At 74.0% G+C, this 57,671-nt stretch carries 44 protein-coding genes and 2 pseudogenes (2 of these 46 cut by a window edge); 18 read left to right on the top strand and 28 right to left on the bottom strand.

Annotated features, from left to right (window positions below):
- Positions 1–746: the 5' portion of an ACR3 family arsenite efflux transporter gene (gene arsB, locus OU787_RS32215; protein WP_268661484.1), read on the bottom strand. Its footprint begins 349 nt before the window's first position; 746 of the gene's 1,095 nt are visible here — the first part of the coding sequence; its start codon is at positions 744–746; its stop codon lies off the left edge, out of view.
- Positions 746–1,051 carry an ArsR/SmtB family transcription factor gene (locus tag OU787_RS32210; RefSeq protein WP_030461815.1) on the bottom strand — a complete coding sequence of 102 codons (306 nt, stop codon included), beginning with the start codon at positions 1,049–1,051 and terminating at the stop codon, positions 746–748. The genes arsB and OU787_RS32210 overlap by 1 nt, the downstream gene beginning before the upstream one ends.
- Before the next feature lie 179 nt (positions 1,052–1,230).
- Here OU787_RS32210 and OU787_RS32205 point away from each other — a divergent pair, with 179 nt between their 5' ends.
- Together OU787_RS32205 and OU787_RS32200 are read left to right on the top strand one after the other, a co-directional pair.
- Positions 1,231–1,665, top strand: a complete 435-nt coding sequence (locus OU787_RS32205) for an arsenate reductase ArsC (RefSeq protein WP_268661483.1) — start codon at positions 1,231–1,233, stop codon at positions 1,663–1,665.
- 392 nt (positions 1,666–2,057) lie between these two features.
- Positions 2,058–2,831 (top strand): hypothetical protein, encoded by a 774-nt coding sequence (locus OU787_RS32200; RefSeq protein WP_268661482.1) that lies wholly within the window; start codon positions 2,058–2,060, stop codon positions 2,829–2,831.
- A 7-nt stretch (positions 2,832–2,838) separates the two neighbouring features.
- Here the strand turns inward: OU787_RS32200 and OU787_RS32195 are convergent, their stop codons facing one another.
- Positions 2,839–3,567, bottom strand: a complete 729-nt coding sequence (locus OU787_RS32195; RefSeq protein WP_268661481.1) for a class I SAM-dependent methyltransferase — start codon at positions 3,565–3,567, stop codon at positions 2,839–2,841.
- Between the two features lie 503 nt (positions 3,568–4,070).
- On the opposite strand from OU787_RS32195, the gene OU787_RS32190 reads away from it, so the two are divergent.
- Complete coding sequence (locus OU787_RS32190) at positions 4,071–5,225, top strand: ROK family protein (RefSeq protein WP_030461811.1); 1,155 nt, start codon at positions 4,071–4,073, stop codon at positions 5,223–5,225.
- Between the two features lie 51 nt (positions 5,226–5,276).
- Here the strand turns inward: OU787_RS32190 and OU787_RS32185 are convergent, their stop codons facing one another.
- Positions 5,277–5,978, bottom strand: a complete 702-nt coding sequence (locus tag OU787_RS32185; RefSeq protein ID WP_268661480.1) for a hypothetical protein — start codon at positions 5,976–5,978, stop codon at positions 5,277–5,279.
- Between the two features lie 142 nt (positions 5,979–6,120).
- Positions 6,121–6,894, bottom strand: a complete 774-nt coding sequence (locus tag OU787_RS32180) for a GntR family transcriptional regulator (protein WP_030461809.1) — start codon at positions 6,892–6,894, stop codon at positions 6,121–6,123.
- A 253-nt stretch (positions 6,895–7,147) separates the two neighbouring features.
- On the opposite strand from OU787_RS32180, the gene OU787_RS32175 reads away from it, so the two are divergent.
- The 3 genes from OU787_RS32175 to OU787_RS32165 all read left to right on the top strand — a co-directional run bounded on the left by OU787_RS32175 (position 7,148) and on the right by OU787_RS32165 (position 13,490).
- Positions 7,148–7,954: an exodeoxyribonuclease III gene (locus tag OU787_RS32175; RefSeq protein ID WP_268661479.1), complete on the top strand. Its 807-nt coding sequence runs from the start codon at positions 7,148–7,150 to the stop codon at positions 7,952–7,954.
- 86 nt (positions 7,955–8,040) lie between these two features.
- Complete coding sequence (locus OU787_RS32170) at positions 8,041–12,636, top strand: NACHT and WD repeat domain-containing protein (RefSeq protein WP_268661478.1); 4,596 nt, start codon at positions 8,041–8,043, stop codon at positions 12,634–12,636.
- The gene (locus OU787_RS32165) at positions 12,633–13,490 is read left to right on the top strand and encodes a serine peptidase (protein WP_268661477.1); all 858 of its coding nucleotides are present in this window, start codon (positions 12,633–12,635) and stop codon (positions 13,488–13,490) included. Before OU787_RS32170 ends, OU787_RS32165 begins: the two co-directional genes overlap by 4 nt.
- Positions 13,491–13,577: 87 nt before the next feature.
- Here the strand turns inward: OU787_RS32165 and OU787_RS32160 are convergent, their stop codons facing one another.
- From OU787_RS32160 to OU787_RS32145, 4 genes are all read right to left on the bottom strand, one after another.
- Positions 13,578–14,456, bottom strand: coding sequence for a geranyl diphosphate 2-C-methyltransferase (locus OU787_RS32160; protein WP_030461807.1), 879 nt, complete (start codon positions 14,454–14,456; stop codon positions 13,578–13,580).
- 27 nt (positions 14,457–14,483) lie between these two features.
- Positions 14,484–15,800 (bottom strand): family 2 encapsulin nanocompartment cargo protein terpene cyclase, encoded by a 1,317-nt coding sequence (locus OU787_RS32155; protein ID WP_268661476.1) that lies wholly within the window; start codon positions 15,798–15,800, stop codon positions 14,484–14,486.
- Between the two features lie 557 nt (positions 15,801–16,357).
- Positions 16,358–18,865: a glycoside hydrolase family 9 protein gene (locus OU787_RS32150; RefSeq protein ID WP_268661475.1), complete on the bottom strand. Its 2,508-nt coding sequence runs from the start codon at positions 18,863–18,865 to the stop codon at positions 16,358–16,360.
- Between the two features lie 732 nt (positions 18,866–19,597).
- Complete coding sequence (locus tag OU787_RS32145) at positions 19,598–20,611, bottom strand: alcohol dehydrogenase catalytic domain-containing protein (RefSeq protein WP_268661474.1); 1,014 nt, start codon at positions 20,609–20,611, stop codon at positions 19,598–19,600.
- Positions 20,612–20,732: 121 nt separating this feature from the next.
- Between OU787_RS32145 and OU787_RS32140 the strand changes: the two genes are divergently transcribed.
- Positions 20,733–21,341 (top strand): TetR family transcriptional regulator, encoded by a 609-nt coding sequence (locus tag OU787_RS32140; RefSeq protein ID WP_268661473.1) that lies wholly within the window; start codon positions 20,733–20,735, stop codon positions 21,339–21,341.
- Positions 21,342–21,365: 24 nt separating this feature from the next.
- On the opposite strand, the gene OU787_RS32135 is transcribed toward OU787_RS32140, so the two are convergent.
- Complete coding sequence (locus OU787_RS32135) at positions 21,366–22,184, bottom strand: SDR family oxidoreductase (RefSeq protein WP_268661472.1); 819 nt, start codon at positions 22,182–22,184, stop codon at positions 21,366–21,368.
- Between the two features lie 124 nt (positions 22,185–22,308).
- Between OU787_RS32135 and OU787_RS32130 the strand changes: the two genes are divergently transcribed.
- The 4 genes from OU787_RS32130 to OU787_RS32115 all read left to right on the top strand — a co-directional run bounded on the left by OU787_RS32130 (position 22,309) and on the right by OU787_RS32115 (position 24,743).
- Positions 22,309–22,887, top strand: coding sequence for a TetR/AcrR family transcriptional regulator (locus OU787_RS32130; protein ID WP_268661471.1), 579 nt, complete (start codon positions 22,309–22,311; stop codon positions 22,885–22,887).
- Between the two features lie 28 nt (positions 22,888–22,915).
- Positions 22,916–23,596, top strand: coding sequence for an NAD-dependent epimerase/dehydratase family protein (locus OU787_RS32125; RefSeq protein WP_268661470.1), 681 nt, complete (start codon positions 22,916–22,918; stop codon positions 23,594–23,596).
- A gap of 263 nt (positions 23,597–23,859) precedes the next feature.
- The gene (locus tag OU787_RS32120; protein WP_030462469.1) at positions 23,860–24,351 is read left to right on the top strand and encodes a GNAT family N-acetyltransferase; all 492 of its coding nucleotides are present in this window, start codon (positions 23,860–23,862) and stop codon (positions 24,349–24,351) included.
- A 185-nt stretch (positions 24,352–24,536) separates the two neighbouring features.
- Positions 24,537–24,743: a hypothetical protein gene (locus OU787_RS32115; protein ID WP_268661469.1), complete on the top strand. Its 207-nt coding sequence runs from the start codon at positions 24,537–24,539 to the stop codon at positions 24,741–24,743.
- A 192-nt stretch (positions 24,744–24,935) separates the two neighbouring features.
- Here OU787_RS32115 and OU787_RS32110 read toward each other — a convergent pair whose 3' ends face one another.
- Complete coding sequence (locus OU787_RS32110; protein WP_268661468.1) at positions 24,936–26,021, bottom strand: LLM class flavin-dependent oxidoreductase; 1,086 nt, start codon at positions 26,019–26,021, stop codon at positions 24,936–24,938.
- Positions 26,022–26,321: 300 nt separating this feature from the next.
- Here OU787_RS32110 and OU787_RS32105 point away from each other — a divergent pair, with 300 nt between their 5' ends.
- The 4 genes from OU787_RS32105 to OU787_RS32090 all read left to right on the top strand — a co-directional run bounded on the left by OU787_RS32105 (position 26,322) and on the right by OU787_RS32090 (position 30,162).
- Positions 26,322–26,450: a hypothetical protein gene (locus OU787_RS32105; RefSeq protein ID WP_255358128.1), complete on the top strand. Its 129-nt coding sequence runs from the start codon at positions 26,322–26,324 to the stop codon at positions 26,448–26,450.
- 175 nt (positions 26,451–26,625) lie between these two features.
- Positions 26,626–27,924, top strand: coding sequence for an LLM class flavin-dependent oxidoreductase (locus OU787_RS32100; protein WP_268661467.1), 1,299 nt, complete (start codon positions 26,626–26,628; stop codon positions 27,922–27,924).
- A gap of 22 nt (positions 27,925–27,946) precedes the next feature.
- Positions 27,947–29,332, top strand: a complete 1,386-nt coding sequence (locus OU787_RS32095) for an NtaA/DmoA family FMN-dependent monooxygenase (RefSeq protein ID WP_268661466.1) — start codon at positions 27,947–27,949, stop codon at positions 29,330–29,332.
- The gene (locus OU787_RS32090) at positions 29,329–30,162 is read left to right on the top strand and encodes a DUF1684 domain-containing protein (RefSeq protein WP_268661465.1); all 834 of its coding nucleotides are present in this window, start codon (positions 29,329–29,331) and stop codon (positions 30,160–30,162) included. The genes OU787_RS32095 and OU787_RS32090 overlap by 4 nt, the downstream gene beginning before the upstream one ends.
- Before the next feature lie 27 nt (positions 30,163–30,189).
- Here the strand turns inward: OU787_RS32090 and OU787_RS32085 are convergent, their stop codons facing one another.
- From OU787_RS32085 to OU787_RS32075, 3 genes are all read right to left on the bottom strand, one after another.
- The gene (locus OU787_RS32085) at positions 30,190–31,641 is read right to left on the bottom strand and encodes an MFS transporter (protein ID WP_030462475.1); all 1,452 of its coding nucleotides are present in this window, start codon (positions 31,639–31,641) and stop codon (positions 30,190–30,192) included.
- A gap of 109 nt (positions 31,642–31,750) precedes the next feature.
- Positions 31,751–32,542, bottom strand: a complete 792-nt coding sequence (locus OU787_RS32080) for a helix-turn-helix domain-containing protein (RefSeq protein ID WP_268661464.1) — start codon at positions 32,540–32,542, stop codon at positions 31,751–31,753.
- Between the two features lie 97 nt (positions 32,543–32,639).
- Positions 32,640–34,169, bottom strand: coding sequence for a UDP-N-acetylglucosamine 1-carboxyvinyltransferase (locus tag OU787_RS32075; protein ID WP_030462477.1), 1,530 nt, complete (start codon positions 34,167–34,169; stop codon positions 32,640–32,642).
- Positions 34,170–34,194: 25 nt separating this feature from the next.
- On the opposite strand from OU787_RS32075, the pseudogene OU787_RS34935 reads away from it, so the two are divergent.
- A pseudogene (locus OU787_RS34935) lies at positions 34,195–34,629 on the top strand (RNA polymerase sigma factor); the annotation flags it as partial.
- A 165-nt stretch (positions 34,630–34,794) separates the two neighbouring features.
- Here the strand turns inward: OU787_RS34935 and OU787_RS32070 are convergent.
- From OU787_RS32070 to OU787_RS32060, 3 genes are all read right to left on the bottom strand, one after another.
- Positions 34,795–35,943 (bottom strand): squalene/phytoene synthase family protein, encoded by a 1,149-nt coding sequence (locus OU787_RS32070; protein WP_268661463.1) that lies wholly within the window; start codon positions 35,941–35,943, stop codon positions 34,795–34,797.
- Between the two features lie 88 nt (positions 35,944–36,031).
- Complete coding sequence (locus tag OU787_RS32065) at positions 36,032–36,700, bottom strand: response regulator transcription factor (protein WP_268661957.1); 669 nt, start codon at positions 36,698–36,700, stop codon at positions 36,032–36,034.
- 71 nt (positions 36,701–36,771) lie between these two features.
- Positions 36,772–37,992 carry a sensor histidine kinase gene (locus OU787_RS32060; RefSeq protein WP_030462481.1) on the bottom strand — a complete coding sequence of 407 codons (1,221 nt, stop codon included), beginning with the start codon at positions 37,990–37,992 and terminating at the stop codon, positions 36,772–36,774.
- A gap of 147 nt (positions 37,993–38,139) precedes the next feature.
- Here OU787_RS32060 and OU787_RS32055 point away from each other — a divergent pair, with 147 nt between their 5' ends.
- Positions 38,140–38,514, top strand: coding sequence for a DUF4190 domain-containing protein (locus OU787_RS32055; protein WP_268661462.1), 375 nt, complete (start codon positions 38,140–38,142; stop codon positions 38,512–38,514).
- Positions 38,515–38,536: 22 nt separating this feature from the next.
- On the opposite strand, the gene OU787_RS32050 is transcribed toward OU787_RS32055, so the two are convergent.
- The 6 genes and pseudogenes from OU787_RS32050 to OU787_RS32025 all read right to left on the bottom strand — a co-directional run bounded on the left by OU787_RS32050 (position 38,537) and on the right by OU787_RS32025 (position 49,075).
- Positions 38,537–39,232: an aspartate/glutamate racemase family protein gene (locus OU787_RS32050; RefSeq protein ID WP_268661461.1), complete on the bottom strand. Its 696-nt coding sequence runs from the start codon at positions 39,230–39,232 to the stop codon at positions 38,537–38,539.
- A 30-nt stretch (positions 39,233–39,262) separates the two neighbouring features.
- Positions 39,263–41,878, bottom strand: a complete 2,616-nt coding sequence (locus OU787_RS32045) for an ATP-binding protein (RefSeq protein WP_268661460.1) — start codon at positions 41,876–41,878, stop codon at positions 39,263–39,265.
- Positions 41,869–42,387 (bottom strand): annotated as a pseudogene (locus tag OU787_RS32040) (AfsR/SARP family transcriptional regulator); the annotation flags it as partial. The pseudogene OU787_RS32040 and the gene OU787_RS32045, both read right to left, overlap by 10 nt.
- Before the next feature lie 297 nt (positions 42,388–42,684).
- A complete protein-coding gene (locus tag OU787_RS32035) occupies positions 42,685–45,579 on the bottom strand; it encodes an FG-GAP repeat domain-containing protein (protein ID WP_268661459.1) in 2,895 nt (964 codons plus the stop codon).
- Positions 45,579–48,125 (bottom strand): S8 family serine peptidase, encoded by a 2,547-nt coding sequence (locus OU787_RS32030; RefSeq protein ID WP_030462486.1) that lies wholly within the window; start codon positions 48,123–48,125, stop codon positions 45,579–45,581. The genes OU787_RS32035 and OU787_RS32030 overlap by 1 nt, the downstream gene beginning before the upstream one ends.
- A gap of 53 nt (positions 48,126–48,178) precedes the next feature.
- Positions 48,179–49,075 (bottom strand): C40 family peptidase, encoded by an 897-nt coding sequence (locus OU787_RS32025; RefSeq protein WP_268661458.1) that lies wholly within the window; start codon positions 49,073–49,075, stop codon positions 48,179–48,181.
- A 461-nt stretch (positions 49,076–49,536) separates the two neighbouring features.
- Here OU787_RS32025 and OU787_RS32020 point away from each other — a divergent pair, with 461 nt between their 5' ends.
- A complete protein-coding gene (locus OU787_RS32020; RefSeq protein ID WP_268661457.1) occupies positions 49,537–50,637 on the top strand; it encodes a universal stress protein in 1,101 nt (366 codons plus the stop codon).
- A gap of 199 nt (positions 50,638–50,836) precedes the next feature.
- Here OU787_RS32020 and OU787_RS32015 read toward each other — a convergent pair whose 3' ends face one another.
- The 5 genes from OU787_RS32015 to OU787_RS31995 form a co-directional block, all read right to left on the bottom strand.
- Entirely contained in the window at positions 50,837–52,489 is a 1,653-nt protein-coding gene (locus tag OU787_RS32015) for a glycoside hydrolase family 13 protein (protein ID WP_268661456.1), read from the bottom strand.
- Positions 52,490–52,593: 104 nt separating this feature from the next.
- Entirely contained in the window at positions 52,594–55,158 is a 2,565-nt protein-coding gene (locus OU787_RS32010) for a carbohydrate-binding protein (protein WP_268661455.1), read from the bottom strand.
- Between the two features lie 215 nt (positions 55,159–55,373).
- Complete coding sequence (locus tag OU787_RS32005; RefSeq protein WP_030463987.1) at positions 55,374–56,264, bottom strand: carbohydrate ABC transporter permease; 891 nt, start codon at positions 56,262–56,264, stop codon at positions 55,374–55,376.
- Between the two features lie 12 nt (positions 56,265–56,276).
- Positions 56,277–57,239, bottom strand: a complete 963-nt coding sequence (locus OU787_RS32000) for a carbohydrate ABC transporter permease (RefSeq protein WP_268661454.1) — start codon at positions 57,237–57,239, stop codon at positions 56,277–56,279.
- 150 nt (positions 57,240–57,389) lie between these two features.
- Positions 57,390–57,671, bottom strand: partial view of an extracellular solute-binding protein gene (locus OU787_RS31995; protein WP_268661453.1) — the 3' end only. Its footprint extends 1,077 nt past the window's final position; 282 of the gene's 1,359 nt are visible here — the last part of the coding sequence; its start codon lies off the right edge, out of view; the stop codon is at positions 57,390–57,392.

The following is a 57,671-nucleotide window of genomic DNA, read 5'->3' as shown; positions in this document are numbered from 1 at the left end:
AGCAGTCCGTACAGCGCCCAGGGGCCGATGCGCGGCAGCACCTTCGCCTCGTAGCGCTCGCGGCCGAGCCTCTTCTCCCCGAGGCGGCGGGTCAGGAACCCGGCGATCAGCGGGATGCCGAGGAAGACGACGACGTTGAGGGCGATCCTCCCCGTCGACACGTCCAGGTGCTCGCCGGCGCCCAAGCCGAGCCGGCCGGGCAGCAGGTCGAGGTAGAACCAGCCCAGCACGCCGAACATGACCACCTGGAACACCGAGTTGAGGGCCACGAGGACGGCGGCGGCCTCGCGGTCGCCGCAGGCGAGGTCGTTCCAGATGACCACCATGGCGATGCAGCGGGCCAGCCCGACGATGATCAATCCGGTGCGGTACGCGGGCAGGTCGGACAGGAAGATCCAGGCGAGGGCGAACATCACCGCCGGGCCGACCAGCCAGTTGATCACCAGCGAGGAGGCCATCAGTCGGCGGTCGCCGGTGACGGTGTCGAGCCGGTCGTAGCGGACCTTCGCCAGCACCGGGTACATCATCACCAACAGGCCGAGCGCGATCGGCAGCGAGATCCCGCCGACCTCCACCTTCGCCAGCGCGTCGTTCAGCCCGGGAACCAGTCGGCCCAGCCCGAGGCCGACAGCCATCGCCACCAGGATCCACACCGCGAGGTAGCGGTCGACGAACGACAACTTCCCGGCCACCGAAGTGGGTTCGGGTCTGATCGCGGGGGCGGGGACGGGCGCGGTGCGGGACATCAGCAGGGCCTCTTGGGGGCGGCGTGGACGCGGGCGGTGGCGGCGAGGTCGGCGAACTGCGCGGACAGCGACTCCAGCACCTCCGGGCGGAGCCGGTAGTAGGTGAAGCGGCCGCACGGCTCGGTGTCCACCACCCCGGCGTCCCGCAGCACCTTGAGGTGGTTGGAGAGGTTGGTCTGGCGGGCGCCGGTCTCCTCCACCAGGTGCGTGGTGCACAGGGTTTCGCGGGCCAGCAGGGTCACGATCCGCAGCCTGAGCGGATCGGACAGCACCCGCAACAGTTCAGTGTCGACTGACATCACCATGGACTGATACTTTCACATCGGCCGGGACGGGCACCAGCGGCAGCTGACACGCCCTGCGGTCGCCGCCGGCCGCCCGCCCGCCTCCACCCGCCACGGACAGCGCCGTCCACGGGCAGAAGACCCCGGCCCGGACACCCGAGACCGAGACCGAGACCGAGACCGAACGAAGGACCCCGCCGATGACCGCCGCCGCGCCGCTCGCCTCCGTGCTGTTCGTCTGCGTCCACAACGCCGGCCGCTCCCAGATGGCCGCCGGCTTCCTCACCCAGCTCGCGGGCGACCGCGTCGAGGTCCGCTCCGCCGGCTCGGCCCCCGGCCACCGGGTCAACCCGGCCGCCGTCGCCGCGATGGCCGAGGCCGGCATCGACATCTCCGACCAGCAGCCGAAGATCCTCACCACCGAGGCCGTCCGGTCCTCCGACTACGTGATCACGATGGGCTGCGGCGACGCCTGCCCGTTCTTCCCCGGCAAGCACTACCGCGACTGGACGCTGGAGGACCCGGCCGGCCAGGGCGTCGAAGCCGTCCGCCCGATCCGCGACGCCGTCAAGGCCCTGGTCGAGGACCTGATCGCCGAGATCGACGCCAAGGCCGCCGCCGGTCGGGAGAGTTGACCCCGGGACCGGCCCCACCGCCGCCGGGGCGGGCGAGAACGGAGGTCGCCACCCGGCCCGACCGGGTGGAGCGGGGCAGCCCGAACTGACGGAGCGTCAACTCGCTGGGCCGAAACGCCCCGTGGCGGGCCGGAACCGGCCTTTGCCCGCCCTTGACGGACGGCCGCGGGATCCACCATGGTGTGGACCACTCTCTCGCACCGCTGCCCCCGTCCACCTCCCCCACCGGAGCCGGCATGCGTGCACCTTCCCTCCGCCGTCGCCGCGGCCGCCACGGCCCGCACCGCGGAGCCGCCGCCCCGTCCGGGAGCTGACGGCAGGCCACGTCCCGCCCGCGCGGTCCGCGCCGCGGGCGCACCGTCCGCCCACTCCTCCCCCACACCGGAGCCACCATGCATCCGCCTTCCCTTTCCCGCCGCCGGCACCCGCAGCGTCCCGGCCGCCTCCCGCTCGGGGGCGCCGCCGCGGCCGCGCTGCTGACCGCCACCGCGGGTTTCGCCCTGCTCGGCTCGGGCACCGCCGGGGCCGCCCAGGAGACCGTCCGGGACGGCCTGTTCGCGCAGCCGCTCGCGGACAACTGGACCTGCACCGGCGACGTCCGACAGCTCGACCGGGGCGTCGAGGGCCGTCCGGGCGGCTACGACTACGCCGGGTGCACCCAGCAGGTCACGGTCCAGCCGTACACCACCTACGACCTGACGGCGGACGTCTCCGGCGCGTACGCCTTCGTCGGCGTCTACGGCGGCGACACCGAGGCGGTGTACCAGTGGGCCGACGGGCCGGAGCAGACCAGGCTGCACGCCGTGGTCCGCACCGCCGGGAACACCCGGTCGCTGACCGTGTACTTCCACGGCTGGTACGGGCAGGGCCCCTACCAGGTCAGCCGGGTCTCGCTGTACGACGGCAACACCAGCCTGCCGGCCTGCTCGGACATGACCGGTGCCCCGCCCAGCTCGCCGCGGCCCAGCCCGCCGACCCCGACCCGCACCACCACCGCCATCGCCGTCGCCGACACCGCCGTCCCGCCCCCGGCCGCGCCGCGGGCCGCCACGACGACGGCGCCGAGCCCCGGTTCGAGCAGCCCGACCACCGGTCCGACCTGCCTGCCGCCGCCGGTGGTGGTGCCGTCCAGCAGCCCGGCCCAGCCCCGGCCCACCGAGACCTGAGCCGGTGTCAGCCGCGCAGCGCCCACACCGTGGTGGTCTTCTCGGCCGCGTCCTCCAGATCGGCGGCGACCGGGACGGTGTACTCGGCGAGCGCGGTGAAGCGCCCGCGCGGCAGGTAGGCCCGCCCGGGGTCGCCGACCACCACGGTCGCGCCCCGGGCGGCGGCCCGCTCCAGGAACGGCAGGAAGCGGGCGGCCATCGTCCGTTCGTAGAACACGTCGCCGGCCAGCACCACGTCGTCGGGCGCGCCGTCGCCGTCCAGCACGTCGGCCAGTTCGGCGGCCACCGCGACGCCGTTGAGCTCCGCGTTGACCCCGATCGAGGCCACCGCGTACGCGTCGATCTCGGCCGCCCGCACCCCGGCCGCACCGCGCAGCGCCGCCGCGACGCCGACCAGGCCGGAGCCCGCCGCCAGGTCCAACACCCGGCGGCCGCGCACCAGTTCGGGATGGTCCAGGACGTACCGGGCGACCGCCACCCCGCCCGCCCACGGGAACGCCCAGAACGGCGGCGGCAGGCCCTCCAGGCCGCGGGCCCGCTCGGTGGTCTCCCACAGCTCGATCGCGTCGCCCGCCATCCGCAGCCGCACCTCGGGCACGAACGGCACCGGCCCCGGCCGGGTGTGGGCCCGGACGAACGCGGCGTCCTCGGCGCCCTCGGCGTCTTCGGCAACCGCGGCGGCCGCGGCGGCCGTCCGGTGCCCGGGCGGATGCGCTGCGGCGGTGTCGTTCCCCATGGGCGGAAGCTTAGGGCGTGCCGACCGACGTCCCGACCGACGTCCCGGCAGGTGTCCCGCTCGGCGTCCCGGCAGGTGCCCCGCTCGGCATCCCGACCGGCGTCCCGGCAGGCACCCCGACCGGCGTCCCGACCGGCGTCCCGACCGACGGCTCGGCCCGGGTCGGTCCGGGTCCGCCGCGGTGGACGCCCGGTGGCCGCCCGGTTGACGCGCGTGGACCTCTCCCCGCCGTCTTCCGCCGCGCCGACGGCCGGTCACCACGCGATGACGGACGACGTACCGTTTCGATACCGAAGCCGTTATGAGCTGCGGAAACGCTCGCCCCCCGATGGGCCGCCCGAGTACGATCCGGGCAGACGCCCCGTTCGAGGCACCCCACAGTGCCAGTCCGCGGGCGGCGGCTCCGCGCGGGCCCGCGACGGCCTCACCACGGCCGGACGGGCGATGCCGCGCTCCACGTCACCGCGCGCCAGGGCAGTCGCGCGAAGCGGAAGGGCAGCGACTTGACGGACCGGCTCACCGGAGGGGACTCCTCACTGCTGCGGCGGATCAACGCGGCGGTCACCCTGCGGTCGTTGCGCGACGGACAGGCCGTCACGCTGACCCAGCTCGTCGGCGACACCGGGCTGTCCCGGCCCACCGTCGAGGGCGTGATCGAGGGGCTGTTGGAGTCCGGGCTGGTCGCCGAGGTCGAGCACGTCCAGGAGTCGGGGCGTCAGCGCGGCCGCCCGGCCCGCTGGTTCCGGTTCCGGGCCGAGGCCGGGCACGTGCTGGGCATCGAGATCGGCGTCCACGACCTGCGGGTCGTCCTCGCCGACCTGGCCGGCGAGGTGCTGGCCAGTCACTCCCGGCCGGTGGACGAGTCGGTGGAGGCCGAGGAGCGGCTCGCCCTGGTCCGCACCACGGTCGGCGAGGTGCTGCGCAAGGCCGGGGTCTCCCGGGACAGCCTGTGGGAGGTCGCCGTCGGCACCCCCGGCATCGTCGACCGGGACGGCACCGTCCGGCTCGGCACCGCGATGCCCGGCTGGACCGGCCTCGACCTCGGCGCCCGGCTGCGCCGCTCCTTCCGCTGCCCCGTGGTGATCGAGAACGACGCCAACCTGGCCGCCATCGCCGAGCACTGGATGGGCGCGGCCGTCGGCAAGGGCGACGTGGTGTTCGTGATGGCCGGGCTCAGCCCCGGCGCCGGCTCGCTGATCGGCGGCCGCCTGCACCGCGGCCACGGCGGCGCCGCCGGCGAGATCGGCGCGCTCCACCTGCTCGGCCAACAGGCCACCCCCGAACGGCTGCTGTCCACCACCGGCAAGCCGCTGGACCCGCTGGACGAGGCCGCGGTGGCCCGGGTGCTGCGGCTGGCCCGGGAGGGCGACCAGGTCGCCCGGATCGCCATGGACCGCTTCCTGGGCCGCCTGGTGCACGACGTCACCGCGCTGGTCCTCGCCCTCGACCCCGAACTCGTCGTGGTCGGCGGCTGGGCGGCCGGCCTGGACGGCGTCCTGGAGCCGCTGCGCGAACAGCTCGCCCGCTACACGCTGCGCGCCCCCGAGGTCGCGCTCGCCGCGCTCGGCTCCGAGGTGGTCGCCATGGGCGCGCTGCGGGTCGCCCTCGACCACGTCGAGGAGCAGCTGTTCGCCGTCGACCCGCCCACCGCGCGCTGACCGGGGCCGCCGCGCCGGCCTGGGCGGCCCCGCACTGACCGGGGCCGTCGCCTACTGGAGGCAGAGCAGCTCGTACCCGCCCTTGAGCCGCCCCCGGGCGTGCGCCCGCATCCGGGCCGCGTACCGGGGGTCGTGCTTGAGCGAGTCGTAGCCGGGGCGGCCGTCGGACGGCAGGACGCCCGCGGTCTCGGCGAGGTAGACGTCGAAGCCCGGGTGCATCAGCACCGCGTACGGCAGGTCGTCGACGTCGAGCGCGAACACCGGGTACTCGCCCAGCCCGTCGCGCTCGCCGTGCGGGCCCACCGACAGCACCCGGCGGGAGTCGGAGCCGCCGGGCAGCAGGAAGCACGCGCCGAACAGCCCGGAGAACGGCTCGAAGCAGGAGCCCCACGGCTCGCCGAACTCCTCGACCGCGATCTCGCCCAGGGTCCGCGGCGCGAGCCCGCCGTCCGCGCCGAACCAGCCGTGCCGCTCCAGCATGCCGCTGTCGTACGCCAGCCAGGCCCGCAGGCTGGGCGGCAGCGGGTGGCCGTCGGGGAACGCCGCCAGCTCGGGGCGGGGCCGCAGCGGGCCCTCGACCCACCGGCCGGCGAACCGGTCGTGCTCCAGCACCTGGCGGGACGGGTCGGCGGCCACCTCGGCGATCACCCGCTCGGTGAGCGCCCTGCCGTGGTCCGCCGGATCGACCGGATCCGTCGGATCGCCCGGATCCGCCGGGTCGGTCCGGTCCGTCCTCGTGCCGTTCTGGCCCATCCTCGTGCCGCTCCCCTGCTCACCGGTGGTCAGTGGGCAGGAGCGTAACGCGGGCCGCCGACAAGGACGTTGACGGTCCGTCAGGTGGAAACCGGGGAAACCGGGAACGGCGGGGAAGCCGGGGACGGCGAGGCGGGACGGGTCAGGAGACGGCGGCGGCGGAGACCGGGACGGCGGAGGTGACCTGGACGGCCGCGCCGGACTCGCCGAAGGTCAGCTTGCAGGTGTCGGCCCGGTAGGTGGAGACCGCGACCGCGGCCAGCCGGCCGGCCGCCGCGTACTGGGTGGTGACCACCAGGACGGGGGTGCCCGGGGGGCGCTCCAGCAGCGCGGCCTCGGCGGTCTCGGCGACGCCCAGCTCCACCGAGCGGGACTCGCCGTCGACGCCGAGCCGCTCCAGCTGGCGCAGCACGCCGCGGGCCCGGTCGCCGCCGTCCACCACCACGGCCAGGTGCGGCAGCGCGGCGGAGGGGACGTGCAGCGACTCGGCGGCGACCGCCACGCCCTGGACCGTCCGCAGCCGGCGCACGGTGTGCACCTGGTCGCCCTCGGCCAGGCCCAGGGTGCGGGCCAGCGCGGCGGTGGCGGGGCCGGTGGTGCAGTCCACCACCTTCCACTCCTGGGCGGCGCGGGCGGTGGCGGCCCGGCCGGACTGGCGTCCGCCGACCGGGATGCCCACCCGCGGGGCGGCGACCAGCGTGCCGATGCCGCGCCGGCGGACCAGGCGGCCCTCGAGTTCCAGCTGGTCCAGGGCCTGGCGGAGGGTGGCCCGGGCCACGCCGAAGCGCGCCGAGAGCTCCCGCTCGTTGGGCAGCACCTGGCCGGTCGAGAACTCGGTGTCCATGGTGCGCAGCAGCACCGTGCGCAGGTGCCAGTACTTCGGCTCCGCCACCGCCGCGAGCGTTCCTTGCCCCACCGTGTCCTCCACCCTGAGGGACGACAGGCCCACCGCGGCTCCCCGTTTCGGCAGGTGGGGGAGGCGGGCTTTATCCGTCCTTCTTTATTAAAGGTCTTTGCAGTAAGTGACAGTAGGGGGTGCCCGGGGAGATGGTCAAGACCAATGGGACGGGTTCCTTGCGGATCGCCCGCCGACCCGGTATGGCGCCCCGCTTCGCCCGGAATGCCGGATTCTCGCCTGGATTGTCGGAGCCGACCGGTACCCTCGCTCCGTGCACAGCATCATCACGACAGTCAACGTGAACGGGATCCGGGCGGCCGCCAAGAAGGGCTTCCTGGAGTGGATCGACGACACCAAGTCCGAGGTGGTCTGCCTCCAGGAGGTGCGCGCCGAGGCCGAGCAGTTCGCCGACGTGCTGGCCCGCCTCGACGGGTGGCACGCGGTCTGGGCCCCCGCCGCAGCCAAGGGCCGGGCCGGAGTGGCGGTGCTCTCCCGCCGCGCCCCCGACGCCACCCGGATCGGCTTCGGCTCCGCCGAGTTCGACGGCTCCGGCCGCTACGCCGAGCTGGACCTGCCCGGCCTGACGGTCGCCTCGCTGTACCTGCCCTCCGGCGAGGTCGGCACCGAGCGGCAGGACGAGAAGGAGCGCTTCATGGCCGAGTTCCTCGTCCACCTCGGCGAACTGCGCGCCCGGGCCGCCGCGGAGGGCCGCGAGGTGCTGGTCTGCGGGGACTGGAACATCGCCCACCGCGAGGCCGACCTGCGCAACTGGAAGGCCAACCAGAAGAAGGCCGGCTTCCTCCCCGAGGAGCGCGCCTGGTTCTCCCGCGTCCTCGACGACCACGGCTACGTCGACGTCCTGCGCCGCCGCCACCCCGACCAGGACGGCCCCTACTCCTGGTGGTCCTACCGCGGCCGCGCCTTCGACAACGACGCCGGCTGGCGCATCGACTACCAGATGGCCACCCCCGCCCTGGCCGCCCGCTGCACCGACGCCTACGTCGAGCGCGCCGCCACCCACGCGGAGCGCTGGTCCGACCACGCACCCGTCACCGCCGTGTACGACGCGGCGGTGTAGGGGGTTGTGGGGGGATGACAGTTCGGACGCTCCTGATCGGAGCAGGGGATTTTCGGAACACGGCCGACGAGGAGTGGAGCCCCTCTGTGGAGGAGTTCGAGCCGCTTCCGTCGGTCGCGCCTCAGGTGCGTCGGCTCGGGGCAGTGCTCTCGCTCTTCGACGGGATGGACGTCGGTGCGCCGGTCATCGACGGTGACCTGGCCCAGGTGGAGGCCAGCTGGCGCGAACTGCGGCGTAGTCCGGCGGGCCGACCCCGCATCGTCCACTTCGCCGGTCACGGGGTCACCCGTGGCCGGGTGCTGTACCTGCCCGTGCACGACAGTCGTCCAGACGACCTGCCGGATTCGGCGATCAGCGTCGACCGTTGGCTCAACGAGGTCGAGCACGGCTCGGACTCGTCACCGGTCCTGTTCCTGCTCGACGTCTGCGGCGCGGGTGCCGCCACGGACTTCCAGCTCTTCCAGGATGTTCCGGAAGCCGATCGCCGGAGCTGGGTGATCGCTGCCTGCTCGGGGAACGAGAGCGCGTTCGGTGCACGGTTCACCCAGGCCGCGGCCCGTGCCCTGGAGCGGCTCCGCCTGGGGCACTGGGACATCTCGCCCGCGCTGTCCCACGTGCCGGTGGAGACCGTTGCCGACGAGATCGCACGGGAGCTGGTCCTCATTGACGAGGGGTACCCGCAGACCGTGGTGCACTCACCGCGCCGGGCCGCATCGGTGCCGGTACCGGAATTCTTTCCGAACCCGGCGTTCAGTACGGACGGCTGGCAGCGGCTGCGCACCCGGCTGCGGTCAGCCCTTCGGGAACTGGCGTCGGAGTTCGACCCCGGTCTAGACCCGGTGCACTTCCTCACCCGGGCGTCCGGCCGTCCGCAGGAGGGCGCGGCGATGACAGGCTGCCTGTTCACCGGACGGACTCGTGAACTGACCTTGATCCGCGACTGGTTGGCGGGCGACGACCCCCTGCTGCTGGTCACCGGGAGTCCCGGCTCCGGGAAGTCCGCGCTGCTGGGGGCGACGGTGTTCCTGGCCCACCCCCAACTCACTGAGCTGAGCACCCTCCTCACCAGCCGCATCCTCGCACGGCACCGTCCGCAGCGCCGATTTCCAACCCTCGTCGCGGTCCACGCGCGCCACCGAGGCGTGGACGAGGTGATCGCTTCGATCTTGGCCCAGCTCCAGCCCGAGGGCACCGCACCGGTCATGACGGACAACCGTGACCAGGCGGTGGCAGAACTTCTCCGGACTGCAGGAGAGTTGCCGGAACCGGTGGTGCTTGTTCTCGACGCCGTCGATGAGTCTCCGGAGAGCACAGGCATCGTCCACGAGCTGCTCGGGGAGATCCTGCACCGGATCCGGCCCGACGGCCGCCCGCTCTTCCGGGCGCTGGTGGGAATGCGACCATTGCGGACGGACGGCCATCTGCTGCACGAGGAACTGCTCTCTGCCAGGGCCCTGCCACCCGACAGCGAGTTACTGGTCCACGAGGCCGCCTTGACGCCCGAGGTTGGCCCCCTGGTCCTAGTCGACGAAGTCCACCGGTCCCGGGCCGGACTGCTGTTCCACCACTCTGCTTTCCTCCACCGGTCGGTCCCTGCCCCCGGGGCGCTACTCGACCTGGACGCCTCGACCGGCAACGCGGAGCTCGCGGACGACCTCGCCGTCTACCTCTCCGACGTCCTGTCCGGCGCGGCCCAGTACGGGGATGAAGCCGACCGCGAGTCCGTGACCCGTGCAGTCGCCTCCGCCATCGCCCACGGCCCCGAACGCGGAGCTTTCCTCTTCGCCGCGCTCTACGCCGACTTCCTGCGGACCGGCCCGGTACTGAGCCCGGAGGAGGCAGTCGGGCTCCTGCCGCGAAACCTCCCCGACCTGCTCGAACTGCACTTGGCCTCCGCCCTCAGCGAGGATCCGTGGATGCGCCACCTGCTGACAGGGCTGGCCCAGGCACGCGGCGTAGGCATGCCGGTGGAACTGGTGACAGCCGCAGCCATTGCAGCGGCCACGGCGGCACACCGGGTTCCCGGTCCGCTCTCTCCGGAACGGTCCCGTGAACTACTCGCCACCGCCCGGTTCTACCTGCGCACGACGATCGACACGGACGGGCACCAGCTCTATCGGTTCTTCCACGAATCGCTCGTCGAGCACTTCCGTGTCCTCCCGGCGGAGACCGAGGACTTCGCCTCGTTGCTCTTCGACACGCTGCTGGAAACGGTGCCCGGGCAACGCTCCGGCCGAGCACCCCGGTGGGACCTCGCGGCACCGTATCTGCTGCGGCATCTCACGGAGCACGCCGTCGCCGTACCCGGCGGGGCGGCCATCGACCAACTGCTCCTGGATCCGGAGTACTTGCTTCGCGCGGACCGCACCACCGTATGGAACGCCGTCCACCGGGCGGAGGCCCCGACAGCCCGGCGCGTGGGTGCCGCCTACCGGGCCGCGATCAGCCGCTTCGACGACCACACGCCGGTGGACGTACACCGTGCCCGAATGCAGCACCAACTGGTCACCCACGGAGCAACCGGACTCGCCCGCCGTCTCCACGACGACCGGGACTCGCTCCGCACCCGGTGGAGCACCGGCCCGGCGGCACGCTCCCTCCTGCACGTCGTTGACGAGGACAGCCTGGGCACCGCCGTGTCGGCCGCGGCCCTGGCCGCGGCCGGCGGACGGATCCTCGCGGTGGTCGGCGGCGCCGACGGCTCCCTCCAGGGATGGGACGTCACCTCGAGCCCCGAACCGGCGTTCCGGCGTTTCCTGGTCTCCCCGACGGACGGAAGCATCGTCACCCAACTCGTCAGTGCGGAGTTCGACGGGCGAGCGGTGATGGTCTCGGTGACTGACCGGAACGCCGTCCAGTTGCACGACCTCGACACGGGTTCTGTCCTCGCCAGTACCCGGGTTGACGGCGACCGGATATCCGCGGCAACCGTCATCGGTGCCGGGGACACGACGGCTCTCGCCGTCGGATCTGTCACCGGCGGGATCAGCCTGATCGGCCTGCTGGAAGGGGAGTTCGGCAGTCTCCTGCACACGGAGGACAGCGGGAGCGGTGCCATCGTCTCGTTGCTGGGAGTGGAGGACGAGGACGGCGGCCTCAGCTTCCATTGCCTCCACGCCGATCCCGATGTCCCCGGGACGGAGGTGCTGCGTGAGTTGGACGGGCGGCCCGTCGTCCTTGCCACGTACGGGCCACGGCAGGAGGTGTGCATCCGCCCCGTCGGCGAGCCCGTCCCGCTGCTCTCCCTCATCGCGTACGACCGCGCCACCAGCGTGGTCCCCGTCAACGGCGACACGGTCCATTCGATCACGCTGCCCAAGGACCGGAGGTTGGCGTTCGCCGACCTCGGCCGGTTCCGGCGCCACCTCCTGGCGCTGTCGGCCCATCACGATGGCGATCTGCGGGTATGGGACCTCGACGTGTGCCCCCGCTCCGGACACAGCGTCGATCGCTGGTACCACCACCGATCCCTGGATGTGGTCCGGCTCGACGGCTCGGAGCTTGCCGTCAGCACCGATCTGACGTTCGGCGAGGTGAAAGTCTGGGACATCGGCTCCGGCACCGAACGGCCTGGATTTGACGGGCTCGGCAAGCTCACCCACGCGGTCACCGTGGCCGCCAAGGGCGCGGCGCGCATCATCACGGTGAGCGCGGCGAACGAGCTTGACACCTTTGATCTCGTCGACGGCGACGTGGAGTCGACGGTCCTCCTGCCCGGGCCGGTCACTGCGTTGACCGCCGTCCCGCACGGGGCTTCGGTCCGGGCCGTGACCGGCTGTGCCGATGGCAGGATCCGGGTGTGGGACTCTTCTTCGGAGGTGCCTTCCTTGGTACTCAGCGGACCGACAGAGCCGGTCACCGCCTTGGCCGTCAGCGAACCGGCGGGCGAACCGCTCCTGGTCAGCGTCCACGGTGAACGGCACGTCTGCGTCTGGTCGTTGGCCGATGGCACCCGGCGGCGCTCACTCACTCTGGATCGGGTCGGGGCATTGGGAACAGCGGAGGGGCGCCCTTGCGCGGTCGAATGGTCATCGGAGGGCAGCCAAGTGCGGGTTACGGACCTGCTGTCCGGTGACTTCCTAGGCACTGTCATCGCCCCTGGCCTACAGATGGCGACGATCTGCCAGGCGGAAAGTGGGCCGGTCCTGGTGGCCTCCACCGGGAAACGGGTCCTCCAGGCGTGGGATGTCCGGTCCGGCGAGCCGATCGGTTCCCCGGCCGCTGTACCGGGAACAATACGCACGATCGTTCCTCGTCCCGGCGGCGTGCTGGTGGGCAGCGAGGACGGCCAAGTCGCTGCACTGGACTGGCCGAGCACCGCGCCGACCGCCTCGCCCCGTCCCGACGGAGCGACCGTGCTCGCCACCCACGTCCTGGCCTGGCTGCCCGGCGAGTTGCTCTGCGGCACCGCCCTGGCGGACGGCTGGGAGCTGTACACCCTCGACGAGTGGCAAGAAGGGCGTCCGCCCTCCTTCGGCACGGTCTGCGTCGCCCCGGTCACGGCGTCGGCGGTCCTACTTCGGGATACTGCCATCGCCGTGCTCGAACCCGACGGGTTCGAAGTGGTGCGGATGTACGCATGCCCTTACGAGATCAGCGGTGTCGACGGCGCCCCGGGCGGCCCGTGGGCGTTCCCGTCCTACACCGTGTACTCCCATCCCACAGAAGGAGCGGAACAGTGACGATCGTCGCGGTGCACGGCATCGCCAACCGGCTGAAGGGCCTGGCGCCGGACGAAGCGGCTGCCGAGTTGTCGAAGCGGTGGCGGTCCAAGCTGCAGCAGGGGTTCGCGTCCGCAGGGCTCGACGATCACCCCCTCCCGGCCTTGCACGCTGCCTACTACGCCCACCACACGACCACGACCGGCGCCGAACGGCAGTCCGACGGCCCGGACCTGGACTCCCTCGACGAACCGGAACGGGACTTCGTCGTCGCCTGGGCGCTCTCCTCGGGCTCGCCCGCCCTGCACGAGCAGCAGGGCCTGGCCACCGCTCCTCTGCGGCAGCTCCTGTCCTGGGTCGCCCGGCGGCGCGGTGTTCCGCTGGGGACGGTCACCCGGTTCGCGGTCCGGCTGGCGGGCGAGGTCCGCCGGTACCTTCACGTTCCCCAGGTGCGGGACGCAGCCCGCTCCATCGTGGCCGAAGCGATCCGGCGGGCCCGACCTCGGGTGGTGCTGGCGCACTCTCTCGGCTCGGTCGTGACGTACGAAGCGCTCCACGCCCACCCGGAACTGGAGGTGGAGTGCTTCGTGACCCTGGGTTCCCCCCTGGGCCTGGCCGGTGGGGTCTTCGATCACCTGCTCCCCGCTCCGGTCACCGACCGAGGCTCCCGGCCGGCCGGAGTCGGCTACTGGGCGAACCTCGCCGACACGGGAGACCTGGTCGCGATCCCGCCCCGGCTCGGTGACCGGTTCCCGGTGGACCAGCACGCCGACACGCACATGGGCCTCATCGACTTCCACACATTCGGAACGTACCTAGCCTCCCCGCTCACCGCTGCGACCATCGCCCCGTTCATCCGCCCGGAACCTCGCTGATCGACGGGACTCTGCTGGTCCCCGGGCCGGGCGTGGCTGATCCCCGGGCCGGGTGGCGCCGGGGATCGGGTGGGGCGGAGGGGGAGGTCAGACCCGGTCGGCCGCGATCAGGACGTACTGGAAGGAGCCGTCCTTGTAGGACTCGATGAAGGCTTCCTCGATGCCGGTGACCAGCGAGGAGGTGGCGCGCAGCTCCCAGTAGGGGAGGGTGTCGGGGGTGAGGTCGATGACGGCCTGCGGGACGAGGCGGTTGTCGGCCATGGCGCGCAGGTACTCGCGGCGGGAGTGGATGTTGCACTCGAAGTGGGCGTTGATCTGGGAGACCCACTTGGAGGGCTGGCCGTAGCGGGGGTTCCAGCAGCCGGTGATGGTGACGTAGCGGCCGCCGACCTTGAGCACCCGGGAGTGCTCGGCGAACAGGTCGTGCAGGTCGACGTACATGCTGGACTCGTTGTTCCAGGAGCCGGTCATCTGGCCGTTGGCGAACGGGGTGTCGAGCATGTTGCAGACCCGGGAGCGGACGTGGTCGGCGATGCCGAGCTCCTGGACGCGGCGGTTGCCGAACTCGGCCTGGGTGCTGGAGAGGGTGACGCCCTCGACCTTGCAGCCGAAGCGCTGGTGGGCCATCACCATGGAGCCGCCGCGGCCGCAGCCGGCGTCCATCAGGGTGTCGCCGGGCGCGACCGGGCCGAGGTGGTCGAGCAGGACCTCGGCCTGGGCGGACTCCAGCCGGTGCAGTTCGGTGATCAGCTTCTTCTCGTGCTCGCTGTCCTCGGGGTCGCCGAGGGCGGCGGTGTCGATCTCGCCGATGCCGTAGTGGTGGTGGTAGAGGCCGTCGACGTCGCCGAGGCGCAGGTTGACCGGCCGGGCTTCGCTGTTCCAGTAGCGGGCGATGTCGCCCTGGTAGGCGGTGGCCGGAGCCGGAACGAAGGCGGCGGCGGTGGTGTCGAATTCGGTGCTGGTCATGTCCGAGTGTCCGTTTCTTGCCGGTTCTTACCAGAAGTTGGGCAGGCTGTAGCGGTAGGTGTTGGTCTGGTGCCAGTAGTGGTTGCCGTCGACCCAGGCGGCCACGCCGCGCAGGAAGCGCAGCATCTGCGGGGCCGGGCAGGCGGCGGCGAGGGCGGCGGACTCGGCCTCGAAGGCGTGCATCAGCTCGTTGTGGACCTCGACGGCCTTGAGGTAGCCGTCCTTGTCGGAGAGGCCCTCGCGTTCGGCGATCACCACGGGCAGGTTGAGGTGCCGGCCGGGGCTGGCGAGCTCCTTGGTGTACGAGTACAGGTCGTTGACGATGGTGGTGGCGTTGCTTGCCAGCGCGATGACCCGCTGGGTGCCGGGCAGCGCGTGCAGGTCGGCGGGCAGTTCGTAGCCGCCGACGCTGTCGGTGATGGTCGGGCAGGGGCGGAAGTTGTTGAACTGGCGCATCGCCAGGTACTCCCACACCTCGGGCACGTGGTCGGCCTCGGCCCAGGCCGCCTCGGCCAGGTAGCCGAGGTGCAGCCGGGCCATGTCGTGCCGGAACCGGTCGGCCTGGGACGGGCTGGCCATCTCGGTGAAGTACCGCATCGCCGAGTGGTAGGCGCGGCGCGGGGCGTCCGAGCCGAGCGACTCGGCCCAGCCCGGCGCGTACTCCGCCGTGGTGTGCAGCGGGTCGAGCGCGGTGTGGGCGAGCAGCAGGCGGCTGCCGAGGCCGACCGGGGAGCCGCCGTGGTCCTCGCAGTAGCAGTCGTCGACCGCGTTCTCGGCGACCATCAGGCGGGTGGCCAGCATCAGGTGGTCGACGGTCGGGGCGTCCGGGTGGCAGGCGACCATGTAGCGCCCGACCGAGAAGCCGTCGAACTCGCCCTCCCACTCGTCCGGGAACAGGTCCACCTCGTCGACCGCCCAGTCCTTGATCCGGCGGCTGACCTCGGCCACCCGGGCCGGGTCGGGGTCCGGGATCGGGTGGTAGTACAGGCCGGGCACCGGGATGCCCTCCACCGGCTCGGCGACGGCTGCGGCGACTTCGGCCGCGGCCACGGCTTCGGCCGCGACCGGCGCGGCGGGGGCCGGGAGGCGGGGCAGCAGCAGGCCGTCCGTCCCGAGGCCGCTGGGGCCGCGCAGGATCCGCTCGATCCCGCCGCCGGACGTCTCGGGGGCGGCCTCGGGGAGGATCTCGTGGTCGGTCTCCGGGACGGCCGCGGGTGCGGGTGCGGACGCGTCGAGGACGGCGGCGACGGCTGCGGTGAGGGCCGCGTGGAAGGACGGGTGGGACGGGCCGGACAGCGGGGGGAGCGCGGCCGGAGGCGGAGAGGAAAGCCCTGGGTCGGGCATCCGTGACTCCTTCACTGGGAGGGGCGGTCTGGTCGGACGGGTGGCGGGGCTCGCCGGCCGCGACGGGGGAGCGTCGGTGCGGACGGGTGGTGCGTGGCGCGGGAGGGTGTCCGGGCGCGCGGACGGTGGCGGGCGGCCGGTGGCCGTCCGCCACGAGCGGGGATCCCGTGGTCAGCCCGTTCCGTGGGCGTCCGCGGCCGGGCCGGTCACAACGGTCATGGGCGAACGCTCCTCGGGATACGGAAAGATGACGAATCGTCAGGATTCGTGGCCGACTCGGTCGGATCTTGAGGAACGCTAACGCTCCGTAGGCGTTCTTCGCCCGCGAGGACGGGGGTATTTACCTCGATACGGTGATCTTGCGGATCCGGATGTTTATCCCGGTCACCAACGACATTTGAGCCAGCCGCCCCGAGTTGTCCCCGAACCACCGCCCCGCCGCGCCGTCGCCCCTCCCCCGCCCCGCCGCACCCCACCGTTTCCGGCCACCGCGCACGCGAACGCCCCCGCCCCCGCACGACGGCGGGGACGGGGGCGGAAGGCGGGGTGAGGCGGCGTCAGGCGGTGCTGCAGGCGGTGCCGTTGAGGGTGAAGGCGGGCAGCGCGGCGGGGGTGCCGGTGGCCTGGAAGCCGAAGGACGCGGTACCGCCCGGGGCCAGCGTGCCGTTCCACCCGGCGTCGGTGGCGGTGACGGCCGCGCCGCTCTGCACCACCTGGGCGTTCCAGGCGTTGCTGACCGCCTCGTTGCCCCGGTACGTCCAGGCCAGCTTCCAGCCGGAGACGGTGCTGCTCCCGGTGTTGCGCACCGTCACGTCGGCGGTGAACCCGGTGCCCCAACTGCTACCCACCGTGTAGGTGACCGCGCACCCGGAGACCGGCTGCGGCGAGGCGGTGGCGGAGGGTGAGGGAGAGGCCGAGGGAGAGGCGGAGGGGGACGGCGACACCGAAGCGGAGGGCGACGGCGACGGCGACGGGGAGGACGACACCGAGGCGGACGGCGAGGGCGACGGGGAGGTGGACGGGCCGGGGCCGGTGCCCGGTTCGGCGCCCCACTGCGGCGCTCCCCCGTCCAGCAGCCGGATGTTCGCCGCGTCCACCGGCGTCGAGCCGGGGACCAGCGAGATGCCCTGGTACGACCAGTCGTTGGTGGGGTCCCAGGCGCCCGATGAGGCGATCCGGAACTGGACCTCCTTGCGGTAGGCGGACTGTCCGGCCGGGGCGATCACGGTGTTGGAGCAGTCGACCGTGACGTAGTAAGTGGAGCCGGAGTAGAGCGTGGGCCCGGTGACCGCGCCGCACTGGTTGTAGTTGGTGGTGAGGGTGATCTGGCTCGGGCTGACCCCGGGCTCCAGGGTGAAGTAGTAGCGCAGCGAGGCGTTCTTGAGCGCGCGGGCCGGCCAGGCCGACTTGTTGATCAGGTACGCCTTGATCTCGGTGAAGTTGGTGCCGGCGGCGTTCACCGACGCCTGGACGGACATCTCCGGGCCGTCCGGGGTCTCCTTGGGCGGGAAGGCGGTGAGCGGGTTGCCGCCGTACTCGCCGTAGAGCCGGGCCAGCGCGCCGGTGAAGGCGGCGTTGTAATCGGTGGCGACCTCGTTGTTGACGTAGTTGGAGCGGTCGTCGGTGTAGGAGTCGTCGGCCGAGCTGGGGCCGCCGACCAGGGCGCCGATCAGGGTGTGGCGGCTGTCGACGGGGTTGGTGAGCTGGTCGGTCCAGGAGCCGTGGGCGGTGCGGTGGTGCGGGTTCTTCGGGGAGTTGGCGCCGAAGCCGATCAGGTAGCTGGACTTGCGGGGGTTGTCGCCGAGCGCGTAGTCGATCTGGCGCACCGCGAAGTCGTGGTATCGGGCCTGGCGGGTCGGGTCTCCGGTGAGCGTGTCGGAGTAGACCAGGGCAACGAAGGAGGTGTTGGCGGCGTAGCGCAGCGACCCCCAGGAGTCGAGCACGGCCTCGCCGCCCGGGGAGTACTTGACCTGGCTGCCGTTGACGCCGACGGTCCACCAGTCGAGCCAGCGGTTGGCGTCGTCGACGTACTGCTGCTTGCCGGTGAGCTGGGCCAGCAGCACGTAGTCGCCGTAGGACTTGTCGTCCCAGGCGATCGTCCACTTGTAGGACTTGGTCGTGGACTGCGGTTCGGTGGAGAGGTTGGCGTAGTAGCTCTCGGCCTTGGCGAGGTAGCTGCTGTCGCCGGTGGCCTTGTAGAGCCAGATGGCGCCCCAGACCAGTTCGTCGTTGTAGCCGCTCCAGGAGTTGTAGTAGCCCTGGGCGTCCTTGATGCAGTCGCTGTACTTGCCGCGGTAGGTGTCGGCGAAGGAGTACAGCTGCTTGGCGTGGGTGAGCAGGGTCGCGGAGTAGGTGGGGTCGCTGTCCGCGAAGACCATGGACGAGGAGGCGAGCGCGGCGGCCGTCTCCCCCGCCAGGTCCGAGCCCGGGCAGGAGGCGTCGATCTTGTACGCGGGCCGGGCCATCGGCAGCACCTCGGCCGGGCCCCACCAGGCGTGGTCGGCCGAGCCGCTGCCGACCTGGCCGTAGAGCACGTTGGGGGCGGGGTGGGCCTTGATCAGGTAGTCGTCGACGAAGCGCAGGTTGTTCTTCAGGTACGGCATCTGCCCGGAGGCGGTGTAGCCCTGCTTCTCGGCGATGCCGCCCCAGGCCAGCATGGTGGTCGAAGCGGCCATCGGCAGGCCGAACTTGACGTGGTCGCCCGCGTCGTACCAGCCGCCGGTCAGGTCGAGTCCGACGTCCTTGCCGTCGTCGAGCGCGGAGTCGCCGCGCCAGCTCACCCGGTTGGTGGCGGGCAGGTGGCCGGACTGCTGGGCCTCGTAGAAGAGCAGCGACTTCTGCAGCGCCTCGCCGTAGTTGAACGCGGGCGCGGCGGCCGGGTCGGCGGCGGCCGCGGCCGAGGAGGCGTGCAGCGGCAGCAGCGCGCCGGCGGCGAGGGCCGTGGCGGCGAGCAGCCCGCCGAGGGCGCGCCGGGCGGAGCCCTGCGTCCGGGCGGCCGTCGGGCGGGCGGGCGTGGAGCGGGGCGGTGCGGGCGGGCCGGGTGGGGGTGCGGCGGGGTGCGGCATGGTGTCCTTCCGGGGCGGCTGTGGGGGTGGGGTGTGGGGGAAGCCGATCGGATGGCCCGTGACCTGCGTCAACCCCATGGGAGCGCTCCCATCCCGGAGCGGCTCGGGACGGGGTCGGCAGGCGGTGGGCGGCGTCCATGGTGGCCGCGCCGCCGCACGGGTGTCAATGCGCAACCTGGAAGTTACAGGCGGGAGTTGACGGGGCGACCCGAGCACCGCCGCGGCGGCGTCCGGTGACGCGGACGGCTTGCCCGGCTCCTTCCGACCTGCCCGGCCGCGCCGCCCGACGCCCGGTTCGGCGCCGAACTGCCGACCGCGCCAACCGCGGGGACGCAGCGGTCCGGCTTCCATTCCTTTCCGCCTGCCGCCCCGACCTTCTCCGCCCAGCCCGCCGCCCCGTCGACCCGTCGACCCCTGTCCCGTCTCCCTCCCTCCCCGCTCCCACCCCGCGCCCCGATTTCTTCCTTTCCGCCTGCCGCCCCAACCTCCTCCTCCCAGCCCGCCGCCCCGTCAGCCCCTGTCCCGCCCTCTCGGCTTCAAGAGGGCGTCGCAACACCGCTCGGTTTCGGATGGCGAGTAGATCGCGTAGACGCTCGGCCGGGGTACCCCCGGCCGAGCGTCTTGCGTCGGCGGCTGCCGGCGCTTGGGCGATGTGTTCGAGATCCTCGGCGAAGCGGCCGTGAGGCGGGCCCGGTCGGCCGGGAGTGTGCCCGGTTCGCGCCTCGCTGGGTCTCAGTAGGTGATGACGGCGCGGAAGCGGACGTTGCCGTCGGTGACCTTGGTGACGGCTTCGACGATCCGTTCCTTGGGGAAGGTCTCGATCATGGGTGTGACCTTGCCGGATGCGGCCAGGTCCAGGGCCTCCGTGAGGTAGTTCAGGCCGTTGTGGGTGGCGCCGATGAACTTCTGGCGCTGCGCGAAGAACGGCTGCGCGGTGTTGGGGATGGTGAATTCGGCGAACGGGTCGAGGCCGAGCAGGACCGCGCGCCCGTCGTGCCGCAGTCCCTGCATCGCGGCCCGTCCCGCGTCGTAGGAGTTGGAGCAGAGCAGCAGGACGTCCGCGCCGCCGGCGGCCTGCAGTTCGGCGCCGTCCGCGACGACCAGGTCCGCGCCGAGCTCGCGGGCCAGGTCGCGCTTGTCCGGGGAGTGGGTGACGGCGATGGTCTCGTGGCCGGCGGCCTTGGCGAACTGGAGCGCCAGGTGGCCCAGGCCGCCGATGCCGAGCACGGCGATCCGCTCGCCGGGCTCGGGCTCGGCGGCGCGCAGGCCGCTCCAGGTGGTGTAGCCGGCGCAGAAGATCGGGGCGGCCTCCTCGTAGGACAGGCCGTCCGGGATCAGCACGGTGCCGGTGGCGGGGACCGCGATGTACTCGGCGTGCCCGCCCTGGACGGTGAATCCGGTCAGTCGCGCGTCGGGGCAGTTCACCGCCGCCTGCCCGGACAGCGGGAGGTTCTCCTTGCAGTAGGCGCAGCGGCCGCAGGTGGACTGGACCCAGGTGGTGCCGACCCGGTCGCCGACCCGGCGGGTGCGGACGCCTTCGCCGACTTCGACGACCTCGCCGACGACCTCGTGTCCGGGGGTGTTGGGGAACACGTCGCCGGCGGCGCCGCGGGTGGTCCAGATGTCGGTGAAGCAGATCCCGGTGGCGTGGACCTTGATCAGGACCTGGCCGGGTTCGGCCTTCGGGGTGGGGATGTCGCGCAGTTCCCAGGTGGCGTTGAGGGCGGGGATGACGGCGGCCTTCATGATCGATCGGTCCTCTCGGTCGGGCGGCCAACAGAAGTAACTAACTGGTTATGTACAACGTACGCCGACGGTTCCACCTCGTCAATAACTGGATAGTTACCTGGTCGGGTAGGGTGGTGGCATGCCACCGGACTCCGCTGCCACCAAGGCCCGCCTGCTGCAGGCCGCCTTCGAGGAATTCACCCAGTACGGCCTCGCGGGCGCCCGCGTGGACCGCATAGCCGAGAAGGCCGCCAGCAACAAGCGGCTGATCTACGTCTACTACGGCAACAAGGAGGAGCTCTTCGACGTCGTCCTCGCCCAGCACCTGGGCGTCCTCGCCGACGCGGTCCCCTTCACCGCGGACGACCTGGCCGGCTACGCCGGAGCGATGTTCGACCACCTCGTCCGGCAGCCCGAGATCCTCCGCCTGGCCGCCTGGCACCAGCTGGAGCGGCCCGGGGCCACCCCCGCCGAGACCGACGCCTACCGCCCCAAGGTCGAGGCCGTCGCCGACGCCCAGCGGCGCGGAACCGTCACCGCCGCCGTGGACGCCGTCGACCTGCTCGCCCTGGTCCTGGGCCAGGTGACCGCCTGGTTCACGGCCTCTCCGGCCCTGCGCGCCCTGGTGCCCGGCGACGCCTTCGCGCCCGCGCGCCTCGAACGCCACCGCGCGGCCCTGACCGCGGCCGTCCGGGCGCTCACCCGCCCCGACCCCGAGCCCGAGCCCGGCGGCGAACCGGCCCGGTGATCCGGGCCCGGCGGGCGGGCGGGGTCAGTGGCCGTCGGCGGCGGCCGAGACGTGCTCCCAGTCGGCCCAGGTGCGCAGCCGCTGGGCGTAGGCGTCCTTGACCATGGGGTGGGGGGCGGCGCCGAACAGGACGCGCAGCGGGGGCCGTTCGGCGTCGACGATCTCCAGCAGGGCGCGGCCGGCGGCCTTCGGGTCGCCGTACTCCGTGCCGGCGGAGACGGCGGCCAGCGCGTCGCGGGCGGGCTGGTAGGCGTCGATGGGGGTGGCGTGCGTGGCGGAGGAGCCGCCCCAGTCGGTGCCGAAGCCGCCCGGTTCGACCAGGGTGGTCCTGATGCCGAAGGGGGCGACCTCCTGGGCGAGGGACTCGGTCATGCCCTCCAGTGCCCACTTGGAGGCGTTGTAGATGCCCAGGGAGGGGAAGGCGACGACGCCGCCGAGGGAGGAGATCTGCACGATGTGCCCGCTGCCCTGGGCGCGCAGCAGGGGCAGGGCGGCCTGGGTGACGTGCAGGGCGCCGAAGAAGTTGGTGTCCAGCTGGGTGCGGGCCTGCTGTTCGGTGACCTCCTCGACCATGCCGAACAGGCCGTAGCCGGCGTTGTTGACCACGACGTCCAGGCGGCCGAAGTGCTCGTGGGCCGCGGTGACCGCGCCGTGGACGGCGTGGCGGTCGGTGACGTCCAGGGGCAGGGCGAGGAGGGCGTCGCCGTGGGCCTCGGCGAGATCCTTCAGGGTGTCGGTGTCGCGGGCGGTGGCGGCCACCTTGTCGCCGCGGGAGAGGGCGGCCTCGGTGAAGGAGCGGCCCAGGCCGCGGGACGCGCCGGTGATGAACCAGATCTTGCTCATGTCTGCCTTCTCGGATCGGTGGGGCCGGGGGCGGTCCCAGTAAGATGAACCGTGGTTCATGATCTATAGTGAATCAGAGTTCATGTTTGTGCAAGCGACCGCCCGACCAGCCCCGGAGAACGCCATGGCCTCGGCCCGACCCCTGCGCGCGGACGCCGCCCGCAACCGGAAGAAGATCCTCGACGCCGCCCGGGAGCAGATCGCCGCCCACGGGCCGGACGTCGGCATGGACGAGATCGCCGCCGCCGCCGGGGTCGCCGTCGGCACCCTCTACCGGCACTTCCCCGCCAAGACCGACCTCGTCGAGGCCGTCGTCGCCGACTGGCTCGACCGCCTCGCCGACGGCCTGGAAAGCGCCGTCGCCCGGCTCGCCACCGGCTCCCGCGCACTGGAGGAGATCGCCGCCTTCCTGCGGCACTTCCTCGGCACCGCCGCCAACGACATGGCCGTCAAGGCCGCCGCCCGCGCGCTCGGCGCCGACCCCGAACCCGACGGCCCGCTGCAGCGCGTCACCACCGCGCTGAACACCCTCATCCGCACCGGGCAGGACGACGGCGACGTCCACCCCGACGTCACCCTCGCCGACTTCCACCTGCTCCTGGACGCCGCCCCCGCCCACCGCGACACCCGGGACAACGACCGCTGGCTCACCCTCGTCCTGCCCGGCCTCACCACCAACGGCCGCCCCGGGCCGACCGCCTGAACCCTCCCCACGACAGAACGGGAACACCGTGCGCACCATCATCTTCGGCGCCACCGGCATGGTGGGCCAGGGCGTCCTGGACGCCTGCCTGCGCGACGACGGCGTCACCGACGTCCTCGTCGTCGGCCGCACCCCCACCGGCCGCACCCACCCCAAGCTCCACGAGATCCACCACGGCGACTTCACCGACCTCACCGCGATCCAGGAGCAACTCGCCGGGTACGACGCCTGCTTCTACTGCCTGGGCGTCTCCGCCGCCGGCCGGAGCGAGGCCGACTACCGCACCGTCTCCCACGACTACCCGCTGGCCGCCGCCCGCGCCCTGCTCACCGCCTCCCCCGACCTGGCGTTCTGCTACGTCTCCGGCGCCGGCACCGACCCCACCGGCAGGTCCCGCATGATGTGGGCCCGCGTCAAGGGCGAGACCGAGAACGCCCTGCTCGAACTCTCCCCGCGCGCCTACATGTTCCGCCCCGCGCTCATCACGCCGCTGCCCGGCACCACCTCCAAGACCCCCTGGTACACCCTCCTCTACCGGATCCTGGCCCCGCTGAACCCACTGCTGCGCCGCCTCGCCCCGCGCCACGTCACCAGCAGCACGCAACTCGGGCAGGCCATGATCCGCACCGCCCAGGACGGGCCGCCCGGCCGGGTCCTGGCCACGGGCGACATCAACGAAGCGGCCGCTGCCCGGCCCCAGTCGCCCTGACGCCGGAGCCGCGAAGGCACACTGCCGTCAGCAGATCACCCAGGTGCTCGGCCGGGGCATCCCGGCCCGGCGCCTTGCGTGGGCGGCCGTTGAGTTTTCGAAGAACAGCCTCTTCAACTCCGGAGCGAGGACCGCGGGAACCCGATCCCCCTCTTCCTTCCGCCCCGTCTGCCCTGTCTGCCCTGTCTTCCGTCGGCTCCGGCGGCTCCGTCGGCCCCGTCGGGAGGTGGCAGCCGGGCGGCCCGGCCGGGCATGCTGGGCGCATGCTGATCAGGGAAGCCACCGCAGAGGACTGGGTCGCCATCTGGCCGTTCTTCCATCGGATCGTCGCCGCGGGCGAGACCTTCACCTACCCGCTCGACCTCGGCCGGGAACAGGGCCGCGACTGGTGGCTGCTGTCCGCGCCGAACCGCACCGTGGTGGCGGTCGACGAGGCCGGCACGGTGCTGGGCACCGCGAAGATGAACACCAATCACATGGGCAACGGCTCGCACACCGCGAGCGCCAGCTACATGGTCGACCCGGCCCACTCCGGCCGCGGGGTGGGCCGGGCGCTGTGCGAGTACTCCCTGGACTGGGCCCGGGAGGCCGGCTACCGGGGCATGCAGTTCAACGCGGTGGTCGAGACCAACACCCCCGCGGTCCACCTCTACCGCTCGCTCGGCTTCACCGTCCTGGGCACCCTCCCGGAGGGCTTCCGGCACCCGGAGAAGGGCTACGTCGGCCTGCACATCATGCACCGCCCGCTGCCCTGACCGTCGCGGGAGCCGAGAACTGGGGGCTGAGGGCTGGGGGCCGGGGGCTTAGGGGCCAGGGGCGGAGTTGCGAGGACGGCTGGCTCCTGCCCTGCGCGGACGACGCGGAACTCCAGCAGCTCACCGAACCCGGCTTCACCGACGAGATCGCGGCGGCCTACGACGCGGCGGCCCGCCCGCTGGAGGTGCACGTCATCGGACGGCGCGAGACGATCGCGCTCCGCCCGGTCGCAGAACCCCGCCCCGAGCAACTCGACGCCCACGTACGCGCCTACTTCCACCACTGGACCGACCGGGAGGCGCCCGGCGTCGTCCAGCCGGTCCCCCGCTACGTCGCGGCCGTCGCCCGAGCCGTGCGCGACACCCCGTCCCGCCGCCGCAGGCGCCCCTGACCGGAAACCCCCGTCCGCCCGGTGGGCCGGCGGGGTGTCACGGCCCCGCCGGCCCGTCCTGCGGGTGAGGCTCCACCGTACGGCCGGGCGGGGCGGTACGGGCAGGGGCCGAACGTCCCGGGCGGCGGGAGGTCCGGGCCTTGCCCGGAGGCGGGGTCAGAGCAGAGGGCAGGGTCAGAGCAGCAAGCGGGGTCAGAGCAGCGGGCGGACGTGTTCGGCGAAGGTGTACGCCTCCTCCAGGTGGGGGTAGCCGGAGAGGACGAACTCGTCGACGCCCGCGTCGCGGTACTCGGCGAGGCGGGCGGCGACCTCGCGGTGGCTGCCGACCAGGGCGGTGCCGGCGCCGCCGCGGACCAGGCCGATGCCGGCCCAGAGGTTCGGGGCGATCCACAGGCGGTCGCGGCGGCCGCCGTGCAGGTCGAGCATCCGGCGCTGGCCGACGGACTCCAGGGCGCGCAGGCGCTGCTGCCCGGCGGCGATCGCGGCGTCGTCGAGTCCGGCGATCAGGTCCTGCGCGTCCTGGCGGGCGCGGGCGGCGGTGGCGCGGCTGAGCACGTGCACGCGCAGGCCGAAGCGCGGGGACCGGCCGCGGGCGGCGGCGAGCGCGCGGACCCGGGCGATCTTCTCGGCGACCTGTTCGACGGGTTCGCCCCAGGTCAGGTAGGTGTCGGCGTGCCGGGCGGCGACGTCGAGCGCGGGGTCGGAGGAGCCGCCGAAGTAGATCCGGGGCGCGGGTTCGGGCGGTTGGCGCAGGTGGCCGCCGTCGATCCGGTAGTGCGGGCCGGCGTGGTCGTACGGGGTGCCGCGCCAGGCGGTGCGGACGACGTCGAGGAACTCGCCGGCCCGGGCGTAGCGGGCGTCGTGGCCGAGCCGGTCGCCGTAGCCGCGCTGTTCGGCGTCGCTGCCGCCGGCCACCACGTTGAGCAGCAGCCGTCCGCCGGAGAGGCGTTGGAAGGTGGCGGCGGTCTGGGCGGCGAGCGCGGGTTCGACCAGGCCGGGGCGGAAGGCGACCAGGAACCTGAGCCGGCGGGTGGCGGCGATCAGTGCGGCGGTGGTGATCCAGGCGTCCTCGCAGTGCGCGCCGGTCGGGGTGAGGACCGCGTCGTAGCCCAACTGGTCGGCGGCCTGGGCGAGTTGGGTGAGGTAGCCGAGGGTGGCGGGGCGGTCGGCGGCAGCGGGGGCGGCGCCGCCGATGCCGGTGCCGTGGGCGGCGCCGCCCAGGTCGCGGGCGTCGCCGCCGGTGGGCAGGAACCAGTGGAAGGCGGTGGTGGCGGACATGGCGGTGCGGCTCCTGTGCGGCGGAGGGGGGCGTCGGCGCTGGGCTGGTTCAACCGGCCGGACAGAGCGCGCTGCTGACGCGCTGCAGGTCGACGGGCCGGTCGAGGTGCACCGCGCGCTCCGCTGCCCGCACCGTCGTCCACCTCCCGGATCCGTCCCGTCGCGGCCAAGCTAGGACGGCCCCGGGCGGGGTGTCAACGGCCTTGTGCGGCACCGGATCCGGCGGTTCGTTACCGCTGTGTGAACAGCGTTGTGCCGGGCCCGGGTGCGGGGTTACGGTGCGAGGACGGCGGCGCCCGGGTGGTGCCGCGAGAGGCGGACGGGGAGGTGACGGCGGTGCGGGCACTGGAGCGCGAGGTGTACCTCGACCGGCCGGTCGACCTGCTGCGGGTGAGCGCCGCGCTCTGTCCGGGCTGCCCGGTCGGCTGAGTCCGCCCCGCCCGCACCCCTTCCTCCGCTCCGCCCGCGACGACGTGTCCTGACGTCCCGACGCCCCGGCGTCCCGATGCCCCGACGCGTCCGCCCGCGCCTCCTCCCCCGCACCCCGTGCACCCCGTGATCCCCGTGAACCTCCGGGGCCCTCGTGAACAGGAACCGGTCCGCCATGCCCGCATCCCCGGCAGCACCCGCCTCCCCCGTCCCCGCCGCCTCCGCTCCCCTGCTGCACCTGGCCGTCGCGCTGGACGGCGCCGGCTGGCATCCCGCCGCGTGGCGGGAGCCGGGGGCCCGGCCGGGGGAGCTGTTCACGGCCCGGTACTGGGCGGACCTGGCGGCGGAGGCGGAGCGCGGCCTGCTCGACCTGCTGACCATCGAGGACGGGCTGAGCCTGCAGTCGGAGCACCCGTTCGAGCCGGACGCCCGGACCGACCGGGTGCGGGGGCGGTTGGACGCGGTGCTGGTGGCGGCCCGGATCGCGCCGCTGACCCGGCACATCGGGCTGGTGCCGACGGCGGTGGTGACGCACACCGAGCCGTTCCACCTGTCGAAGGCGGTGGCGACCCTGGACTTCGTCAGCGGGGGCCGGGCCGGGCTGCGGGTGAAGGTCTCGGGGCGGGTCGACGAGGCCGGGCACTTCGGCCGCCGCGGGGCGCCCGCGCTGCGGGCGGACGACCTGGACTCCCCCGCCGCGGCGGCCGCCCTGGCGGCGGAGTTCGGCGAGGCCGAGGACTACGTGGAGGTGCTGCGCCGGCTGTGGGACAGCTGGGAGGACGACGCGGAGATCCGGGACGCGGCGACCGGCCGGTTCATCGACCGGGAGAAGCTGCACTACATCGACTTCACCGGGCCCCGGTTCTCGGTGCGCGGCCCGTCCATCACGCCCCGCCCGCCGCAGGGCCAGCCGCTGGTCGCTGCGCTCGCCCACCGGGCCGAGCCGTTCCGGCTGGCGGGCCGTTCCACCGACCTGGCCTTCGTGACGCCGCACGACGCGGACGAGGCCCGGGCGGTCCTGGCCGAGATCCGGTCCGCCCAGCGGGAGGCCGGGCGGGCCGCGGAGACGGTGCACGTCTTCGCCGACCTGGCGGTGTTCCTGGCGGAGCGGCCGGGCGCGGCGGCCGAGCGGCTGGCCCGGCTGGACGAGGCGGCGGGCGCCGCGTACCGCAGCGACGCCCGGGTGTTCGCCGGGACGCCCGCCGAACTGGCCGATCTGCTGGAGGAGTTGGCGGAAGCGGGGCTGTCGGGTTTCCGGCTGCGGCCGGGGGTGCTGCCGGACGACCTGGAGCGGATCACCCGCGGCCTGGTGCCGGAGCTGCAGCGCCGGGGCCGGTTCCGCACCGCCTACGAGGCGTCCACCCTGCGCGGCCTGCTGGGCCTGCCGCGCCCCGCCAACCGCTACGCCGCCACCGCCACCGCCACCGTACCCGCCGTACCCGCCGCCACCGCCACCGCCACCGCCACCGCCTGAACTCCTAAGGAACGCAACCGACATGGGCAACGAGAACAACGGCAGGCCGCTCAAGCGGATCCACCTGGCGGCGCACTTCCCGGGCGTGAACAACACCACGGTGTGGAGCGACCCGCAGGCGGGCAGCCAGATCGAGTTCAGCTCCTTCGCGCACCTGGCGCGGACCGCCGAGCGGGCCAAGTTCGACTTCCTCTTCCTGGCCGAGGGGCTGCGGCTGCGCGAGCAGAACGGCCTGATCTACGACCTGGACGTGGTCGGCCGCCCGGACACCTTCACCGTGCTGGCGGCGCTGGCGGCGGTCACCGACCGGCTCGGCCTGGCCGGCACGATCAACTCGACGTTCAACGAACCGTACGAGGTGGCACGGCAGTTCGCCTCGCTGGACCACCTCTCGGCGGGCCGCTCGGCGTGGAACGTGGTGACCTCCTGGGACGCGTTCACGGGGGAGAACTTCCGGCGCGGCGGCTTCCTGCGCGAGGAGGACCGGTACGCCCGGGCCCGGCAGTTCCTGGAGGCGTCCTGGCGGCTGTTCGACTCCTGGCGCGGGGACGAGGTGGTGGCCGATCCGGCGTCCGGGGTGTTCCTGGGCGATCCGGCGGCGGGTGAATTCTCCTACCGCAGCAGCGAGTTCGACATCGCGGGCCGGTTCGACGTGCCGCGCTCGCCGCAGGGGCGTCCGGTGATCTTCCAGGCGGGCGACTCCGAGCAGGGCCGCGAGTTCGCCGCCGCCTCGGCGGACGCGATCTTCTCCCGGCACGGCACGCTGGTCGCCGGGCAGGCGTTCTACGCGGACGTGAAGGGGCGGCTGGCCCGGTACGGGCGCCAGCCCGGGTCGTTGAAGATCCTGCCCGCGGTGACCTTCGTGCTGGGCGACAGCGACGCGGAGGCGCACGAGCGGGCGGCGCTGGTCCGCCGCCAGCAGGTGAGCGGGCAGACCGCGATCCGGCTGCTGGAGCAGGTCTGGAACCGGGACCTGTCGGACCTCGACCCGGAGGGGCCGCTGCCCGCGGTCGACCCGCTGGTCGGCGAGCACACGGTGGCCCGGGGGCGGGCCTCGGTCCGGATGAACCGGGACCCGCTGGCGGTGGCCCGCGAGTGGCGGGCGCTGGCCGAGGCGAAGAAGCTGTCCGTCCGGGACCTGCTGATCGAGGTGACCGGCCGGCAGTCCTTCATCGGCACCCCGGCGCGGGTCGCCGAGGAGATGAACCGCTTCGTCCAGGAGGACGCCAGCGACGGTTTCATCCTGGCCCCGCACCTGACCCCGGGCGGCCTGGACGGGTTCGCCGACACCGTGGTGCCGCTGCTCCAGGAGCGCGGCGTCTTCCGCACCGAGTACGAGGGCAGCACCCTGCGCGAGCACCTCGACCTGCCGCCCCTGACCAACAGCCCCGCGAAGGAAGCGATATGACGACCACTCAGGAGTCCACCACTGCCGAGGAGTTCACTCGCGCGTGGGAGGAGTGGCACGCCGCGAGCCAGCGCGCGCTGGCCGACCCGCACGGCTTCCTCGCCGTCACCTCGCTGCACTGGCTGGACGGCGAGCCGACCCGCTTCCCGGACGCGCCGGGCGCCTGGTGGACCGGCCCGGACGGGGTGTGGGTCGAGCTGGCCGCGGACGAGGAACTGCTGCTGGACGGCGAGCCGGTGCGCGGCCGGTACGGCTTCGGCGTGCTGCCGGAGCGCTCCAGCCGGTACGCGGCGGCGGGCGAGGCGGTGGTCGAGGTCGCCAAGCGCGGCGGCCGCGACATCGTCCGGCCCCGGCACCCCGGCAACCCGCTGCTGCGCGGCTTCACCCGCACCCCGGCGTACCCGCCGGACCCGCGCTGGGCGGTGACCGGCCGCTACCTGCCGTTCGAGGCGCCGCGCCCGGTGACGGTCGGCGCGGCCGTCGAGGGCCTGCAGCACGTGTACGACGCGCCGGGCGAGATCGAGTTCACCCTGCCCGACGGCGGCGGCACCCACCGGCTGACCGCGTTCAACGGGCACCGGCCGGGCAGCCTCCAGGTGCTGTTCACCGACGCCACCTCGGGCGTCACCACGTACGCCGCCAACCGGGTGCTGAGCGTCCCGGCGCCGGACGGGCAGGGCCGGGTCACGGTCGACTTCAACCGGGCCACCAACCTGCCCTGCGCCTACACCGACCTGGCGACCTGCCCGCTGCCGCCCGCCGGGAACCGCCTCCCGGCGGCGGTCGAGGCCGGCGAGCGCATCCCGCTGGAGCGCGGCGGCCTGCCGTAGCGGGCACCCGGAAGCGGCGGCGGTCCGTCAGGGCCGGCGCCGCTCCGCCCGCCGTCCGGGCAGGGCCTGGACGATCAGGGCGAGCAGCCCGGTGGCGGCCAGGACGCACCACAGGCAGGCCCGGAACGCGGCGGGGACGGCGCCGGGGCCGGGGGTGTCGGCGAGCACGCGGTAGAAGACCAGGCCGATCAGGGCGACGCCGAGGGCGTTGCCGACCTGGAGGCCGGTGGTCAGCACGCCGCCGGCCGAGCCGGCGCTCGCGGCCGGGACGCGGGCCAGCACGGTGGCGGTCAGCGGGGCGAAGGACAGGCCCATGCCGGCGCCGTCCAGCAGCAGGCCGGGCAGCAGCCACCCCGGGCTCCGCCCGTCCCCGGCGACCGCCCACAGCTCCAGCAGCAGTCCGGCGGCGCGCAGCGCGCAGCCCGCGGTGATGGCGTGCCGGCCGATCCGGGCGGCGAGGTGGCGGGCGGTGGCGGAGGCGGCGACGTAGCCGGCGCCGAGCGCGCTGAAGACCAGGCCGGAGGCGATCGGCGTGAGGTGGCGGCCCTGCTGGAGGTAGAGCGCGAACACCAGGAAGTAGGAGGCCATCGAGGCCCAGAAGACGAGTTGGGCGGCGAGTCCGGCGGTGAAGGCGCGTTCGCGGAACAGCGCCAGGTCGACCGAGGGGGTGCCGCCGCGGCGGCGCAGGCGGCGCTGCTGGAGGGTGAACGCGGCGAGCAGCAGCGGGGCGGCGACCGGCAGCAGCCGGGTCCACAGCGGCCAGCCCTGTTCGCGGCCCTCGATCAGCGGCAGGCAGAGCGCGGTCAGTGCGGCGGTCGCCAGGGCGAGGCCGGTCAGGTCGAGGCGGGGGCGGCCGGGGGCCTTGGACTCGGGCAGCAGGCGGGCCGCGGCGGTCGCGGCGGCCAGGCCGATCGGCAGGTTGACCAGGAAGCAGGCCCGCCAGCCGAGGCCGAACAGGTCGGCGCGGATCAGCACGCCGCCGATCAGCTGGCCGAACACGGCGGCGATCCCGGACGCGGCGGCGTACCAGCCGACCGCCCGGGTCCGGGCCGGGCCCTGGTAGGAGGTGGTGATGATGCCGAGCACCTGGGGGGCCATCAGGGCGGCCGCGGCGCCCTGGAGCACCCGTCCGGCGATCAGCAGGTCCGCGGTGGGCGCGGCTCCGGCGGCGGCGGAGGCGGCGGTGAACAGGGCCATGCCGAGGGCGAGGATCCGGCGGCGGCCGTACAGGTCGCCCAGCCGGCCGCCGGTGATCAGTCCAACGCCGTAGGTCAACGCGTAGGCGGCGACCATGAGTTGGATCTGGGCGTCGGTGGCGTGCAGGTCGCGTTGGACGGCGGGGACGGCGACGTTGACGATGAAGAAGTCGAGTCCGCCGAGGAAGACGCCGGTGAGGACGATCGGCAGGGTGGCGCGGTGCGGCCCGGGCGGCCCGGCGGCGGGCGGGGCGGCGGTGGGCACGGTGGTGCTGTCGGTCATGGGAGGGCGGGCTCCTGGGGAGGCGACGGGAGGGCCGCGCCGCTCCGCCCCCGGGCTGCGGGGGCGGGGCGCGGTACGGGCTCCACTCTTCCCGGGGCCGCCGGGTGCCTCAACTACCTGCCAGGTAGGCGGCGGTGCGGTCGTCGGCGGGGAAGAAGCTCTCGATGATCAGTTCGGCCATGGTCAGGTCGCGGGCGGTGCCGAACGTGGCGATCGTCCCGATGAAGGACAACTCCCGGTCGCCGTACCGCAGTTCGAGCGGGATCATGATCTCGTCCGGTCCGGGCACGTGCAGTTCGGGCACCGGCTGGTCGCACGGGTAGCCGAGCAGTTCCTCGTGCAGCGGGCGGAGGCGTTCGTCGAGGGCGGCGCGGCGGGCCAGGCCGGTGAGCAGTTTGGCGCGCCACTGGCCGAGGTTGACGATCCGGGGGGCCATCCCGTCGGGGTGCAGGACCAGGCGCAGCACGTTCGCCGGGGGTGCCAGCAGGTGCGGGGCGACGCCCGCGGTGAACAGCCGGTCGAAGGGTTCGTTGGAGGCGACGATGGTGCGCCGGCCGTCCAGCACCAGCGCCGGGTAGGGCCGGTGGCCGTGCAGCACCCGCCGGACCGCGTCCAGGACGGGCCGCATCGCCGGGTCGTCGAGTGCCTTCTCCTGGAAGACGGGGGCGTAGCCGGCGGCTAGCAGCAGCGTGTTGCGGTCCCGCAGCGGCACGTCCAGGTGTTCGGCGAGCCGCAGCAGCATCTCGCGGCTGGGCTGCGAGCGCCCGGTCTCCACGAAGCCGACGTGCCGGGCCGAGACGCCCGCCAGGTTGGCGAGTTCCAGCTGGCTGATCCCGCGCCGTCGCCGCCACTGCGCCAGCAGCGGCCCCACCTGCGCCCGTTCGACCGCGTCCACCGTCATCGGCGTCCCCCTTCCGTCCGGCCCCAATCTACGCCGGGCCCGCCCGGCCTCGGCCGGGCGGGCCCTACAGCACTGGTGCGATGTCGCGGTGGACGGCTCAGATGTCGCGGAAGACCTCGATCTGCGCGCCGACCGAGTTGAGGCGGGCGGCCAGGTCCTCGTAGCCGCGGTTGATCACGTAGACGTTGCGCAGGATCGAGGTGCCCTCGGCGGCCAGCATGGCCAGCAGCAGGACCATCGCGGGGCGCAGCGCGGGCGGGCACATCATCTCGGCGGCGCGCCAGCGGGTGGGGCCCTCGACCAGGACCCGGTGCGGGTCCATGAGCTGGACGTTGGCGCCGACCCGGCCGAGTTCGGTGAGGTAGACCGAGCGGTTCTCGTACACCCAGTCGTGGACCAGGGTGGAGCCGTGCGCGCAGGCGGCGATCGCGGCGAAGAACGGCAGGTTGTCGATGTTGATGCCGGGGAACGGCATCGGGTGGATCTTGTCGATCGGGGCGACCAGCTTGGAGGGGCGCACCGTCAGGTCGGTGAGCCGGGTGCGGCCGTTGGCGGCGGGGTACTCGGGGCCGCGCTCGCAGTCCAGGCCCATCTCCTCGAGGACGGCGAGCTCGATCTCCAGGAACTCGATCGGGACCCGGCTGACGGTCAGTTCGGAGTTGGTGACGACGGCGGCGGTGAGCAGGCTCATCGCCTCCACCGGGTCCTCGGAGGGGGCGTAGTCGACGTCGGTGTCGATGACGGCCTTGCCGTGCACGGTGAGGGTGGTGGTGCCGATGCCCTCGACCTCGACGCCGAGCAGTTCCAGGAAGAAGCACAGGTCCTGGACCATGTAGTTGGCACTGGCGTTGCGGATGACGGTGGTGCCGGGGTGGCGGGCGGCGGCGAGCAGCACGTTCTCGGTGACGGTGTCGCCGCGCTCGGTCAGCACGATGGGGCGCTGCGGGGAGACGGTGCGGTCGACGCTGGCGCGGTAGCTGCCGGTGGTGGCGCTGACGTGCAGGCCGAACTGGCGCAGTGCGGACAGGTGCGGCTGGACGGTGCGGGTGCCGAGGTCGCAGCCGCCCGCGTAGGGGATCTCGAAGCGGTCGGCGCGGTGCAGCAGCGGGCCGAGGAACATCAGGATGCTGCGGGTGCGGCGGGCGGCGTCCTCGTCCATGCCGGAGAGGTCGAGCTGCGCGGGCGGGGTGATCTCCAGGTCGACGCCGCCGTTGGTCCAGCGGTGGCGCACGCCGATGCTGGCGAGGACCTCCAGCAGCCGGTAGACCTCCTCGATCCGGGCGGCGCGGCGCAGGGTGGTGCGGCCGGTGGTGAGCAGCGAGGCGGCGAGCAGGGCGACGCAGGCGTTCTTGCTGGTGCGGACCTCGATGCTGCCGGAGAGGGTGCGGCCGCCGACCACCCGCAGGTTCATCGGGCCGGCCACGCCGAGCGAGACGATCTCGCTGTCCAGGGCCTCGCCGATCCGGGCGACCAGGTCCAGGCCGATGTTCTGGCCGCCGGACTCGATCCGGGCCACCGCGCTCTGGGTGGTGCCGAGGGCCGCGGCGAGCTGGGTCTGGGTCCAGCCCTTGTGGGTGCGGGCGGCGCGGACGAGCTTGCCGATGCGGGAGAGGTAGTCTTCGGTCACTGCGCGAACATATCTCACCTGTGCGATGCAATGCATCTTTGCTGGTTGCGCGGCGCGTTCCTGGCGGTTGATCCCGGGTCAGCCGGCGCCCGTTGCGGCCGGGCCCGCCGCCGAACCGCTTCACGGGCCGGGCGCGGGCGTGCCAGGATGCGGACCCCGACGAGGCCGGTCGGGGACGGGGAGGGGTGCGGCGGTGCGTGCGGACGGTCGGCGGGAGCCGGAGGGGGAGGTCCCGCGGCTGGTGGCGGCGGCCCGGGCCGGGGACGCGGCAGCGCCGGAACGGCTGCTGGGCGGGCACCTGTCGCCGGTGCACCACCTGATCGCCCGGGCGGTCGGCCCGGACGAGGCCGGCGACCTGACCCAGGAGACCGTGCTGCGGGCGGTGCGCGGCCTGCCCGAACTGCGCGAGCCCGAACGTTTCAGGTCCTGGCTGGTGGCGATCGCCTACCGCCGGGCGCAGGAGCACGGCCGCCACCGGGTGCTCGAACTTCCGCACCGCTTCGAGGCGTTGGACGCTCCCGGCCCGGCCGGCGACTTCGCCGAGCGGGGCGTCGCCGAGCCGGCGCTGTCCGCCCAGCGCCGGGAACTCGTGCGCGCCACCGCCTGCCGGACGCGGCGGCCGTGCTCACCGCCGACGCCGCCCCCGACAACGGCCGGGACGTCCAGCGCGGGGCGAACTCCCGCGCCAGCGGCAACAGGTGGGACGGCACGCCGGTCGACCTGTTCCAGGGCACCGAGCCGTCCGCCGCCCAGGGCCCGCGCCCGGCCGACGGCGGCCTGCCGCGCAGCGCCTTCCTGCGGCTCCGGACGGCGGCCGGGGCGACCATGACCGAACAGCACCCGGGCTGAGCCCCCGCCCGCTACCCCTCCGCACCCGCCGGGCCCGCAGGTACTCGCGGCCCAGCAGCCGCAGCAGCGCGGGCTTGGCGGGGCTCGCCGGGCGGCGCAGCAGCGCGCCGGGGTCGGCCCGGGCGGCGGTGGCGGTGAGCCGCTCGACGCCGACCAGGCAGCGGACCATCGGCCGGTGCGCGGGCGCCACCAGCCCGGCGAGGGTCCGGCCGGCGGCGCGGTCCCGGTCGGCCCGGTCCAGCAGCGCCCCGAGCAGGGCCCGCACCGCCGGGGTGGCCTCGCCCCGTTCCAGGTCGGCGCGGGTGACGCCGTGCTCGGCCAGGGTCTGCCGGGGCAGGGTGAGGCGGCCGTCGGCGAGGTCCTCGGCGAGGTCGTTGACGAAGTCGAGCCGCTGGCAGGAGTCGATGAAGGTCCGGCAGGCCGCCAGGTAGGCGCGCTGGTCGCCGTCCGGGCCGAGCAGTGCGGCGACGACCATGAAGCCCGGCAGCGAGTACCCGTCCAGGTAGTCCTGGTAGTCGGCCTCGGTGGCGAAGCCCGCGAAGTCCAGGTCGGCGTCCGCGGCGGCCAGGAAGTCCAGCACCCGCCCGCGCAGCACCGGCCGGGCCTCGACGCTGTTCAGCAGCGGCCGCAGGTCCGGCCGGTCGGTGCGGCCGTCCCGGAGCGCCGCGGCGACCTCCGCGCGCCAGCGGTCGGCCGCGGCCCGGCGGGTGGCGGGCGGCCCGCTGTCCAGCAGGTCGTCGGTGCGGTGCATGAACGCGGTCGCGGCGATCACGTGCGGCAGCGTCGCGGGCGGCAGCAGCAGCCCGGCGGCCAGCGCGACCTCCCGCTTGTACGCCGCCACTTCCGCCCGCTGCCGCCCGTACGCCTCCCGCAGCGCGGGCTCCCGCACCCCCGCCGCGTCCAGCGCCCGCTCCCAGCCGCCCACCCGTCCCCGCCCTTCCGTCGTTCCCGCCCCTGTTCCCGTTCCTGACCGGCCATCCTGCCAGTACCCGGGCCTGCCCGGCCGGGGTGGTTCAGCCGGGCAGGCCCGGGACGACCAGGCCGGATTCGTAGGCGAGGACCACGGCGTGGGTGCGGTTCTGGGCGCCGAGCTTGGTCAGGACGTTGCCGACGTGGGTCTTGACGGTCTCGGGGCTGACGGTGAGCGCGTGCGCGATGTCGGGGTTGGAGCGCCCGGTGGCCATCAGCCGGAGCACGGCCTCCTCACGGGGCGTCAGGCCCGCGTCCGGCAGGGCCCGCCCGGAGTCCAGCGGGCGGGCGGTGACCATCCGGCGCAGGTCGGCCGGGAAGAGGATCTCCTCGCCCGCGGCGACGGTCCGCACCGCCCGGGCGATCCGGTCCACCGGCAGGCGCTTGAGGACGAACCCGCTGGCCCCGGCGCCGAGCGCGGCGGTGACGTGGCCGTCGTTCTCGAACGTGGTGATCACCATGACCCTGGGCGGCTCCGGCACCTCGGCGAGGATCCGCCGGGTGGCCGCGATGCCGTCACAGCGCGGCATCCGCACGTCCATCAGCACCACGTCCGGCCGCAGCAGCCGGGCCTGTTCGACCGCCTCCAGGCCGTCGACGGCCTCGCCGACCACGGTGATCCCGGGCTGCGCGGCGAGCAGGACCCGCAGGCCGCTGCGGGTCACCGGGTCGTCGTCGGCGATCAGCAGCGTGACGGCGGGCGCCACCGCCACCGCGCTCACGCGGGCGTCCGGAGCGGAAGGCGCGCCACTCACGCCGACGTCCGGAGCGGAAGGCGCGCCACTCACGCCGACGCCCGGAGCGGGAGACGGGCCGCCAGGACCCAGTGGCCGTCGCCGTCCGGGCCGGCCCGGAACTCGCCGTTCAGCAGGCTCACCCGTTCGGCCAGGCCGGCCAGCCCGTGGCCGGAGGCCGGGAAGGCGGGCCGCCGGCCGCGGCCGGTCGGGTTGGCCACGGCCAGCTCCAGCCACCCGGCGGGGGCGAGCAGCGCGGTGACCCGGACCGGGCCGTCCGCGCCGTGCCGCAGCGCGTTGGTCACGCCCTCCTGGAGGATCCGGTAGGCCGCCCGGGCCACCGCGCCCGGCACCCGGTCCAGGCCGTCGGAGAGGTCGGTCCGCACCTCGGTGCCCGCGTGCCGCAGCCGCTCCAGCAGTTCGGGCAGGTCGGCCAGGGTCCGGACCGGGGCGGTGCCGGCCTGTTCCTCGCGCAGCACGCCCAGTACGTGGTCGAGGTCCGCCAGGGCGGCCCGGGTGGACTCCTCGATGCTGCGCAGTGCGGCCCGGGCGGCCGCCGGGTCGCCGGTGAGGACCTCGCCCGCGACCGCCGCCTGGATGGTGGCCGCCGTCAGGGTGTGCCCGATCGAGTCGTGCAACTCCTGGGCCAGCCGGTTGCGTTCGGCCAGCTGCCGTTCCCGGGCGGCGGCCAGCGCGAGCCGCTCGGCCGGGGAGGGGCCCAGCAGCCGGGGGGCGAGCCGGCGCAGCGTGCCCGAGACCGCGGCGCACACCAGCGCGGCCAGCAGCACGCACACCAGGGACGCGGCCCAGCTCCCCCAGCCGTCGCCGGAGCGCACCGTCCGGCCGGACAGCGACAGTTCCAGTTCGCCGCCGAGCCACCGCCCGGGCAGGGCGAGCGCCGCCAGCAGCAGCAGGTTGACCGTCAGGGTGGCGGCCCAGCCCAGCGCGGCGTGCAGCAGCAGCCACAGCGGGGTCCGCCGCCGGTCCGCGCCGAACGCCCCGGACGGCGGCGGCAGCGGGACGTCCAGCAGGCGGCGGGCCCCCGCCACCAGCGCCCGCCGGGTGGAGCGGGCCGTCCCGGCCAGCGCCACCAGCGCCGCCCACCCCGCCAGCACCAGCCCGGCCCGCGCCCCGTACGGGCCGGAGCCCCACGCCAGCGCGGGCAGCGCCGCGACCGGCAGCAGCAGGGCGCTGGCCGCCGCGCCGAGGAACGCGAACAGCGTGCCGGTGTAGGTGGAGCCGCGCAGCAACGGCCCGATCGCCCAGGTCATGCAGCAAGTATGGCGTCCGGGCCGGGCCGTCCCCTCCCCCGATCGGGGGAGCCCGGGTTCCCTCCCGGCCGGGAGGTGCGGCGGGGGCGCGGTGCCCCAGGATCGGTCCGGTCCGGAAGTGCCGGACGCCGTACGGAAGGACCGCCGATGCCCGCCCCGGGAACGACCGCCGAGCACCCCGCAGCAGCCCCCGCAGCAGCCCCCGCAGCCCCCAACTCCCCGGCGACGGCTGCCGTGCTGCTGGGCGCCCTCGGCCTGTTCACCTCGTTCGCCCTGGTCGGCGGCCCGGTCGGCCTGGCCGGCCTGGTCACCGCCGGGTTCGCCCTGCGCACCGCCCGCCGCACCGGCACCGGCCGGGGCCGCGCGGTGGCCGGCCTGCTGCTCTCGCTGGCCGCGGTGGCGCTGTCCGTGCTGGCCGCCGTCCTGCTGGCCTGGTACGCGAACCACACCCAGCAGTGCTACCGGCCCGACGGCCTCCACCAGTACGTCGAGTGCGTCCGCCGCAGCCTGTCCGACCGCTGACGGCCCGTCAGCCGCCCATCCGTCAGTCGTCGGCCAGCGCGGCGTCGACCGCGGCCCGGGCGTGCAGGGCGGTGGTGGGGAAGAGCGGGACGGGGCTGTCGGCGGGGCCGACCAGCAGTTCGATCTCGGTGCAGCCGAGGACGACGCCCTCGGCGCCCCGGGCGACCAGCCCGGCGATCACCTCCCGGTAGGCGGCCCGGGACTCCTCCCGGACGACGCCCAGGCACAGCTCCTGGTAGATCACCCGGTGCACCAGCTCCCGGCCCGGCGCGTCCGGGACGAGCACCTCCAGCCCGTGCCCGGCCAGGCGGCCCCGGTAGAAGTCCTGCTCCATGGTGAACGCGGTGCCCAGCAGTCCGACCCGCCGCAGCCCGGCCGCCCGGACCGCCGCGGCGGTGGTGTCGGCCAGGTGCAGCAGCGGCACGTCGACCGCCGCGGCGACCTGGTCGGCGACCTTGTGCATGGTGTTGGTGCAGATCAGCAGCAGGTCGGCCCCGGCCGCCGCCAGCGCCCGGGCCGCCGACGCCAGCACCTCCCCGGCCTCCGCCCAGCGCCCGGCCGCCTGCAGCCGCTCGATCTCGGCGAAGTCCACCGAGTACAGCACGCACTTCGCCGAGTGCAGCCCGCCGAGCCGCTCCCGCGTCAACTCGTTGAGCAGCCGGTAGTACTGGGCGGTCGACTCCCAGCTCATGCCGCCGATCAGTCCGATGGTCCTCATCGCGCCAGTCTGCCATCCGGCCGCGGGCCGTCAGCCGTCGAGTTCGGCCCGCAGGGCGAGGACGCGGGTGAGGCCGGAGGGGTAGGGGAGGGTGCGGGCGAGGTGGTCGGCCCGGACGAGGGCGGTGCGGGCGGTGCGGGCGGCCGCGGGGTCGGCGAGCCGGGCCGCGGCGGTGGCGTGCGCGATCAGGGCCTCGGTCTCGGCGAGGCGTTCGCCGCTGGCGTGGGCGCGGGCGGCCTCGGCGGCGGCGATCCGGGCGGCCTCGGCCGGGCGGCCGGCCGCGAGGTGGGCGTAGGCGGCGAGTTCGGGGGCCCGGACGGCGGCGTCGGCGCCGAGGACGGCCAGCGCGCCGGCGGGGTCGTCACCGCGCAGGGCGAACAGGGCGCGGGCGCGCCGCACTTCGTGGTGGGCCTGTTCGTCGCCGGGGGTGCCGGCCCGCTCGAGGAGGGCGGCGGCGCGCTCCCGGTCGCCGGTGCGCAGCCGGACCCGGGCGAGGACGGCCAGGGCGTAGGGCAGCGACCAGGCGTCGTCCCAGTCGGCGGCGGCGACGGCGGCTTCGGCGTACTGGGCGGCGGTGTCGTTCTCCTCCAGCAGGAGGTGGAGTTCGGCGAGGTTGAGCTGTTCGAAGGCGGCGGCGACCGGGTCGCCGGACTGCCGGGCGTGGTCGAGGGCCTGGCGGCCGAAGCGGACCGCGTCGTGCAGGCGGCCGTGCCGGCGGGCGTTCTCGCGCAGGGTGGAGAGCACGGAGCCGAGCAGCACCGGGTCGCCGTACGCCTGGGCGGGGGCGAGGGCGAGGTCGCCGGCCCGGCGGGCTTCGCCGAAGCGGCCGGCCAGGCCGAGGGTGATGGCCTGCATGGCGTGCGAACGGGCTTGCAGGAGCCGGCCGTTCGGTCCGGTGACGAGTTCGGCGGGGTGCTGGGCGCGGCGGGCGGCCAGGTACGCGTCCTGGTAATGGCCCTGGGTCTTGTCGAGGTTGGAGCGGGCGAGGTGGTGCAGGGCACGGGCCTCGGGGCCGGTGCGCTCCTGCGGTGGGTGGGCGGCCAGGACGGTGAGCGCCTCGTCGAGTTCCCCGGCCCGGAACAGGGCTTCGGCGAGGTGGGCGGCGGTGGCGACGGTGTCGTCGTGGTCACCGCGGGCCCGGAACTCGGCGAGTGCGGTGCGCAGGACGGCGGCGGCGCGGCCGGGTTCGCCCATCCGGCGCAGGACCTGGCTGTGGGCGAGGCGGGCGCGGGCGGCGTCGACGTCGAGGCGGGCGACCAGGTCGCGGTAGTAGCGGTCGGCGGTGTCGTTGGCGTAGAGCGCGGCGGCGCGTTCGGCGGCGCGGCGCAGGTACTCGGCGGCGCGCGGGTCGTCGGCGCGGGTGAAGTGGGAGGCGAGGGCGTCGACGGCGTCGGGGCGGCGGCGCTGGACGGCCTGGGCGTAGGAGGCGTGGAGTTGGCGGCGGCGGACGGCGGAGAGGCCGTCGTAGCAGGTGAGCCGGACCAGGGGGTGGCGGAAGGCGAGTCCGGGCTCGGCGCGGCCGGCGATGACGACCCGGCGTTCCTCGATGAGGGCGGCGGCGATGGCGTGTTCGACGGCGTCGGCGGCGGCGGCGCCGGTGACGGGCGGGTGCAGGCCGTGTTCGGCGACGTCGAGGAGTTCGGCGAGGGCGGCTTCGCCGCCGGCGACGGAGAGCGCCTCGACGAAGCGGCGGGCGTGCGGGTCGAGCCGGACGAGGCGTTCGCCGACCAGGTCGCGGACGCCGGCGGGGGGCTGGCCGGGGGCGTCGCGGTCGCCGCCGCGGGCGAGTTCGAGGGCGAACAGCGGGTTTCCGAGCGAGAGTTCCCACACGTCGGGGCGGGGGGCGCGGCCGGTGGCGTCGCGGACGGCGGCCAGCACGGCGGCCTCGTCGAGCCGTCCGAGTTCCTCGCGGACGGCGAGTTGCCGGCGGAGCAGGGCGGCGACGGCGCGGCGGCGGGCGTCGCCGTCGGGGAGTTCCTCCTCGCGGTAGGTGGCGAGGAAGCGCAGCGGGGTGCGGCGGTCGTGGGCGCGCCGGGCGAGGTGGCCGAGGAGCTGGTAGGAGCCGGTGTCGGCGGCGTGCAGGTCGTCGAGGACGACCAGGACGGGGCGGGTGGCGGCGAGGTCGCCGAGCAGGGCGGCGCCGGCCCGGAACAGGCGGTCGCGTTCCTCCTCGGGGCTGCGGGCGGTGCTGGTGGGCACCTGGCCCAACGAGGGCAGGAAGGCGGCGAGTTCGGGGTACTCGGCGCCGACCCTGGCGCGTTCGGCGGGGTCGTGCTCGGCGAGCCAGCCGTCGAGGGCGGCGGCGAAGGCGCCGTAGGGGGTGTGGTCCTCGGCGTCCTGGCCGCTGCCCCACAGGACGGCGGCGCCGTCGGCGGCGGCGCGGCGGGCGGCTTCGGCGGCGAGGCGGGTCTTGCCGATGCCGGCTTCGCCGGTGAGCAGCCGGACGGGGGCCCGGCGGAGGCCAGCAGGCGGTCCAACTCCCGTTCCCGGCCGTGCAGTCGGGCGCTGGCGGCGGTGCGCAGCCGGGCCGGGAGGGCGGTGGCGGCGGGTGCGGGGGCGGGGGTGGCGGCGAGGGCGGCGCGGTGCAGGCGTTCGGTCTCGGGGCCGGGGCGGATGCCGAGTTCGGCGTCGAGGGCTTCGCGGCACTGGTGGTACTGGCGCAGGGCGCGGCGGCGCTGTCCCTGGCGCAGGCAGGCGTCGATGAGCAGGCGGTGGGCGAGTTCCTCGGCGGGGCTGGTGGCGAGGACCCGTTCGGCGCAGGCGGCGGCGTCCTCGGGGCGGTCCTGGTCGAGGTGGGCGGCGGCGAGCCGCAGCAGGAGGTGTTCGCGCAGCCGGTCGAGCCGGGTGCGGCGGGCTGCGGCCCAGTGCGCGTAGCGGTCCTCGGGGAGCAGTTCGCCGGTGAACTGGCGTATCGCGTCGGCGAGTCGCTCGGCCCGGCCGTCGGCGAGGGCGTCCTCGGCGGCCTGTTCGGCGTGGTCGGCGTCGATCCAGACGGCGGCGGGGTCGAGCAGCAGGAGTCCGCCGTCGGCCTTGAGGTAGGACGAGGCGGCGCGGGGGGCGAGTTCGGGTTCGAGGGCGTGCCGGGCGGCGTGCAGGGCGACCCGGAGGCTGCCCGCGGCGGCGGCGGGGTCGGCGTCGGGCCAGCAGGTCTCCATGGCCTGTTCGCGGTGCAGCCGGTGGCCGGGGGTGACGGCGAGCAGTTTGACCAGGGCGCGGGCGCCGGGGCGCGGCCAGCGTTCGGCCAGTGGCGGCCCGGCGTCGCGTTCGGCCCGGAATCCCTCGAAGAGGTAGAGGCGCAGCACGGGTGGCGCGGTGTCCGTCCGGTGTGTCTCTCGTGCGCCCATAAGGCCGGCAACAGTACACGAACAAGCCTGGCACCCCGCAGGCGGGAGCCTGCGGGGTACCGGCCCTTTACCCGCCCGGACCGTTCTGCGGAGGTCCGGTGAAGGGGTTCAGGAGAGCTTGAACGTCGTCATCTGGTGAATGCCGTTGTCGATCGACAGCACCCCGCCGCCGAGCAGCTCGGCCGCCCGGTTGACGCCGAGGGCGTCGAAGTTGAGCGAGATCATCTCCTCCTTGCCGTCGCCGTCCAGGTCGACCGCGAGGTAGTTGCGGCCACCGCGGGCGTTGCCGAGTCCGGTCGCGGAGTGGAAGACGTTCCCGTCACCGAGGAAGGCCGGGTCGTAGGCGGCGACGCCGCCCTCGACACCGCCCACGACCAGCTTCCTGCCGTCCGGGCCGGTGATGAACTGAGCGGTGCGCAGCGGAGCGGCGACGGAGGTCCACCGGTCGTCGCCGCCCGCCAGGAACTGGCGCAGGGTTCCGAAGCTGATCAGGTTGAGGCCGTCGGCGGCGTCGCCGGTGAAGAAGTTGCCGTGCGACCAGGGGCTGCCGGAGGCGAACTGGTGGAGCAGTTCGCCGGTGCGGCCGTCGCGGATCTCCACGACGACGGCCGGGGTGGCGGCGGCGTCGCTGCCGTTGGCCGACGGGTCGATCCGGGCGATCCAGGTGTGCACGACGGCGTGGCCGTCGGCGTACGGGATCTGGGGCGAGGCGAAGACGCCGTGGTCCAGCAGTGCGCCGTACAGCTTGTGCCCGGCGGCCTGGGCCGGTGCGGTCGGGTTCGCCTGCCAGAGCAGGGTGCCCTTGGCGGCGTCCAGCGCGACGCCGTTCTGCACGGCGTCGGTGCGCTGGATGGCGTTGGTGCTGGAGTACTGGACGTGCACCCGCCCCTCGGTGACCACCGCGTCGGAGAAGACCACGTCGCCGGAGCCGGCCGGGGCGGCGTACGTCCACAGCGGGGTGCCGTCGCCCTTGTAGGCGCGCAGCGCGTCGGTCGGGACGAGGATCTCCTGCTTGCCGTCGCCGTCCAGGTCGGCCAGCGTGACCGAGCGGACGTACTTCCCGCCGCCGTCGATGGTGGCGAGCACCTGGCCGGTGCGACCGTCGAGCACGACGGTGGCGGTGTCGGCGGCGACCACGACCTCGGGCTTGCCGTCGCCGTTGACGTCGCCGGTGGTGACGGCGTGGGTCTCGCCGGGGACGGTGGCCTGCCACAGCTGCTTCGGGGTGCCGGTGAGCAGCGAGGGGCCGGAGTAGGCCCAGACGCCGTCGGAGTTGCCGCCGGCGACGACGTCGGGCCTGCCGTCGCCGTCGAGGTCGGTGGTGGCGGCGTAGTTGAGGTCGCCCCGCAGCGGGGTGAGGCTCTTCTGCTTGCCGTTGCCGAGGTTGTAGGTGCGGATGTTCTGCTGCTGGTCGACGGTGCGCACCACGCCGCCGTCGACCTGGTGGAGGCGGGGCGAGGCGGTGGCACCCGCGGTCTCCCAGCGGACCTTGCCGTTGCCGCCGTTGTAGACGGTGACCTTGCCGTAGCGCAGGCTGGAGACGTTGGCGGCCTTGTCCACGTCGGTGCCGTCCTGGGCACTGGCGACCAGGGCGCCGTCGGCGACGTCGAGCTGCCAGGTGCTGGGGCCGTTCCCGCTGGCGGTGGGCTTGGTGGTGGCGCTCCAGTTGACGGTGGAGCCGTCGCCGTCCAGCACCCGGACGGTGCTGGAGTCGATGTGGAAGCCCGCGTCGAAGGTGTCCTCGGCCACGGCGTACTCGTCGCCCGCGTTCTTGCCGAGGTCGCCGGTGGTGAAGGCGGTGGGCAGCACGTTGAGCCGGGTGTCGAGCACCGTGCGGGCGCCGTCGGCGAGGTCGTAGGAGACCACCGAGTACCCGAACTGCTGGGTGTAGTCCGGCTGTTCGATGGCGACCAGGCGCTGGCGCCCGGCGTCCAGCCGCAGGCGGCGGCCGTACAGGTCGCCCTCGCTCCGCCAGCCGACGGTGCCGTCGGCGGTGTCGAGCATCAGAGTGGTGCCGCGGGCGGGGGTGGTGGCGGTCATCCGGCGGTCGAAGGAGACCGCGACCTTGCCGCCGCCGAGGTCGACCAGGTCGCCCCAGGCCGAGACCCCGGCCTCGCCGGTGTCGTACGTCCAGGTCTTGGCGGGGGTGAGCTTGCCGTCGGCGTGGCCGAACCGGATGCCGGTGAGGGTGGCGGTGGCGGTCTTGGCGGCGCTGGTGTTCTGGCGCGGGGCGTCGGAGACCAGCAGGGTGCCGTCGACGACCCTGACGATGGTGCTGGAGGCGTACAGCTTGGTCCACAGGGTCTTGCCGGTGGAGCCGTCCAGCACGGTGACGAAGGTGCCGTAGGTGAGGGTCGAGCCGTCGGCCGGGTAGAACGGCCGGTACGGGTTCTCGCCGACGTTGGCGGCGATCACCAGGTCGGGCACGCCGTCCCCGGTGAGGTCGGCGGTGTCGTAGCCCTGGGGCGCGTCCGAGCTGAACGGGCTGAACATGTCGTACGCCACCGGGATGCGCACCGGGTAGGGCTCGGTGTCCCACGGGCGCAGCGGCTTGAGCTGCCAGTCGGCGTACAGCGAGGCGTTGGTGCGGGCCCAGGCGGTGGAGCCGTCGGCCTTGTGCAGCTGGACGTTGCCGAGGCTGTGCACGGTGAAGTAGCTGCCGTCCTGCCCGGCGGGCACGGTGGCGGCGATGCCGCGCACGCCCTCCAGGGCGGAGGTGGCGGTGAAGGTGACGGGCGCGTGGGCGTCCAGGTGGCTGCCGCTTCCGGTGTCGCCCTGGGCCGGGTCGGTGGTGGCCTCGGAGCTGTCGGTGGCGGCGGCCTGCGGGTAGGCGTCGGCGTTGATCCGGGCGTTGAGGTCCTGGGCCTGCCGGTCGGTGATGCGCAGCACACCGTCGGTGCCGGAGGTGGAGTCGGCGGCCAGCGCGTACGGGGCGGCGGTCAGGGCCAGGCCCGCGGCGACCAGGCCGGAGGCGAGCCGGAGGGCTCTGCGGTGGGTGGTCATCACTTGGCTCCCTGGGTGAAGCGGATCGCCGAGCCGTTGGTCAGGACGGCCTGGTCGAAGGAGTACTGGAGGGCGTCGGTCCCGGCCTGGTTCTCCAGGCCGACGGTGGCGCCGGACCCGCCCCCGGGCACGTTCTGGTACTGGAAGGTGATGGCGCCGGTGGCCTCGTCGAACAGCACCTCGAAGCTGACCCGCTTCGCACTGTCGGCGACCAGCGGGACGTTGTCCCAGACCACGGCGAAGGTGCGCCTGCCCGCGGTGCCGGTGGTGGCGGTGGTGACGGTGGCCTTCTTGTCGAGCGTCAGGTCGTCCCAGAACGGGGCGACGACGCCGTTCGGCTTGTAGGCGGTGGGCAGCGCGGTGTTGGCGTAGTCGCCGATCCGCGGCTCCAGGAAGTCGACCAGGCCGTTGGTGGTGACGGCGGCGCTGGTGTACGTGACGCCGTAGTACGTCACCGGGAACGGCAGGGTGACGGTCTTGGCGTCCTCGTCGCCGCTGAGCGCGACCTTGCTGCTGCCCTTGACCCAGCTGTAGGCGGCCGGGGCGCAGCTGGTGCCGGAGTTGTCGGTGCGGGCCGGGGTCCGCACGGTCTTCTTGACGTCGGCGGCGACGGCCAGCGGGCCGGTGAACACGCCGTTGCACAGCACGGGTTGGGCGGGCTTGACGGTCAGCGTGTAGCTGCCCTCGGCGACCTTGCCCAGGGTGTAGGAGCCGTCCTGGCCGGAGACCACGGAGGCGACGGGGGTGCCGGTGAGCTCGACCACGGCGCCCGCCAGCGGCTTGCCGGTGACGTCCAGCACGGTGCCGGTGACGGCGTGGGTGGCGACGGCGGTCATCGCCAGCGGGACGTCCTGCGGCTGCCCGGCGACGACCGTCAGGCCCTTGAGCGCGAAGTTCGCGTAGCCGTACCCGGAGGCGGCGAGGTCGTAGCTGCCGGGCGCCAGCGCGAGGCGGTAGGAGCCGTCGGGGGCGGTGGTGACGGTGCGGGTGCCGGTGGCGGCCGAGCTGATCTTGACGGTGATGCCCGCGAGCGGGGCGCCGGTCGCCCGGTCGGTGGCCCTGCCGGTGATGTTCACGGCGGTGTGCGGGGCCAGGTCGACGGACTTGAGGATGTCGAGCCTGCCCTCGCCCCAGACGTTGTTCATGCCCGCGGTGCCGCCGCAGTGGGTGTCGTCGACGTCCCGGGCGCCCTGGTTGAGCAGCGCGCGGGTACCGTCGATGTCACCGATCAGCGAGGGCGCGGCCGACCACAGCAGCGCGACGGCGCCCGCCACGTGCGGGGTCGCCATCGAGGTGCCGGACTCCGCCATGTACGCCGAACCCGGCCAGGTGGAGCGGACGTTGACGCCGGGGGCGGAGATGTTCGGCTTGGCCGAACCGTCCACCAGGGACGGGCCGAAGCCGGAGAAGTTCGCGATCCTGCCGTTCACGTCATACGCGCCGACGCCGTAGGACGGGGCCTGCGAGCCGGGGGCGTGCGCGGTCGAACAGGTGGTGCCGTCGCCGTCGTTGCCGGCCGCGAAGGCCTCGAAGATGCCCGCGGAGTTCCACGCCTCGACGATGTCCTGGTAGAAGGTGGTGTCGTCGCCGCCCCAGGAGTTGTTGACGATGTTCGGCGCCAGGTCGGGCCGCGGGTTGTTGCCGTTGTGGTCGGTCGGCGCCAGGATCCACTGGCCGGCCTTCAGCAGGTACTCGTCCGAGCACTGCGAGGACTCGCAGCCCTTCGCGGCGATCCACTTGGCATTCGGGGCGACGCCGATGCCGTTCTTGGCGACCATGGTGCCCATGGTGTGGGTGCCGTGGCCGTTGTTGTCGCACGGGGTGCTGGGGGTGGCGCACGTCCCGGTCGGGTCGTAGAAGTTGTAGTCGTTGGTGAAGGTGCCGTCGCCGTTGTTGCCGCGGTAGTCGGCGACCAGGTCCGGGTGGTCGTACTGCACGCCGGAATCGACGTTGGCGATCACGACGCCCTCGCCGCGCGCGTCGTACTGCGACCACACCTGGTCGGCCTCGATGTCCTTCACGCCCCACTCGGGCGTGCCGTCGCCCGCGTCGGTGGAGGCGGTGGCCGACAGCTGGGTGTCGTCCACGTGGTAGCTCTGCGCCTTGACGATCTTCTGCACGTCGTCGCGCTTGGCCAGCTTCGCGACCAGCTCGGCGTCGCCGGTGACCTGGACGGCGTTGGCGATCCAGTAGTCCTGGTGGCCGACCCGCTGCTCGTCCAGGAACTTCTTCAGCGCGCCCTGGCTGCGCTGCGCGGTGTCCTGCAGCTCCCGGTAGGCGGCCTTCGCCTGCTCGGCGTGCGAGCCCTTGCCCTTGGCCTTGCCGAGGTCGGCGCGGTCCTTCAGCACCACGAAGAAGGTGGCGTCCTGACCCCCCGCCACCGCGCCGGTCAGGGCCGGGTCCACCTGGACGGTGGCGGAGCCGGAGGGGGCGGGGGCGGCGGCCGTCGCGGCGGGCAGCGGGGACGCGGTCAGGCCGGCCGTCACGGTCAGTGCGGCAGTGGCCCAGAGAGCCGTTCTGCGCCGGTTCTGTCGGGGCAGGTGCATCGGGGGAATCCTCCAGGGAGGGAGCAGGATTCCCCGAAGGTAGGGAGCGGCCGTTACTGCGGAATTACAGGCTCCGCGGCCGCCGGCCCCGCCGCGGGCGGGACGGGCTCCGGCGGGGCGTCCGGGTCGGGGCGGACGGCACCCAGGATCGGCAGCATGGTGACGGGCGCGAGCTTGACCACAGTGCCGGTGTGCGGGGCGTGCACGACGGCGCCGCCGCCCAGGTAGAGCGCGACGTGGCCGGCGTCCCCGTGGTAGATCACCAGGTCGCCGGGGCGCAGGTCGCGCAGGGCGACGTGGCGCAGGCCCGCCCACTGCTGCTGGCTGGTGCGCGGGATCGGGACGCCCGCCGCCCGCCACGCCTGCGAGGTGAGGCCGGAGCAGTCGAACGCGTCGGGGCCGGTGCCGCCCCACAGGTAGGGCTTGCCGCGCTGGGCGAGGGCGAAGTCGACGGCCCGCCGCCCGGCCGCGGACGCCCCGCCGCCGGGGCCCGCGGCGGACAACTGCCGGGCGGCGCCGTCCGCGAGGGCGCTCTCCCACCGGTCGAGCCGGCCGAGTTGCTCGGCGGTGGCGGCGGCCAGCACCTGCTCGGTGCGGGCGGCGCCCTGCCGGGCCTGCTCCAGGGCCCGTTGGGCCCGGTCTGCGGCCGCCGACGCCGACTGCTCGGCCTGCCCGGCCCGTTCGGAGAGCAGCACCATCCGGTTGCGGGCCTCCCGCAGGTCGCGCAGCACGGCCGCGGCGCTGCGCGAGTCGGACGCGGCACGCTGCTGCCGGTCGAGGAAGTCCTCGGGCCGGTCGGCGAGGAACAGCCGGGCCAGCGAGCCGAGTCCGCCGTTGCGGTACTGCTCGGCGACCAGCCGGGCCGCCTCGGTCTCGGCCTCGGTGAGCCGCCCGCGCTGCTGGTCGGCCTGCCGGGCGGCGTCCGCCGACTCCTTCCGGCGCTGCGCCAACTCCCCCGCGGCGGCCGTGTACTGCTGCTCGGCGGCCTCGGCGGTGTGCCGGGCCGCCGCGACGTCCCGGGCCAGCCGGTCGAGCGCCGGGTCCGCGCCCGCCGGGCCGGAGCCCCCGGATCCTCCCCCGCCCCGGCCGGTGGCGGGGCGGGATCGGCCGTGGCCGGCACCGCCGGAACGAACAGGAGCGCTGCCACCAGCAGGGCCGCGGCCCGCCAGGATCGGGGTGTGTCACGGGACACCGGAGTCCACCGTCCTCGGTCTGATGATCGGAACCACGGACACTGTGGCACCCGTCCCCGCCGCCCCCGGGGATCTCGCCGCCCGGAGGCAGCACACTCACCCGCGCGGCCCAGCCCCACCCGCAACACCCGTGCCCCGCATGCCCGCCGCCTCCCGGGGTAGCCGACCGTCGCCACGGACGGCAGGCGGCCGTCCGGTCCGAGAGGAGACGCGAACCCATGACCCAGCAGATCCTGACCGGCTACGATGGCTCCCCGCGGTCCCGGACCGCCGTGCACTGGGCCGGCGCCGAAGCCGCCCGGCACGGCGCGGAACTGACCGTGCTGCGGGTCTGGCCCTGGCTCGGCCCCTCCGAACCCGACGGCCCCACCACCGACCCGGTCCGACGGGCCGAACACGGCGACCTGGAGGCCGTGGCCCGGGAGGTCCTGGCCGCCCACCCCGACCTGACGGTGGCCACCCAGGCCGCCGCCGGCGACACCGCCGACGCCCTGGTCGACGCCTCCGCCGAGTACGACCTCCTGGTCCTCGGCTCCGACGGCCCCGGCGCACTGGCCGACCTCCTGGGCGGCTCGGTGGCCCTCTCCGTCGCCGCCCGCGCCAGCTGCCCGGTGGCCCTGGTCCGGGAGCAGCCGGATGCCCCGGAGGACGAACTCCCGCTCATCCAAGGCGAGTTGCCCACCCCGGAGAACCCCCTCCCCACGGCGACGAACCCGTTCCCCGCCACCGTCCCGGAAGACGAACCGCCCGCCACCAGCGCCACCGCCGTCGCCACCGCCCCGACGAACCCGTCCGCCACCGCCGTCGCCCCGGGCCCGTCCCCCGCCGCCGCCCTGGAGGGCGAACTGTCCGCACCGGACCCGCACTCCGCCACCGCCGTCGCCCCGAGTCCCGGTCCGGCCGAGATCGTGGTGGGCGTGGCGGGTGAATCCTCGCTGCCCGCCGTGGAGTTCGCCCTCGCCGAGGCAGCCCGCTCGGGCGGGCGGGTCCGGGCGGTGCACGGCTGGGAGCTGATGCCGTTCTGGTCGGCGACGCCCGGCTGGCTGCCGCCCGACACCGACGCCGACGACCAGGCCTCGCGGATCGAAGCCGACCTGACCCGGACACTGGCCCCCGCCCACGCCGCCCACCCGGAGGTCGAACTACTCGTCGAGGCCCGCCTCGGCGGCGCCGCCGCCGGACTCCTCTCCGCCACCGAACACGCCGACCTGGTAGTCCTCGGCCGCCGCCCACACCTCCTGGGCCACAGCCTCGGCCCGGTCGCACACGCCACCATCCGCAACAGCCCCGCCCCGGTCATCCTCGTCCCCCAACCCTGACCCACCCCACCCCATCGGCCCATAACGATCAGATGCCGACAGGGCCCGATGGGCGTCCTCCTCGGTAGTGCTGTGGACCGGATGGCCGGAGCGGCAGGACCGGCCTCACGGGGCCCTCGTTGTACCGGTCATGATCAAGAGACTCTTCGCCGAAGCCGACGGTCGTGGCGGGCGGCCGGGCAGGTGGGGGCGGGGGACGTCAGTTGTCGGTGGCCGGCAGGCGGAGCCAGGCGCAGGTGTCCGGGGGGAGGAGGGTGCCGTCGAGCGGGGTGCTGGTGAGCAGGAGGGTGCTGTCTGCGGGGAGGGGCAGGGGCCGGTCGGTGAAGTTGACGAGGCAGGCGAAGGAGCCGTCGCGGGTGAAGGCGAGGGTGCCCGGGTCGGCGGGCAGCCAGGTGAGGGTCTCGGGCAGGGCGGCGAGTTCGGTGCGGCGCAGGCGCAGGGCGGTGCGGTAGAGGGTGAGTGCGGAGTGCGGGTCGGCGTCCTGGGCGGTGGCGCTCAGGCCGGCCCAGTCGGCGGGCTGCGGGAGCCACGGGGCGGCGGCTCCGTCCGGGGAGAAGCCGAGGGAGGCGCCGTCGGCGGTCCAGGGCAGCGGGACGCGGCAGCCGTCGCGGCCGCGGTCGGCGCCGCCGGAGCGGACGAAGGTGGGGTCCTGGATCAGTTCGTCCGGGAGGTCCTCGACCTCGCTGAGCGCGAGTTCGTCGCCCTGGTAGACGTAGACGCCGCCGGGCAGGGCCATGGTGAGCAGGGCGGCGGCGCGGGCGCGGCGCAGGCCGAGCTCGCGGTCGGTGGGGGCGCCGAGCCGCTTGTCGCCCATGTCGAAGGAGGTGTCCTCGCGGCCGTAGCGGGTGACGTGCCGGATGGTGTCGTGGTTGGAGAGCACCCAGGTGGGCGGGGCGCCGACCTCGGCGTGGGCGGCCAGGGTGGCGTCGACCACGTCCTTGACTGCGTCGAACTCCCAGGCGCAGCACAGGAATTCGAAGTTGAACGCGGAGTGCAGCTCGTCCGGGCGCAGGTAGCGGGCGAACTGTTCGGGGGTGGGGAGCCAGACCTCGCCGACGAAGACCCGCTCGCCCGGGTAGCCGTCGGTGATCTTGCGCCAGGAGCGGTAGACCTCGTGGACGGCGTCGACGTCCTGGTAGGGCAGGTCGGTGACGTCGGGGTCGGGGCCGACGTCGGGCAGGCCGGGCTTCTTGGCGAGGCCGTGGGCGACGTCGATCCGGAAGCCGTCCACGCCGCGGTCCAGCCAGAACCGCAGGACGGACTCGAACTCGGTGCGCACCTCGGGGTGTTCCCAGTTGAGGTCGGGCTGCTCGGGGGCGAACAGGTGCAGGTACCAGTCGCCGGGGGTGCCGTCGGGGCCGGTGGTGCGGGTCCAGGCGGGGCCGCCGAAGTACGACTGCCAGTCGTTGGGCGGGAGTTGGCCGCTCTCCCCCTTCCCGGGAGCGAACCAGAAGCGTTCCCGTTCGGGGGCGCCGGGTGCGGCGGCGAGCGCCTCGCGGAACCACGGGTGCTGGTCGGAGCAGTGGTTGGGCACCAGGTCGACGATGACCCGCAGGCCGTGCTCGTGGGCCTCGGCGATCAGTTCCCGGGCCTCGGCGAGGGTGCCGAACAGCGGGTCGATGTCGCGGTAGTCGGCGACGTCGTAGCCGCCGTCGGCCATCGGGGACCGGTACCAGGGGTTGAACCAGAGGGCGTCCACGCCGAGGTCGCGCAGGTACGGCAGGCGGCTGCGCACGCCCGCGAGGTCGCCGACGCCGTCGCCGTTGCCGTCGGCGAAGCTGCGCACGTAGACCTGGTAGATGGCGGCGGTGCGCCACCAGGGCTGGGCGGGGCGGGCGGTGGGCGTGTTCACGGGGGGTTCTCCTTGTTCGTGGACGGTGCGGGAGCCCGCCCGCGCGCCCGACGAGGGGTACGGGCGGGCCCCGGGGCACGGAGGGGTGCGGGGGCGAGGGGGTGCTACCAGCCGGTGTTGCCGGTGCCGCGCTGGACGGTGAAGCCGCCGGTGACGTTCAGCGGCGCGTCGGCGGTGCCGCTGATCCGGGTGTTGGCGAAGGTGCCCTGCCCGCCGGCGTTGACCTCGATGCCGTGGTGGCCGGTCCGGTCGATGACCAGTCCGTCGACGCGCAGGTCGGCGACCTGCTTCTGCCAGGAGAGCAGCAGCGCGCTGTAGGTGGAGTCCTGGACGGTGTTGTCGTTCAGGACGACGGGCCGGGTGAGGTCGCTCTGGTCGGCGTAGATCCAGATCGCGCCGAGCCGGGAGTTCCAGTTGACCTCGAGGCTGCCGGTGCGGCGCAGCAGGTTGCCGGAGACGGTGGTGGTGCCGGTGAAGGGCTGGCCGAAGCGGCTGGAGACGGTGATGCCGGCGCCCGCGGTGACGGTGTCGGAGATCAGGTTGTCCTCGACGCTGTTGCCGCTGCCGCCGTAGACGGCGGCGCCGTTGGCGAGGGTGGGCAGTTGCACGGTGTTGTGGCGGAAGGCGCTGTTGGTGACGGCGGCACCGTCGGACCACATGGCGAGGGCGTCGTCGCCGGTGCCGCGGATGCTGCTGTCGGAGACCACGGTGCTGTCGACGGCGCCGTGCAGGTTGACGCCGTCGGCGTAGGTGTCGCGGATGCGCAGGCCGGTGGCCTGGAGTCCCTTGGTGGGGGCGTTGATCCACAGGCCGACCTTGGTGTGCCGGATCCAGACGTTCCGGATGACGGATCCGGTGCCGAAGTCGCCCTCGATGCCAGCCTGCCCGTTGGCGTCGTCGCGGACGGTGTTCTGGCCGTCGATCGCCAGGTCCTCGACGGTGCTGGTGCCGCCGGTGCCGTACAGGCCGCCCTTGAGGCCGGTGCCGCGCAGCACGGTGTACCAGACGCCCGCGCCGCGCAGCTTCACGCCGGACAGGTCGACGTGGTCGGAGACGACGTAGGTGCCGGCCGGCAGGAACAGGCCCTTGCCCTGGTTCCTGGCCGTGGTGAGCGCGCTGTTGAGGGCCGCGGTGACGTTTTGGGTTCCGGGGGTGACGCCGAGGTCGGCGGCGGAGACGTACCCGGCGGGCAGGGTGCCGGCGGCGCCGGTCTGTTCGGCCTCGACCAGGTCGAGGGTGTAGGAGGCGGCGGTGTCCGCGGCGTCCTTCTGGAAGCGCAGCACGGTGCCCGCGGGCAGGGTGCGGCCGAGGGTGGCGCGGGTCTCGTCGAAGAAGCGGTGCGGCTGCCCGTCGGCGGGGTTGTTGGTGTACGGGTAGGCCCCGTAAACCCAGGCGTAACGGGACGTCAGGTGCAGGCTGCCCAGGGCCTGGCCGTCGGCGTAGGCGCTGAGGGTGGCGTCTTGGCCGGTGCCGTCGGCGCTGTCGGGGAGGGAGTAGCGCAGGTTGATCGCGTCGGCGGGGGCGGTGAGCGTGATCTCGACGTACTGGCCGGTCCGGGTCAGCTCGACGGCGCTGCGGCCGGAGGCTTCGGAGGCGACGGCGAGGTAGGTGCGGTCGGGGGTGAGGACGGTGCCGTTGGTGGTTCCGGCCTCGGCCTCGTAACTGGTGTAGGGGAGGTCGGCGCCCGGGGTGCCCGGGTCGGTGGGCGCGGTGCTGCCGGCGGGGGTGGTGGGGGTGAGGCTGTCGAGGTTGACGTTGCCGCTGTCGGCGGTGGTGAAGGCCAGGGCGAGGGTGTTGCTGCCCGCGGCGTAGGTGACGGGCTGCCGGACGGTGGCCCAGGTGTCCCAGTTCGCGGTGGCGGGCAGCGTGACCTGCCCGGCCGCGGCGCCGTTGACCAGCAGGGTGAGCGTCTTGGCGGAGCCGGTGCCGTTGGCGTACCGGATGTCGGCCGTTCCGCTGCCCGCGGTGGCGGAGGTGACGGCGAAGGTGGTCCTCGCGGTGCCCTTGTTGCCGTCGGTGTAGCCGCCCACGAAGCCGGTACCGGTGTATCCGGCGTGGTCGGCGGCCACGGCGGCGCCGCCGGAGAGCGCGGCGGACTCGGCCTCCAGCGTGCCGCCCGGCGTGGGGGTGCCGGTGGTACCGGTGGTGGCGGTCAGGTTGTCGAGGTTGACGTTGCCGCTGTCGGCGGCGGTGAACGCGTAGGCGACGGTGTTGGCACCGGAGTTGAGGGTGACGTCCTGCCGGACGGTCGCCCAGGTGTCCCAGTTCGCGGTGGCGGGCAGCGTGACCTGCCCGGCCGCGACGCCGTTGACCAGCAGCGTCAGCGTCTTGGCGGAGCCGGTGCCGTTGGCGTACCGGACCGCGAGGGTGGCGGTTCCGGCGGTGGCGGCCTGCACGGTGAAGGAGGTCTTCGCGGCGCCCTTGTTGCCGTCGGTGAAGCCGCCCACGAAGCCGGTACCGGTGTACCCGGCGTGGTCGGCGGCCACGGCGGCGCCACCGGTGTTGGCGGCGGACTCGGCCTCCAGGACGACGGAGGCGGCCCGGGCGGTACCGGGGGCGAGCGTCCACAGGGTGAGGCCGGCGAGGAGCGCGACGGCCGCGGCGAGGGCGGCGGGCTTGCTGGTCCTGGTGGTTCTGGTGGTGCGGGACGTGCCGGGTGCAGGGTACACGGAGGCTCCCGAAGGTGACCGGGGCGCGACGGCTCCCGGTGTGGGGGGTGGGGGGTGGTGCGGCGGCGCCGGCCGGGTCGAGCGGCTGCTTCGGCCGGCGCCGGGTCGGTGGGGTGCGGTGCCGCCCCCGGGAGGTCGGCACCGGGGACGGCGGCCCGCACACGGGGCGGGACAGGAACTGACGAGCCATCAATTCCCTTTTAACACACGGCTGTTTAGCCCTTGAGACTGCCAGCGGTCAGTCCCGCCATGATGTGGCGCTGGAACAGCAGGAAGATCACCAGCAGCGGGACGGCGGCCATCGCCATGCCGGCCAGCAGCTGGTTGGCGGGCATGTCGTTGGCGAGGGTGTTGAGGGCGACGGTGATCGGCTGGCCCTTGGGGTCGGGCAGCGTCAGCATCGGCCACAGGAAGTCCTTCCAGACGCCGACCACCGCGAAGACGGACACCACGGCGAGGACCGGCCGGGCCAGCGGCAGCACCACGTGCAGCAGGATCCGCACCGGCCCGGCGCCGTCGATCCGGGCGGCGTCGATCAGTTCCTCCGGGATCTGGTCGAAGAACCGCTTTAGCACGAAGATGTTGAAGGCGTTGGCGCAGGCGGGCAGCCAGATCGCGAACGGCGTGTTGATCAGGTTGACGTGGATCAGCGGGACGTCCACCACCGTCAGGTAGGTGGGCACCAGCAGCGCGGAGACCGGCAGCATCAGGGTGGCCAGCATCATCGCCAGCACGACGTTGCCCAGCACCGGCCGCAGCTTGGACAGCGCGTAGGCGGCACAGACGTCCACCACCAGCTGGCAGACCAGCGCACCGGCGGCCAGCAGCAGGGTGTTGAGGAAGTAGCGGCCCAGTCCGGTGCTGCTCCACGCCTGGCTGTAGCTCTCGGGGTGGAAGCTGTGCGGGAGCAGCGTCGGGTGCGGGTCGGCGAGTTCGGCGGAGGACTTCAGCGCGCCGGAGACCAGCCAGTACAGCGGGAAGACGAACGCGGCGGTGAAGGTGACCAGGACGGTGCCCAGCACGGTCCGGTAGAGCAGGCGTCCGAGCGGCCGGTCGAGCTCGGCGGGGGCGACGAGGGTGCGGGCGGCGGATTCGGCGGTGGCCATGGCGGGTTCCTCTCAGCCCTTGGAGCGGGTCAGGCGCAGGTAGAGGCCGGCGAAGGCGCCGAGGACGACGAACAGGACGGTGCTCATCGCGCTGGCCAGGCCGAAGTCGTTGTAGACGAAGGCGTAGCGGTAGAGCAGCAACAGGACGGTGACGGTGGCGTCGTTCGGTCCGCCGCCGGTCAGCACGAAGGGTTCGATGAACACCTGCATGGTGCCGATGACCTGGAGCAGCAGCGTGATCAGCAGGATGAAGCGCATCTGCGGGATCGTCACGTGCCACAGCCGCTGCCGGATCGAGGCGCCGTCGAGCTGCGCGGCCTCGTACAGTTCGCCGGGCACGCCCTGGAGCGCGGCGAGGTAGATCAGCGTGGTGGTGCCCATGTTGGCCCAGGTGGAGACCAGGACCAGGGACAGCATCGAGAGGTTCTCCGACTCCAGCCACTGCTGCGGGGGCAGGTGCAGGATTCCCAGCGCGTGGTTGAACAGGCCCGGGCCCGGGTCGTAGAACCAGCGCCACAGCAGGACGGTGACGATCGGGGGCAGCATGACCGGCAGGTAGACGGTCATCCGCAGGTAGGCCCGGCCGTGGCGCAGCTCGTTGAGGACGACGGCGGTGACGAACGGCGCGGCGAAGCCGAACACCAGGGCCAGCGCGGTGAACCACAGGGTGTTGCGCCAGGCGGTGAGGAACAGCGGGTCGTCGAACAGGCGCTGGAAGTTGTCCAGGCCGACCCAGGTCGCGGGCTGCGCGAAGTCGACCTGCTGGAAGCTCAGCAGGAACCCGCGGACGATCGGGTACCAGGAGAACAGCGCGAAGGCGAGGATGCCGGCGCCGAGGAACAGGTACCCGACGAGGTTGTCGGCGACGCGGCGGCGCAGTCCCGCCCGGCGCGGGGAGGAGGGCGGGGACGGTGCGGGGCCGGCGGCGGGCCGCCGCTGGGCGCGGCGCGGGGCGCCGACGGTGTCGACCTTCATGGCTGGTGGCTTTCGGCTCGGGCGGGACCGGGAGGACGGGCAGAGGACGGACGGGATGACGGGCAGAGGACGGATCGAGGACGGACGGGCCGAGGGCGGATGGGGTGCGGCCGGCCGCGGCGGGGGCGTGCGGCCGGCCGCGCCCCGGGCTCACTGCGCGGTGGCGAGGATGGTGTCGACCTTCTTCTGCGCGTCCTTCAGCAGCTCGTCGACGTTCGCGTCCTGCTTGGTCAGCACGGCCTGCATCACGCCGTCCAGCACGGTGTAGATCTGCTGCGCGTTCGGCGGCTCGACCTTGACCTTCACCTCCGCGGAGCGGTCCACGAAGGGCTGGTAGTTCCGCTGCGGGACGTTGGCGTACTTGGCGTGCACGGCCTTGACCGTCTCGCCGCTCTTCCCGTCGAACAGGTCGGGCTGGGGCAGGCCGATCGG

Source organism: Kitasatospora sp. YST-16 (assembly GCF_026802215.1).
Taxonomy (GTDB): Bacteria; Actinomycetota; Actinomycetes; order Streptomycetales; family Streptomycetaceae; genus Kitasatospora; species Kitasatospora cineracea.
The sequence above is the reverse complement of the archived record's forward strand: the minus strand, read 5'-3'. Positions and strand labels throughout refer to the sequence as shown.

Coding starts and splice junctions, on each gene's coding strand:
- OU787_RS32200 (WP_268661482.1), top strand. CDS start 2,058: ATGCATCCGCCTTCCCTTTCCCGCCGCCGGCACCCGCAGCGTCCCGGC.
- OU787_RS32095 (WP_268661466.1), top strand. CDS start 27,947: ATGGGCAACGAGAACAACGGCAGGCCGCTCAAGCGGATCCACCTGGCG.
- OU787_RS32210 (WP_030461815.1), bottom strand. CDS start 1,051: ATGGTGATGTCAGTCGACACTGAACTGTTGCGGGTGCTGTCCGATCCG.
- OU787_RS32110 (WP_268661468.1), bottom strand. CDS start 26,021: ATGTCCGCCACCACCGCCTTCCACTGGTTCCTGCCCACCGGCGGCGAC.
- OU787_RS32205 (WP_268661483.1), top strand. CDS start 1,231: ATGACCGCCGCCGCGCCGCTCGCCTCCGTGCTGTTCGTCTGCGTCCAC.
- OU787_RS32120 (WP_030462469.1), top strand. CDS start 23,860: ATGCTGATCAGGGAAGCCACCGCAGAGGACTGGGTCGCCATCTGGCCG.
- OU787_RS32080 (WP_268661464.1), bottom strand. CDS start 32,542: ATGACGGTGGACGCGGTCGAACGGGCGCAGGTGGGGCCGCTGCTGGCG.
- OU787_RS32160 (WP_030461807.1), bottom strand. CDS start 14,456: ATGACCAGCACCGAATTCGACACCACCGCCGCCGCCTTCGTTCCGGCT.
- OU787_RS32020 (WP_268661457.1), top strand. CDS start 49,537: ATGACCCAGCAGATCCTGACCGGCTACGATGGCTCCCCGCGGTCCCGG.
- OU787_RS32005 (WP_030463987.1), bottom strand. CDS start 56,264: ATGGCCACCGCCGAATCCGCCGCCCGCACCCTCGTCGCCCCCGCCGAG.
- OU787_RS32035 (WP_268661459.1), bottom strand. CDS start 45,579: ATGACCACCCACCGCAGAGCCCTCCGGCTCGCCTCCGGCCTGGTCGCC.
- OU787_RS32030 (WP_030462486.1), bottom strand. CDS start 48,125: ATGCACCTGCCCCGACAGAACCGGCGCAGAACGGCTCTCTGGGCCACT.
- OU787_RS32195 (WP_268661481.1), bottom strand. CDS start 3,567: ATGGGGAACGACACCGCCGCAGCGCATCCGCCCGGGCACCGGACGGCC.
- OU787_RS32155 (WP_268661476.1), bottom strand. CDS start 15,800: ATGCCCGACCCAGGGCTTTCCTCTCCGCCTCCGGCCGCGCTCCCCCCG.
- OU787_RS32060 (WP_030462481.1), bottom strand. CDS start 37,992: ATGACCTGGGCGATCGGGCCGTTGCTGCGCGGCTCCACCTACACCGGC.
- OU787_RS32135 (WP_268661472.1), bottom strand. CDS start 22,184: ATGAGCAAGATCTGGTTCATCACCGGCGCGTCCCGCGGCCTGGGCCGC.
- OU787_RS32050 (WP_268661461.1), bottom strand. CDS start 39,232: ATGAGGACCATCGGACTGATCGGCGGCATGAGCTGGGAGTCGACCGCC.
- OU787_RS32185 (WP_268661480.1), bottom strand. CDS start 5,978: ATGGGCCAGAACGGCACGAGGACGGACCGGACCGACCCGGCGGATCCG.
- OU787_RS32085 (WP_030462475.1), bottom strand. CDS start 31,641: ATGACCGACAGCACCACCGTGCCCACCGCCGCCCCGCCCGCCGCCGGG.
- OU787_RS32150 (WP_268661475.1), bottom strand. CDS start 18,865: ATGCCGCACCCCGCCGCACCCCCACCCGGCCCGCCCGCACCGCCCCGC.
- OU787_RS32145 (WP_268661474.1), bottom strand. CDS start 20,611: ATGAAGGCCGCCGTCATCCCCGCCCTCAACGCCACCTGGGAACTGCGC.
- OU787_RS32090 (WP_268661465.1), top strand. CDS start 29,329: ATGACGACCACTCAGGAGTCCACCACTGCCGAGGAGTTCACTCGCGCG.
- OU787_RS32100 (WP_268661467.1), top strand. CDS start 26,626: ATGCCCGCATCCCCGGCAGCACCCGCCTCCCCCGTCCCCGCCGCCTCC.
- OU787_RS32000 (WP_268661454.1), bottom strand. CDS start 57,239: ATGAAGGTCGACACCGTCGGCGCCCCGCGCCGCGCCCAGCGGCGGCCC.
- OU787_RS32055 (WP_268661462.1), top strand. CDS start 38,140: ATGCCCGCCCCGGGAACGACCGCCGAGCACCCCGCAGCAGCCCCCGCA.
- OU787_RS32140 (WP_268661473.1), top strand. CDS start 20,733: ATGCCACCGGACTCCGCTGCCACCAAGGCCCGCCTGCTGCAGGCCGCC.
- OU787_RS32130 (WP_268661471.1), top strand. CDS start 22,309: ATGGCCTCGGCCCGACCCCTGCGCGCGGACGCCGCCCGCAACCGGAAG.